General features: G+C 66.0%; 55 protein-coding genes. 41 read left to right on the top strand and 14 right to left on the bottom strand.

The window, feature by feature from the left end; all coding sequences use genetic code 11:
* Positions 1–101: 101 nt before the first annotated feature.
* The gene (locus tag G6N77_RS00275) at positions 102–641 is read right to left on the bottom strand and encodes a MarR family winged helix-turn-helix transcriptional regulator (protein ID WP_165180003.1); all 540 of its coding nucleotides are present in this window, start codon (positions 639–641) and stop codon (positions 102–104) included.
* A gap of 51 nt (positions 642–692) precedes the next feature.
* Here G6N77_RS00275 and G6N77_RS00270 point away from each other — a divergent pair, with 51 nt between their 5' ends.
* From G6N77_RS00270 to dapF, 7 genes are all read left to right on the top strand, one after another.
* Positions 693–914, top strand: coding sequence for a DUF3046 domain-containing protein (locus tag G6N77_RS00270; protein ID WP_165180002.1), 222 nt, complete (start codon positions 693–695; stop codon positions 912–914).
* Positions 915–1245: 331 nt separating this feature from the next.
* On the top strand, positions 1246–2298 hold the full coding sequence (gene recA, locus G6N77_RS00265) for a recombinase RecA (RefSeq protein ID WP_165180001.1): 1053 nt from the start codon (positions 1246–1248) through the stop codon (positions 2296–2298).
* Positions 2299–2307: 9 nt separating this feature from the next.
* Positions 2308–2877 carry a regulatory protein RecX gene (locus G6N77_RS00260; RefSeq protein ID WP_165180000.1) on the top strand — a complete coding sequence of 190 codons (570 nt, stop codon included), beginning with the start codon at positions 2308–2310 and terminating at the stop codon, positions 2875–2877.
* Entirely contained in the window at positions 2874–4160 is a 1287-nt protein-coding gene (locus tag G6N77_RS00255; RefSeq protein ID WP_165179999.1) for an aggregation-promoting factor C-terminal-like domain-containing protein, read from the top strand. The genes G6N77_RS00260 and G6N77_RS00255 overlap by 4 nt, the downstream gene beginning before the upstream one ends.
* A gap of 44 nt (positions 4161–4204) precedes the next feature.
* Positions 4205–5782 carry a tRNA (N6-isopentenyl adenosine(37)-C2)-methylthiotransferase MiaB gene (gene miaB, locus G6N77_RS00250; protein WP_165179998.1) on the top strand — a complete coding sequence of 526 codons (1578 nt, stop codon included), beginning with the start codon at positions 4205–4207 and terminating at the stop codon, positions 5780–5782.
* Complete coding sequence (gene miaA / locus G6N77_RS00245) at positions 5779–6750, top strand: tRNA (adenosine(37)-N6)-dimethylallyltransferase MiaA (RefSeq protein ID WP_370875246.1); 972 nt, start codon at positions 5779–5781, stop codon at positions 6748–6750. The genes miaB and miaA overlap by 4 nt, the downstream gene beginning before the upstream one ends.
* Positions 6751–6793: 43 nt before the next feature.
* A complete protein-coding gene (gene dapF, locus G6N77_RS00240) occupies positions 6794–7714 on the top strand; it encodes a diaminopimelate epimerase (protein ID WP_165179997.1) in 921 nt (306 codons plus the stop codon).
* 28 nt (positions 7715–7742) lie between these two features.
* Here the strand turns inward: dapF and G6N77_RS00235 are convergent, their stop codons facing one another.
* Positions 7743–8381, bottom strand: coding sequence for a class I SAM-dependent methyltransferase (locus tag G6N77_RS00235; protein WP_165179996.1), 639 nt, complete (start codon positions 8379–8381; stop codon positions 7743–7745).
* A gap of 155 nt (positions 8382–8536) precedes the next feature.
* Between G6N77_RS00235 and hflX the strand changes: the two genes are divergently transcribed.
* Together hflX and G6N77_RS00225 are read left to right on the top strand one after the other, a co-directional pair.
* Positions 8537–10246, top strand: coding sequence for a GTPase HflX (gene hflX, locus G6N77_RS00230; RefSeq protein WP_165179995.1), 1710 nt, complete (start codon positions 8537–8539; stop codon positions 10244–10246).
* A complete protein-coding gene (locus G6N77_RS00225; RefSeq protein ID WP_165179994.1) occupies positions 10239–12314 on the top strand; it encodes an ATP-dependent DNA helicase in 2076 nt (691 codons plus the stop codon). The genes hflX and G6N77_RS00225 overlap by 8 nt, the downstream gene beginning before the upstream one ends.
* Before the next feature lie 94 nt (positions 12315–12408).
* Here G6N77_RS00225 and lexA read toward each other — a convergent pair whose 3' ends face one another.
* The gene (lexA, locus tag G6N77_RS00220; RefSeq protein ID WP_370875247.1) at positions 12409–13152 is read right to left on the bottom strand and encodes a transcriptional repressor LexA; all 744 of its coding nucleotides are present in this window, start codon (positions 13150–13152) and stop codon (positions 12409–12411) included.
* 353 nt (positions 13153–13505) lie between these two features.
* Between lexA and G6N77_RS00215 the strand changes: the two genes are divergently transcribed.
* The 8 genes from G6N77_RS00215 (at position 13506) to G6N77_RS00180 (ending at position 19845) form a co-directional block, all read left to right on the top strand.
* Entirely contained in the window at positions 13506–13883 is a 378-nt protein-coding gene (locus G6N77_RS00215; RefSeq protein ID WP_165179993.1) for a LysM peptidoglycan-binding domain-containing protein, read from the top strand.
* Positions 13884–13949: 66 nt separating this feature from the next.
* Positions 13950–15047 (top strand): histidinol-phosphate transaminase, encoded by a 1098-nt coding sequence (locus G6N77_RS00210; RefSeq protein ID WP_165179992.1) that lies wholly within the window; start codon positions 13950–13952, stop codon positions 15045–15047.
* Between the two features lie 202 nt (positions 15048–15249).
* A complete protein-coding gene (gene hisB / locus G6N77_RS00205) occupies positions 15250–15876 on the top strand; it encodes an imidazoleglycerol-phosphate dehydratase HisB (RefSeq protein WP_165179991.1) in 627 nt (208 codons plus the stop codon).
* Positions 15873–16553 (top strand): imidazole glycerol phosphate synthase subunit HisH, encoded by a 681-nt coding sequence (gene hisH, locus G6N77_RS00200; protein WP_262453176.1) that lies wholly within the window; start codon positions 15873–15875, stop codon positions 16551–16553. Before hisB ends, hisH begins: the two co-directional genes overlap by 4 nt.
* The gene (locus G6N77_RS00195) at positions 16553–16708 is read left to right on the top strand and encodes a hypothetical protein (RefSeq protein WP_165179990.1); all 156 of its coding nucleotides are present in this window, start codon (positions 16553–16555) and stop codon (positions 16706–16708) included. Before hisH ends, G6N77_RS00195 begins: the two co-directional genes overlap by 1 nt.
* Before the next feature lie 46 nt (positions 16709–16754).
* A complete protein-coding gene (gene priA / locus G6N77_RS00190) occupies positions 16755–17495 on the top strand; it encodes a bifunctional 1-(5-phosphoribosyl)-5-((5-phosphoribosylamino)methylideneamino)imidazole-4-carboxamide isomerase/phosphoribosylanthranilate isomerase PriA (RefSeq protein ID WP_165180201.1) in 741 nt (246 codons plus the stop codon).
* Positions 17496–17499: 4 nt separating this feature from the next.
* A complete protein-coding gene (locus tag G6N77_RS00185) occupies positions 17500–18399 on the top strand; it encodes an SseB family protein (protein WP_165179989.1) in 900 nt (299 codons plus the stop codon).
* A 60-nt stretch (positions 18400–18459) separates the two neighbouring features.
* The gene (locus G6N77_RS00180) at positions 18460–19845 is read left to right on the top strand and encodes an MFS transporter (protein ID WP_165179988.1); all 1386 of its coding nucleotides are present in this window, start codon (positions 18460–18462) and stop codon (positions 19843–19845) included.
* 32 nt (positions 19846–19877) lie between these two features.
* On the opposite strand, the gene G6N77_RS00175 is transcribed toward G6N77_RS00180, so the two are convergent.
* Positions 19878–20285 (bottom strand): DUF1844 domain-containing protein, encoded by a 408-nt coding sequence (locus tag G6N77_RS00175; RefSeq protein WP_165179987.1) that lies wholly within the window; start codon positions 20283–20285, stop codon positions 19878–19880.
* Between the two features lie 326 nt (positions 20286–20611).
* Between G6N77_RS00175 and infC the strand changes: the two genes are divergently transcribed.
* The 5 genes from infC to G6N77_RS00150 all read left to right on the top strand — a co-directional run bounded on the left by infC (position 20612) and on the right by G6N77_RS00150 (position 24445).
* A complete protein-coding gene (infC, locus tag G6N77_RS00170; protein WP_370875248.1) occupies positions 20612–21694 on the top strand; it encodes a translation initiation factor IF-3 in 1083 nt (360 codons plus the stop codon).
* A 107-nt stretch (positions 21695–21801) separates the two neighbouring features.
* Positions 21802–21996: a 50S ribosomal protein L35 gene (rpmI, locus tag G6N77_RS00165; protein ID WP_054010474.1), complete on the top strand. Its 195-nt coding sequence runs from the start codon at positions 21802–21804 to the stop codon at positions 21994–21996.
* A 107-nt stretch (positions 21997–22103) separates the two neighbouring features.
* Positions 22104–22487: a 50S ribosomal protein L20 gene (gene rplT, locus G6N77_RS00160; RefSeq protein ID WP_165179986.1), complete on the top strand. Its 384-nt coding sequence runs from the start codon at positions 22104–22106 to the stop codon at positions 22485–22487.
* Positions 22488–22548: 61 nt separating this feature from the next.
* The gene (locus G6N77_RS00155) at positions 22549–23460 is read left to right on the top strand and encodes a TrmH family RNA methyltransferase (protein WP_165179985.1); all 912 of its coding nucleotides are present in this window, start codon (positions 22549–22551) and stop codon (positions 23458–23460) included.
* 52 nt (positions 23461–23512) lie between these two features.
* On the top strand, positions 23513–24445 hold the full coding sequence (locus G6N77_RS00150) for a cation diffusion facilitator family transporter (protein WP_165179984.1): 933 nt from the start codon (positions 23513–23515) through the stop codon (positions 24443–24445).
* 99 nt (positions 24446–24544) lie between these two features.
* Here G6N77_RS00150 and G6N77_RS00145 read toward each other — a convergent pair whose 3' ends face one another.
* Positions 24545–25777: an MFS transporter gene (locus tag G6N77_RS00145; RefSeq protein ID WP_165179983.1), complete on the bottom strand. Its 1233-nt coding sequence runs from the start codon at positions 25775–25777 to the stop codon at positions 24545–24547.
* A 197-nt stretch (positions 25778–25974) separates the two neighbouring features.
* Here G6N77_RS00145 and G6N77_RS00140 point away from each other — a divergent pair, with 197 nt between their 5' ends.
* A complete protein-coding gene (locus G6N77_RS00140) occupies positions 25975–26382 on the top strand; it encodes a (deoxy)nucleoside triphosphate pyrophosphohydrolase (RefSeq protein WP_262453194.1) in 408 nt (135 codons plus the stop codon).
* Positions 26383–26446: 64 nt separating this feature from the next.
* Entirely contained in the window at positions 26447–26647 is a 201-nt protein-coding gene (locus G6N77_RS00135) for a DUF5302 domain-containing protein (protein ID WP_262453181.1), read from the top strand.
* A gap of 27 nt (positions 26648–26674) precedes the next feature.
* Here G6N77_RS00135 and G6N77_RS00130 read toward each other — a convergent pair whose 3' ends face one another.
* Positions 26675–27868: an Rv2578c family radical SAM protein gene (locus G6N77_RS00130; protein WP_165179981.1), complete on the bottom strand. Its 1194-nt coding sequence runs from the start codon at positions 27866–27868 to the stop codon at positions 26675–26677.
* Positions 27869–28062: 194 nt separating this feature from the next.
* Here G6N77_RS00130 and G6N77_RS00125 point away from each other — a divergent pair, with 194 nt between their 5' ends.
* Positions 28063–29559, top strand: coding sequence for a long-chain-fatty-acid--CoA ligase (locus tag G6N77_RS00125; RefSeq protein ID WP_165179979.1), 1497 nt, complete (start codon positions 28063–28065; stop codon positions 29557–29559).
* A gap of 72 nt (positions 29560–29631) precedes the next feature.
* Here the strand turns inward: G6N77_RS00125 and G6N77_RS00120 are convergent, their stop codons facing one another.
* From G6N77_RS00120 to G6N77_RS00105, 4 genes are read right to left on the bottom strand one after another with little or no spacing between them, the layout of a single operon-like run.
* Complete coding sequence (locus tag G6N77_RS00120; RefSeq protein WP_165179977.1) at positions 29632–30282, bottom strand: SIMPL domain-containing protein; 651 nt, start codon at positions 30280–30282, stop codon at positions 29632–29634.
* The gene (locus G6N77_RS00115) at positions 30275–30778 is read right to left on the bottom strand and encodes a hypothetical protein (protein WP_262453184.1); all 504 of its coding nucleotides are present in this window, start codon (positions 30776–30778) and stop codon (positions 30275–30277) included. The genes G6N77_RS00120 and G6N77_RS00115 overlap by 8 nt, the downstream gene beginning before the upstream one ends.
* Positions 30775–31890, bottom strand: coding sequence for a hypothetical protein (locus G6N77_RS00110; RefSeq protein WP_165179975.1), 1116 nt, complete (start codon positions 31888–31890; stop codon positions 30775–30777). Before G6N77_RS00110 ends, G6N77_RS00115 begins: the two co-directional genes overlap by 4 nt.
* Positions 31887–32489: a hypothetical protein gene (locus G6N77_RS00105; RefSeq protein ID WP_165179973.1), complete on the bottom strand. Its 603-nt coding sequence runs from the start codon at positions 32487–32489 to the stop codon at positions 31887–31889. The genes G6N77_RS00110 and G6N77_RS00105 overlap by 4 nt, the downstream gene beginning before the upstream one ends.
* A 181-nt stretch (positions 32490–32670) precedes the next feature.
* Here G6N77_RS00105 and pheS point away from each other — a divergent pair, with 181 nt between their 5' ends.
* The 3 genes from pheS (at position 32671) to G6N77_RS00090 (ending at position 37172) form a co-directional block, all read left to right on the top strand.
* On the top strand, positions 32671–33765 hold the full coding sequence (gene pheS, locus G6N77_RS00100; protein WP_165179971.1) for a phenylalanine--tRNA ligase subunit alpha: 1095 nt from the start codon (positions 32671–32673) through the stop codon (positions 33763–33765).
* Positions 33766–33768: 3 nt separating this feature from the next.
* Complete coding sequence (gene pheT, locus G6N77_RS00095) at positions 33769–36312, top strand: phenylalanine--tRNA ligase subunit beta (RefSeq protein ID WP_165179969.1); 2544 nt, start codon at positions 33769–33771, stop codon at positions 36310–36312.
* A gap of 383 nt (positions 36313–36695) precedes the next feature.
* On the top strand, positions 36696–37172 hold the full coding sequence (locus G6N77_RS00090; protein ID WP_165179967.1) for a DUF1990 family protein: 477 nt from the start codon (positions 36696–36698) through the stop codon (positions 37170–37172).
* A 21-nt stretch (positions 37173–37193) separates the two neighbouring features.
* Here G6N77_RS00090 and G6N77_RS00085 read toward each other — a convergent pair whose 3' ends face one another.
* Together G6N77_RS00085 and G6N77_RS00080 are read right to left on the bottom strand one after the other, a co-directional pair.
* Positions 37194–37811: an MBL fold metallo-hydrolase gene (locus G6N77_RS00085; protein WP_165179965.1), complete on the bottom strand. Its 618-nt coding sequence runs from the start codon at positions 37809–37811 to the stop codon at positions 37194–37196.
* Positions 37812–38086: 275 nt separating this feature from the next.
* Entirely contained in the window at positions 38087–39061 is a 975-nt protein-coding gene (locus G6N77_RS00080) for a quinone oxidoreductase family protein (protein ID WP_165179963.1), read from the bottom strand.
* Positions 39062–39236: 175 nt separating this feature from the next.
* On the opposite strand from G6N77_RS00080, the gene argC reads away from it, so the two are divergent.
* The 9 genes from argC to G6N77_RS00035 all read left to right on the top strand — a co-directional run bounded on the left by argC (position 39237) and on the right by G6N77_RS00035 (position 49190).
* Positions 39237–40295 carry an N-acetyl-gamma-glutamyl-phosphate reductase gene (argC, locus tag G6N77_RS00075; RefSeq protein WP_165179961.1) on the top strand — a complete coding sequence of 353 codons (1059 nt, stop codon included), beginning with the start codon at positions 39237–39239 and terminating at the stop codon, positions 40293–40295.
* On the top strand, positions 40292–41461 hold the full coding sequence (gene argJ, locus G6N77_RS00070) for a bifunctional glutamate N-acetyltransferase/amino-acid acetyltransferase ArgJ (RefSeq protein WP_165179959.1): 1170 nt from the start codon (positions 40292–40294) through the stop codon (positions 41459–41461). Before argC ends, argJ begins: the two co-directional genes overlap by 4 nt.
* A 351-nt stretch (positions 41462–41812) precedes the next feature.
* Positions 41813–42712 (top strand): acetylglutamate kinase, encoded by a 900-nt coding sequence (gene argB / locus G6N77_RS00065; protein WP_165179957.1) that lies wholly within the window; start codon positions 41813–41815, stop codon positions 42710–42712.
* Entirely contained in the window at positions 42709–44028 is a 1320-nt protein-coding gene (locus G6N77_RS00060; protein ID WP_165179955.1) for an acetylornithine transaminase, read from the top strand. Before argB ends, G6N77_RS00060 begins: the two co-directional genes overlap by 4 nt.
* On the top strand, positions 44028–45014 hold the full coding sequence (argF, locus tag G6N77_RS00055) for an ornithine carbamoyltransferase (protein ID WP_165179953.1): 987 nt from the start codon (positions 44028–44030) through the stop codon (positions 45012–45014). Before G6N77_RS00060 ends, argF begins: the two co-directional genes overlap by 1 nt.
* Positions 45015–45016: 2 nt before the next feature.
* Positions 45017–45547 carry an arginine repressor gene (locus G6N77_RS00050; RefSeq protein WP_165179951.1) on the top strand — a complete coding sequence of 177 codons (531 nt, stop codon included), beginning with the start codon at positions 45017–45019 and terminating at the stop codon, positions 45545–45547.
* A gap of 92 nt (positions 45548–45639) precedes the next feature.
* A complete protein-coding gene (locus tag G6N77_RS00045) occupies positions 45640–46845 on the top strand; it encodes an argininosuccinate synthase (protein ID WP_165179949.1) in 1206 nt (401 codons plus the stop codon).
* A gap of 2 nt (positions 46846–46847) precedes the next feature.
* On the top strand, positions 46848–48263 hold the full coding sequence (gene argH / locus G6N77_RS00040; protein WP_165179947.1) for an argininosuccinate lyase: 1416 nt from the start codon (positions 46848–46850) through the stop codon (positions 48261–48263).
* A 195-nt stretch (positions 48264–48458) separates the two neighbouring features.
* Positions 48459–49190: a maleylpyruvate isomerase family mycothiol-dependent enzyme gene (locus tag G6N77_RS00035; RefSeq protein ID WP_165179945.1), complete on the top strand. Its 732-nt coding sequence runs from the start codon at positions 48459–48461 to the stop codon at positions 49188–49190.
* Between the two features lie 38 nt (positions 49191–49228).
* On the opposite strand, the gene G6N77_RS00030 is transcribed toward G6N77_RS00035, so the two are convergent.
* Positions 49229–50104 (bottom strand): DNA-3-methyladenine glycosylase family protein, encoded by an 876-nt coding sequence (locus G6N77_RS00030; RefSeq protein ID WP_165179943.1) that lies wholly within the window; start codon positions 50102–50104, stop codon positions 49229–49231.
* Between the two features lie 71 nt (positions 50105–50175).
* Between G6N77_RS00030 and G6N77_RS00025 the strand changes: the two genes are divergently transcribed.
* Together G6N77_RS00025 and G6N77_RS00020 are read left to right on the top strand one after the other, a co-directional pair.
* Complete coding sequence (locus G6N77_RS00025) at positions 50176–50814, top strand: SRPBCC domain-containing protein (RefSeq protein WP_165179941.1); 639 nt, start codon at positions 50176–50178, stop codon at positions 50812–50814.
* A 76-nt stretch (positions 50815–50890) separates the two neighbouring features.
* Positions 50891–51556: a DNA-3-methyladenine glycosylase gene (locus tag G6N77_RS00020; protein WP_165179939.1), complete on the top strand. Its 666-nt coding sequence runs from the start codon at positions 50891–50893 to the stop codon at positions 51554–51556.
* On the opposite strand, the gene G6N77_RS00015 is transcribed toward G6N77_RS00020, so the two are convergent.
* Positions 51495–52112 (bottom strand): GNAT family N-acetyltransferase, encoded by a 618-nt coding sequence (locus tag G6N77_RS00015; RefSeq protein ID WP_165179937.1) that lies wholly within the window; start codon positions 52110–52112, stop codon positions 51495–51497. The two genes, G6N77_RS00020 and G6N77_RS00015, sit on opposite strands and share 62 nt — an antisense overlap.
* A 481-nt stretch (positions 52113–52593) precedes the next feature.
* Between G6N77_RS00015 and G6N77_RS00010 the strand changes: the two genes are divergently transcribed.
* Both G6N77_RS00010 and tyrS read left to right on the top strand, forming a co-directional pair.
* Positions 52594–54834 (top strand): HelD family protein, encoded by a 2241-nt coding sequence (locus G6N77_RS00010; RefSeq protein ID WP_165179935.1) that lies wholly within the window; start codon positions 52594–52596, stop codon positions 54832–54834.
* Positions 54835–54924: 90 nt separating this feature from the next.
* Positions 54925–56235, top strand: a complete 1311-nt coding sequence (tyrS, locus tag G6N77_RS00005; RefSeq protein ID WP_165179933.1) for a tyrosine--tRNA ligase — start codon at positions 54925–54927, stop codon at positions 56233–56235.
* The last annotated feature ends 351 nt before the right edge of the window (positions 56236–56586 follow it).

Here is a 56586-nt window from a genome sequence, read left to right as displayed (position 1 = left end):
TGTTGGCACGGTACCGGCCCAATTTCATCCATGGCTGGCCCTGCATCCAATGCGGGGCCAGCTTTTTGTTGTGCCTGCCGTGCCCGATCCAGCGGATGTGGCTAGCTGCGGGATCCGGGGCTGTTCGGTGAGTCGCCGTCCGTGGCCGCGTCGTCAAGGGTGCCGCCGTCGAGCCCGGCCGCGTTTAGCTTGCCGATCAATGCGGCCAGCGTAGCCAGGTCCCCGGTGTCCCAGTGGGACAGCATCCGGTGGAAGGCCGCCTGCCGGCCCGCGTTGACGGCCTGCATCCTGGCCAGGCCCTCCGGCGTCAGATTGATCAGCTGCGCCCGTCCGTCCAGGGGGTCGTGGACCTTTTGCACCAGCCCCAGCCCTTCCAGGAAGCTGATCTGGCGGCTCACCGACGGCTTGCCAACCCCAATGCTGCGGGCCAGTTCAGTGAGGCGCATTCCGCCCTGGTGCACCAGCACGGAGAGCAGTCCGTAGGCGGACGGCTCCAGGTCCGGGTGCACGCTGCGCGCCAAGGTGAGGCCCATGGCCCGCCCGCGGCGCCATAGCAGGCTCAATTCAATCTCCAGTGATTCAATGGCAGCTGTGGCCAGGGCGGAGTCCGCAGTGGTCGGGGGCGTTCCGGTGTGGCTCATGGCTCCAGTCTATGGCTGATGGGGCAGGCCGCGGCGTGCGACAATGAGGGGGTGCGAGTAAGCGAATTTTGGCGATTGATGGACGACGAATTCACCCCCGGCTATTCCCGTGTTCTGGCCAGGGAGCTGGTCCTGGCCGGCGTGGGCGGCAACACCGCCGAAGAAGCCCTGCGCGCCGGCTTTGACCCGCGCGAGGTGTGGCTTGAAGTGTGTGAGGTCCAGGACGTCCCCGCCTCCCGCCGCCTGGGCCGCGACATCCCCGTAAAGAAGTAACCGCGTCCGCGACACGCCAGCAATGGTATCGAATACCTGTTCTAACAGGGCTAGGATTAAGCATGCGCGGCTTGGGGCTGGATGCCCGCGTGAACGGACACTCTGGAAGGACGTCGAAAGTTTTCCACAATTTTCGGGCTTTGGCGCCACTGGCACAGACAATGTCGGAGCCTTGAACTAGCGTCTTAAGCATGGAGGAAGATCCTTCGGGCGCTTCATCCTGAATCCACAGCACAAACCACAGACCGCAACAGACCACATCAATTCGCAGCACTCGCCGTGCTGTTGGACTGGCCGGCAATACGGCACATAGGAAAGACCGAGGTGAATCATGGCCGCTCCCGCAGACCGTGAAAAGGCGCTGGCCGCAGCATTGGCCCAGATTGACAAACAATTTGGCAAGGGCTCGGTGATGCGCCTGGGTGACGATGTCCGTGCACCCATTGAAGTAATCCCCACCGGCTCCATCGCCCTGGACGTGGCCCTGGGCATTGGCGGCCTGCCACGCGGGCGCGTGGTGGAGATCTATGGACCGGAGTCTTCCGGTAAGACCACACTTGCCCTCCACGCCGTTGCGAGTGCGCAGAAGCTCGGCGGCATAGCCGCATTCATTGATGCCGAACACGCGCTGGACCCTGACTATGCAGGGAAGCTTGGTGTCGACGTCGACGCCCTCCTGGTCTCCCAGCCCGACACGGGCGAGCAGGCGCTGGAGATCATGGACATGTTGATCGGATCGGGCTCCCTGGATGTCATTGTCATTGACTCCGTGGCCGCCTTGGTGCCGCGTGCGGAAATTGAAGGCGACATGGGTGACAGCCATGTCGGTTTGCAGGCCCGCTTGATGAGCCAGGCGCTGCGCAAGATCACAGGGCGGCTGAGCCAGACTAAGACCACCGCCATCTTCATCAACCAGCTGCGTGAAAAGATCGGTGTGTTCTTCGGCAGCCCGGAAACCACCACGGGTGGCAAGGCGCTGAAGTTCTATGCGTCCGTCCGCATCGACGTGCGCCGCATCCAGACCCTGAAGGAAGGCGCCGACGCGGTCGGAAACCGCACCAAGGCCAAAGTCGTGAAAAACAAGATGGCCCCGCCGTTCAAGATTGCCGAGTTCGACATCATCTATGGCGTCGGAATTTCGCGCGAAGGCGGCATCATTGACATGGGTGTGGAACACGGCATCATCAAGAAGTCCGGATCCTGGTACACCTACGACGGCGACCAGCTGGGCCAGGGCATGGAAAACTCCCGCCGCTTCCTCAAGGACAACCCCGAACTCGCCGACGAGCTGGAGCGCCTGATCAAGGCCAAGCTCGGCGTGGGCGTCCTGCCCGAAGGCGAACAGGAGCAGGCGCCCAAGCTCAAGGCCGTCGACGGGTTCTAAGCCGCCGCCATGACTGCGAAGAGACCTGCTCCGGAACTGGACCCCGACGCCAATCCGGCGTCGGTGGCCCGGGCCATCATTCTCCGGCAACTGACCAATTCGCCCAAGAGCCGGCACCAGCTGGCCCAAAAGCTGGCCGAACGCAACGTCCCCGATGATGTGGCGGAGGCCGTTCTGGATCGCTTCGAGGACGTCAAGCTCATTGACGACGCCGAGTTTGCCCAGCTCTGGGTGCGCAGCCGGGCACAGAATCGATCCCTGGCCCGGGGGGCGCTCAAGCGTGAACTTGCAGAGAAGGGCATAGCCCCTGATTTGGCCGAAGCGGCGCTGGCCCAGGTCACCGATGAGGACGAGGCAGCAGGCGCCGAATCCCTGGTGCGGCGGAAGCTGCGGGGGTCAATCAACTTCAGCGACCGTGCCGAACGCGACAAATACACGAGGCGGTGGGTGGCGATGCTGGCCCGCAAGGGGTACAACCCGTCGGCGGCATTTGCCGTCGTGGCGCGGGTCATTGAGGAAACTCTTGAGGGCGAAACCCCGCACTATGGGCCTCCGGGCGATTATGCTAACGACATATGAGTAGCTTTTCCCGCCGATTCCTGCGCACCCTGGCCGCCACAACCGTCGCCGGGGTGCTCGCTCTGTCCGGCGTTGCAGCAAACCCCGTGGTGGCTGACGACGGCCCGCCCACCGGCTTTCCCACATGGGCCGATGTGCAGGCGGCCAAGGGCAACGTTGCTGCAACGCAGGCCGAGGCCACCAAGATTTCGGGACTGCTGGACAACTTGCAAACCCAGGCCGGCGTCCTGGGCCTGGCAGCGGTCAAGGCCGGGGCCGACGCCGCCGTGGCCAGGCAAAACCTGGACAGGGTGACCCAGCAGGTCCAGGTGCTCGACGCGGAATCGCAGAAAGCGGCCGCAACGGGTGCCAAGTACCGCCAGGAGGCGGTTGCCGTGGCCGTCCAGAGCTACAAGACCGGCGGCACCTCGCTCGGCCTGATTGCCACCCTTTCGTCATTAAGCTCGCAAGGCTCCTTGGAAGGGCTAGACACGCTGCACCGGGTCGGCGAAGAGGCTGCCGCCAAACAGACGCTTGCCCAGAATTCCGCCCAAGTGGCCACCTCTCTCTCCGACAGCAAGAAGGCCGCGGAGGCTGAACGTGCCAGGCTGGCAGGGCTGGCCAAGACCGCCCTGGATGCGGCCGTTGCCGCCCAGGCAGCGGTGGAAGCGCAGGTGGCGTCCACAAAGACGCAAAGCCAAACACTTGTGGCACAGCTGGCGTCCCTGAAAAACACCACGGCCGCAGTTGAACAAAAGTACCGGGCGGGCCAGGAGGCCCTAGCGGCCTACAACGCGGCCCAGGAGGCCAAGCGCAAGGCCGCAGCCGAACAGGCTGCCAGGGAACAGGCCGCCCGGGACCAGGCCGCAGCCAACCAGGCTGCGGCGAACCAAGCTGCAGCGAACCAGGCCGCGGCCAACCAGCCGGCCCCCGATCCAGGCAACGGCTGGATTCCCCCGGAAGTCCTGCTGCCCAACATTCCCGGCGGCGCTGTCAATGATCCCGGCGGGGCGCAGGCTTACGCCTCCTCGCAATTGGCATCCTTTGGCTGGGGCCAGGGACAGTTCCAGTACCTGCTGCTGCTCTGGAACCAGGAATCAAGCTGGTTGACCAACGCCACGAATCCCTCCAGCGGCGCCTACGGCATTGCCCAGTCGCTGCCGCCGGACAAGTACTCCTCCGCCGGAAGCGACTGGCTGACCAACTACCGGACCCAGATCAACTGGGGCCTGGGCTACATACGCGCCACCTACGGTTCTCCGCAGGGGGCCTGGGCCCACGAAGTCGCGTTCAACTGGTACTGAGCCGCGGTTTAGCGTCAATCCGCCGCAGGTCTTAAGCTTGGTGGGTGAGCCTGACCCTAAACGGCGTTGACCCTTCCGCCATTGCAACCCCCGCGCGCCCCCGCACCTACCAGGTGCGCACGTACGGCTGCCAAATGAACGTCCACGATTCCGAGCGCATGGCCGGCCTGCTCGAAGCTGCCGGGATGGTTGCCTTCGACGACGGCGGCGCCACGGCAGAGCTGGACACGCACGGCCAGCCTGTCGGCCCCTGCGCCGACGTGGTCGTCTTCAACACCTGCGCCGTGCGTGAAAACGCCGACAACAAGCTCTACGGCAACCTCGGCATGCTTGCGCACGTCAAGGAGTCCAACCCCGGCATGCAGATCGCCGTGGGCGGCTGCCTGGCCCAGAAGGACCGCGACACGATCCAAAAGCGCGCCCCGTGGGTCGACGTCGTCTTTGGCACGCACAACGTCGGTGCCCTGCCCGTCCTGCTGGAACGCGCCCGCCACAACGCCGACGCCCAAATGGAAATCCTCGAATCCCTCGACGTCTTCCCCTCCACGCTGCCCACCAAGCGCGATTCGGTCTACTCGGGGTGGGTCTCCATCTCCGTGGGCTGCAACAACACCTGCACGTTCTGCATCGTGCCCTCCCTGCGCGGCAAGGAACGCGACCGCCGCCCCGGCGAGATCCTCGCCGAAATACAGGCACTGGTCGACGACGGCGCCATCGAGGTCACGCTGCTGGGCCAGAACGTCAATTCCTACGGCGTGGAGTTCGGCGACCGGCTGGCCTTTGGCAAATTGCTGCGTGCCTGCGGCGAGATCCAGGGCCTGGAACGCGTGCGCTTCACCAGCCCGCACCCTGCCGCCTTCACCGATGACGTCATCGCCGCCATGGCCGAAACCCCCAACGTCATGCCGCAACTGCACATGCCGCTGCAGTCCGGCTCCGACAAGGTCCTCAAGGACATGCGCCGCTCCTACCGCTCCGCCAAGTTCCTCGGCATCCTGGACAAGGTCCGCGAGCAGATGCCGCACGCCGCCATCTCCACCGACATCATCGTCGGCTTCCCCGGGGAAACCGAGGAGGACTTCCAGGCCACGCTCGACGTCGTCGAAAAGTCCCGCTTTGCCACCGCCTTCACCTTCCAGTACTCAAAGCGGCCCGGAACGCCCGCGGCGGACCTGCCGGACCAGCTGCCCAAGGATGTGGTCCAGGAACGCTTCCTGCGCCTGACCGCATTGCAGGACCGCATCGCTGCGGAAGAAAATGCCAAGCAGGTGGGACGCCGCTTGGAGGTCATGGTCACGGCCCAGTCCGGCCGCAAGGCAGCGCAGACCCACCGCCTCTCCGGCCGGTCCCAGGACCAGCGGCTGGTGCATTTCAGCGTCCCCGATGGCGCTGAAACCCCGCGACCCGGCGACCTGGTCACCGTGACGATTACCGAAGCTGCCGCATTCCACCTGGTGGCCGACCCGTCAGTGGCCGACTACGCCCTGCGCCGTTCCCGTGCGGGCGACGCCTGGGACCGGGCCCAGGCCGAATCCTGCGGGGTGCCGGCAGCCGGCGCAGCAGCCGGCGGGAAAAAGGCCGTGTCCCTGGGCATGCCCACGCTGCCCGTCCGCACCGCGTGAGCACAGCCGGCCACGCCGCCGTCCGCCGGTTCCCGGGCGGCACGGAGCGGGCAGCGCTGCCGGTTGTCGCCGTCGTCGGGCCCACGGGGTCCGGCAAGTCCGAGCTGGCGCTGGAACTGGCCGAACGTTTCAACGGCGAGGCCGTCAACGCCGACTCCATGCAGTTTTACCGGGGGATGGACATCGGCACCGCCAAGCTGCCACTGGAACAGCGGCGCGGCATTCCACACCATCTCATGGACTTCTTGACCGTCCGTGAGGACACCACGGTGGCCGCCTTCCAGTCGATGGCGCGCGCCGCCATTGCCGGCATCCAGTCCCGCGGCAGGCTCCCCATCCTGGTGGGCGGCTCCGGGCTTTATGTCCGGGCGGCACTAGACGTCCTCGAGTTTCCCGGCACCGACGCCGCCATCCGCGCCCGCCTCGAAGCCGAGCTCGACGCCGGCGGGCTGGCCCCGCTGGCTGCCCGGCTGGCACTGGTGGACCCCGTGTCCGCGGCCCGCGTCGGCGACGGCAAACGTGTGGTCAGGGCCTTGGAGGTCCACGAGCTGACAGGGCGCCCCTTTAGTTCCTTCATGCCCGAGCGCAGCTACGTCCAGCCGACGGTCCAGATCGGCCTCAACGGCGACCGCGCCCAGCTTCACGCCCGTCTGGAGGCCCGCGTCCACGGCATGGTGGAGGCAGGGCTGCAGGCTGAAGTGGCAGCGCTACTCCCGCAGGGCCTGCGCGAGGGGCGCACGGCACGAAAGGCGCTGGGCTACCAGCAGTTTCTGCGTGTCATTGACGGGGAATCCACAGTGCCGGCCGCTGCGGCGGAAACCATCACGGCCACCCGGCAGTTCGCCCGCCGCCAAATCACGTGGTTCCGGGCCGACCCCAGGGTCCACTGGCTGGACTGGGCGCAGCCCGACCTTGGGAGTGCCGCTGCGGCCTTGGTCCGCCGTGCCCAAGGCGGGGCTCAAGCGTAAGCCGCAGTCCGGCGTCGGCCGTGGCGTGCCTTAGTCTTAATTCATGACTTTTGACCTCGCACCCCTGTCCGGCCTGCGATTTTCCAAGGGACACGGCACGGGCAATGATTTTGTGCTGGTGGCCGATCCGGACGGGGACCACGACATCGCCCCCGCAGCCGTGGCGCTGCTGTGCGACCGGCACCGCGGCATTGGCGGCGACGGGCTGATCCGCGCCGTCCGCTCCCGCCAATTGCCCGAGGGCGCGGCGCTGCTGGAGACCAACTCCGAAGCTGAGTGGTTCATGGACTACCGCAACGGCGACGGTTCACTGTCTGAGATGTGCGGCAACGGCGTGCGTGTTTTCGTGCATTTCCTCATCGAGCAGGGCCTGGTGGTGCTGGAACCCGGTGGGGAACTGACCATTGGCACCCGTGGCGGCGTCAAGGTGGTGGCCCGAACCGCTGACGGCTATCGCGTTGACATGGGCCCGTGGGAGTTCATCTTCCCGTCCCAGGCGAAGGACCGGGGCATGGACTCGCTGGTGAAGGCCGCCGGACTGGACGTGGACCGGCCCGCCCTGTCCGTGAGCATGGGCAACCCGCACTCCGTGGTGGCACTGGCGGATGAAGCAGAGCTGGCAGGCACCAACCTTACGGCGGCCCCTGTCGTGTCCCCCCAGCCGCCGCATGGGACGAATGTGGAATTTGCCGTTCCGGCGGAGCCCCTCGTGACGGACGGCGTCGGGCATATCAGCATGCGGGTGCACGAACGCGGCGTGGGGGAGACGCTTTCCTGCGGAACCGGCGCCTGCGCGGCGGCCGTGGCCACCCGCTTTTGGGCCGGGGACGACGCCCCGGACACCTGGCAGGTCAAGGTGCCCGGCGGCGTCGTCGGCGTGCGCTTCTTTCCCGGCACGGACGGGCTGGAACACGTGGAACTAAGCGGCCCCGCCGTGATTGTGGCCACGGGGGTCCTGGACTGATGCCGGCCTGATGCCTGTCAGGTGCCTGTTAGTCGGCGGTGCGGGTCACCCGCAGCACGCGGAAGGTCTTGGCCGTGGTCTCCCGGGACACTGTGAAGCCCGCCGCGGGGAAGCGCTGCAGCAGTTCGGCGGCAAGCCAACGTTGCAGCGAGTCGGCACCCAGGTTTTTTTGCACCACCAGGTAGGCGTTTCCGTCCTTGGCCAGGCGCGGGAGCCAGGTCAGCAAAATGTTGTGCAGTTCCTCCTTGCCCACCCGGATTGGCGGATTGGACCAGATGGTGGCGAAGCGCAGGGCGGGGTCGACGGCGTCGGGCGTGGAAGCATGCACATTGGCCAGGCCCAGGGCCTTCGCATTGTCATTCGTCAAGTCAATGGACCGGACGTTCACGTCTACGGCATAGACGGCGGCCCCTGGCGAGCGCAGGGCCAGCGTGAGGGCCACCGGGCCCCAGCCGCAGCCAATGTCGAGCAGGTTTCCCGCTGCGGCGGGCGGGGGAGCCTCCGAAAGCAGCACGGCCGTGCCCTTGTCCACCCCGTCCGGATTGAAAATGCCGCCAGCCGTTTGAAGCTGCCGCTCGGCCCCGGCCAGGACCACCGTGAGCGGCCGGCGCTTCAGCGGAGTTGACGGCTGTGAACTGAAGTAGTGATCTGCGCCCTGAGTACCCATAGTTCTGCCAGATTAGTGCGAAAACGGGGCCACCGGTATCTAGGCACGCCTAATGAGGTTGACCGGGCCTGTGTGTTTATCCACAGACATGGGCGGCCAAAGGTGTGTGCGTCGGTGCCCGGGACTACGATTGAAGACAACCCCATAAGGAGAACATGACCAACGCATCTGCACCCCTCGGTTCCGCCGACCGGAACGTGCCCCCGAGCGAATCGGGTGCCCACGGTTCCGGTTCAGCGGCGGACGGTTCGGGCACCGCCACCTCCAGCACGGCGGACAAGGCAGCCGGAACCGGCTCCGGACAGGACCTTTCCGTGGCCGAGATCGAGGCCGTCATCGACCGCATCCTGGCCAAGGACGCAGCTGTCGGCCGTGCCGTCCGCGAGGAGGCACGGTTGGACGCCGAGGACCCCCAATCCGCGGCCAGCAGCCACCCCGCACTGGGGCGGGCCCAGGCGGTCTCGGACTTGGCCTTTGAACACAGCAGGTTCGACGGCGACCAGTCCGAACTTGAGGAACGCAACGCCCTGCGCCGCAAGGCCGGGCTGTCCACCGAGCTGGAGGACGTCACCGAGGTTGAATACCGCCAGCTGCGCCTGGAACGCGTGGTCCTGGCAGGGCTGTGGTCCAACGGCACCATGGCTGATGCGGAAAATTCGCTGCGTGAATTGGCGGCGCTGGCGGAGACCGCCGGCTCGGAGGTGCTGGACGGGCTGGTGCAGCGCCGTGCCAAGCCGGACCCTGCCACCTACCTGGGCCAGGGCAAGGCCCAGGAACTGAAGGACATCGTGCACGCCACGGGTGCTGACACCGTGATCATTGACGGTGACCTGGCCCCCTCCCAGCGCCGCACCCTTGAGGAGGTGGTCAAGGTCAAGGTCATCGACCGGACCGCCCTGATCCTGGATATTTTTGCCCAGCATGCGCAGTCACGCGAAGGCCGCGCCCAGGTGGAATTGGCGCAGATGGAGTACCTGCTGCCGCGCCTGCGTGGCTGGGGCGAATCCATGTCCCGCCAGGCCGGCGGGCGGGTCGGCACAGCCGGTGGCGGCATCGGCTCCCGCGGCCCCGGTGAAACCAAGATGGAACTTGACCGCCGGAAGATTCGCACCCGCATGGCCAAGCTGCGCCGTGAGATTGCGGCCATGAAGCCTGCCCGCGAAACGAAGCGGGCCAACCGCAAGCGCAATGCGGTTCCCTCCGTGGCCATCGCCGGCTACACCAACGCCGGAAAGTCCTCACTGCTCAACCGGCTCACCGACGCCGGCGTCCTGGTGGAAAACGCCTTGTTTGCCACGCTGGACCCCACCGTCAGGAAGACCGAGACCTCGGACGGGCTGGGCTACACCCTGGTTGACACTGTCGGATTCGTCCGCTCCCTGCCCACCCAGCTGGTGGAGGCCTTCCGTTCAACCCTGGAGGAAGTGGCGGACGCTGACCTCATCCTGCACATTGTCGATGCTTCCCACCCGGACCCTGAGGGGCAGATCGCGGCCGTGCGCAGCGTATTCGCGGAAGTCGGTGCCCTGAAAATTCCGGAAATCATCATTCTGAACAAAGCCGACATTGCCGACCCCTTTGTGGTGGAAAGGCTCCGCCAGCACGAACCCCGCACCGTGGTGGTCTCCGCCCGGACCGGGCAGGGCATTGATGAACTGTTGGAAGCCATCAGTGAATCCATCCCGCGGCCCAGCGTTGACCTGACCCTGTTGATCCCGTATGACAGGGGGGATGTTTTGAACAGGCTGCACCGCAGTGATGCCGAAATCATCAGCCTGGAGCACGGTGAACACGGCACCATGGCACATGTGCACGTTCGTGAAGACTTGGCCTCCGAGGTTGAGCCCTTTGTCCAGCATGGGTGATACGGCAACCGCCACCGGCGCAACCGGCCCGAACAGTTCCGCCGGCGAGAAGGCACGGGCTGCACAGGCGCTGGAGCTGCTGGACTGCGCCGTGACCGCCATGGGCGGGCAGCTCCGCGAAGGCCAGCATGAGATGGTCCGCCGCGTGGTTGACTCCATCGAAACAGGCAACCACCTGCTGGTCCAGGCCGGCACGGGCACAGGAAAGTCACTGGCGTACCTCATTCCCTTGATCGTGCACGCCCTCGACAGCGGAAAGCCGTCCGTCGTGGCCACCGCCACCCTGGCGCTGCAGGCCCAGATTGTGGGACGGGACGTGCCCAGGCTGCTGGCCGCCCTCGAACCGCTGCTGCCCCGGCCCATCGACGTGGCGCTCGTGAAGGGCCGCAGCAACTATGTTTGCCGGCACAAACTCGGGGGAGGCTTCCCCTCAGAGGATTCCTCCGAGGGCGCTTTGTTCAGCCTGGGGGAGGACTCGAGCGTGGCGCACTTGCCCGGCGCCACCACGGGACCCACCTCGCCGCTGGGGCGTGAGGTGGTGCGCCTGCGCGAGTGGGCAGAGGAAACCGAAACAGGCGACCGCGACGAACTGCTCCCCGGTGTCACGGACAAGGCCTGGCGCCAGGTGTCAGTGACGTCCATGGAATGTCTGGGCGCCCAAAAGTGCCCGCTGGCCGAGACCTGCTTCTCCGAATTGGCCCGGGCCAAGGGTGCCGAGGCCGACATCGTGGTGACCAACCACGCCATGCTTGCCATCAGCGCCTTTGAAGGCATTGCTGTGCTGCCGGACTACGACGTGGTGGTGGTGGACGAGGCCCATGAGCTGCAGGACCGGGTCACCGGCGCCGTCACCGGCCAGCTCTCCGTGCAGATGGTCCAGGCGGCGGCGTCCAGCACTCGCAAGCACACCGGAATCTCGGTGGATGCCCTGCATGCCGCCGCCGCCGCACTGGACCTGGCGTTCGCGGGAACGCCGACAGGACTGCTGCCCAATGGACTCAGTGAGTCCCACACGTCCGCCGTCGAACAGTTGCGGGACGCAGCCCGGGCGGCACTGTCCGATTCGAAGCCGGAAGGCAGTGCCGCAGCTGATGGCGGCCGCTCCATTGCCCGGGCCCGGCTGAACCTCATCTTTGACCTGTGCGAAAGGCTGCTGGCCGCCGGCGATTCCCGGGAGGTGGTGTGGGCCTCGCGCCCAGGCACGTTCAAGCCGGGGCAGGGCTATCAAAAGGCCGACGACGGCGAACCGCCTGTCGTCAACATCGCGCCCCTCAGCGTGGCCGGCAAGCTGCGCGAGGGACTCTTCGCGGACCACACCGTCATCCTGACGTCCGCCACGCTGGCCATTGGCGAGTCCTTCCAGGCAACGGCCGGGGGACTGGGGCTGCTGGGCGCCGGTGCACCCGACTGGACCGGGGCGGACGTCGGGTCACCTTTCGACTATCCCAAGCAGGGGATGCTGTACGTGGCGGCGCACCTGGCCAAGCCAGGCTTTGGCAACTCGCCCGAGCAGCTCGCCGAACTGGAGGCACTCATCACGGCCGCGGGCGGCGGCACCCTTGCCTTGTTCTCCTCGCGGCGGGCCGCGGAAGACGCCGCGGAGAAGCTCCGGAAGAAGCTCAAGGTGAAAATCCTCTGCCAGGGGGACTCCTCCATGGCGGGGCTCATCAAGCAGTTTGCCGACGAACCGGACACATGCCTGTTTGGCACCATGTCCCTCTGGCAGGGTGTGGACGTCCAGGGCGCCTCCTGCCGGCTCGTGGTCATTGACAGGATTCCGTTCCCGCGCCCGGACGATCCCCTCGTCACGGCCAGGGCCCGCGCCGTGGCCCAAAGCGGCGGCGATGGGTTCATTGCCATCTCCGCGACCCATGCGGCCATCAGGCTCGCGCAAGGGGTGGGGCGGCTGATCCGCTCCAGCAGCGACCGCGGTGTTGTCGCAGTCCTTGACTCCCGCCTCGCAAATGCCAGCTACGGCGGGTTCCTGCGCGCCGCGCTCCCGCCGTTCTGGTCCACCAAGGACCGTACGGTGGCCCTCTCAGCACTCCAGAGACTGTCCGGCAAGTAGGGCCGGCCCGGTGGGCGGGCCGGCTGCCCAGCCGGCTGCATCGCCAGCTGGGCAGCCTGCCCGCAGACCCCTCCCCGTCCTGCTGCGGGCCTGCCTACAGGCTGCGCAGGACTGAAACCACTTTGCCCATGATCGTGGCAGTGTCGCCGAGGATTGGCTCGTAGCGGGTGTTCTGCGGCAGCAGCCACGTGTGGCCGTCGCGCTGGCGGAAAGTCTTGACTGTGGCCTCGTCCTCAAGGAGGGCGGCCACGATTTCTCCATTGTTGGCCGTGTTTTGGCGCCGCACAACAACCCAATCGCCGTCGCAGATGGCCGCGTCGACCATGGAGTCGCCGGCAACCTTGAGCATGAAGAGTTCCCCGCTGCCCACAATCTGGCGCGGCAGCGGCATGATGTCATCCACGACCTGGTCGGCGAGGATGGGCCCGCCGGCTGCAATGCGGCCGACAAGCGGCACAAATGCCGTGTCGGAGGAGCTGCTGAGCTCGGCGAAGTTCAGGCCGTTGGAGCTGCGGATGCGGTTGGGGGCCTCAACTCCCTCGATTTCCACCATGCCGTCGTCCAGGACCAGGGGGATCAGCACTTCCATGGCGCGAGGGCGCTTGGGGTCCCGGCGGAGGTAGCCGTGCCGTTCCAGCTGGGTCAACTGGTGCGTGACGCTGGACAGGCTGGCCAGGCCGACGTCGTCGCCAATCTCGCGCATGGACGGCGGGTAGCCCTTGTCGGCAATGGAGCGCTGGATGCATTCCAGGATCTTTTTCTGCCGCACGGTCAGGCCCTTCATGCCCGCCCTGCTGGGGGCCTGCGGGATGCGGTGCGGAGGTTCCGGTAGCGCCATGGTCCTTCGGTCCTTTCGTGGCCTGCAGCCATCTGCCTGCATCCACTCTGTCTGCCTGTAGGGGCCCGCCTGTGCGGGTGGCCCATAAATGTCAGTGCCTGCTGGTGGACTGCCATTAGCAGCTAGTCCTTGACTTCAAGATTAAGCCAGAATCGGGCGAATTTCAAACATTTGTTCTATCGAGTCTTGGCAACAGTCGTCAATAGATGCTAAAACTGTAGTACATCGGTTAGAACATACGTTCTAGCAATGAAAATGTGTATGGAAGTTGGCTCCTGCGGAACCGCTGCGGCACCTGCCCTGGGCAGGAAACGCACAGGATGAACCTCCATGGTGTGAAAGGAACTTCGATCATGAGTGCTTTGGTGTTTTCCCAGGCGGGACCCCATATTCCAGCCCGGCCACTGACGCTGACCCGGCGTGGGCGCGTGCTGTTGCTGGGCATCCCCTCCATCCTTGTCGCGTCGGCCCTGGTTTTCACCCTGTTGGCGGTGCTGCTCGGGGCCATTGCAAGCCCGGCAAATGCCGCCACCACCCACAGCTCGGTGGACATGGCTGACTACGCGGGCACCGTGACTGTCCTGCAGGGCCAGAGCCTCTGGTCGATAGCAGCCGCCAGCGACCCCACCCGCGACATCCGGGACGTTGTCTCCGATATCGTGGCGCTCAACGGCCTGACCACTGGCGTCCTGCAGGCCGGGCAGCAGCTTTACGTACCCCGCGCCAAGTGACCACATGGTGGGACGCCCGCCGTCACGAGTTCGTAAAGCTGCTCCGGTTCACCTTAAACTGGTCCCATGGACCAGTTTGAACGCCTCAGCCAGCTTCCGCTACGCGACGATCTGCGCGGGCGCCATCCCTATGGGGCACCGCAGCTGGACGTTCCCATCCTGCTCAACGTCAATGAAAACACCTTCGGGGTTCCGCTGGATGCCAAGGAAGCAATCCTGAAAGCTGTGGCGGACGAGCTCGACGGCCTCAACAGGTACCCTGACCGGGAATTTACCGAATTGCGCCGTGCGTTGGCCGCCTATTTGGGACACGGCCTGACCGAGGAAAACATCTGGGCCGCCAACGGATCCAACGAGGTGCTGCAGCAACTGCTCCAGGCCTTCGGGGGCCCGGGCCGCAGTGTCATGGGGTTTCCCCCCACATATTCGATGTACCCGCTGCTGGCCAGCGGCACCGGCACGGACTATGTGGCCGGGACCCGGGATGGCGACTTCGGCCTGTCCGCCGGGTCGGCCGCAGCCCAGGTGCGCCGGCAGGCCCCCAATGTTGTCCTCCTGTGCTCGCCAAACAATCCCACGGGCACCGCGCTGGGGCTGGATGTCGTGGAAGCGGTGTACGAAGCAGGCGAGGCGTCGAAGGCCATTGTCATAGTCGATGAGGCCTATGCGGAGTTCTCCCACACCGGCACCCCCAGTGCATTGACGCTGCTGGAGGGCCGGCCGCGGCTGGTGGTCTCGCGGACCATGAGCAAGGCGTTTGCCCTCGCCGGCGCCCGGGTCGGGTATCTGGCGTCTGCACCCGAAGTCGCCGACGCCATCCGCCTGGTCCGCCTGCCGTACCACCTGTCTGCCATCACCCAGGCCACGGCCGTGGCTGCCCTGCGCAATTCGGATTCCCTGTTGGCGAATGTCGAAGCCATCAAGGTCCAGCGGGACCGCATTGTCACTGAACTTGAAGCGCTTGGGCTGACCCCGGCGCCGTCTGACTCCAACTTCGTGTTCTTTGGCGGACTCCAAAGTCCACAGGCCGTGTGGGAGGGGCTGCTGGCCGCTGGCGTGCTCGTCCGGGACGTGGGAATCCCCGGGCACCTTCGGGTGACAGCAGGCACTGAAGCCGAAACCACCGCCTTCCTTGACGGGCTGCGCACCATCCTGGCCCGTTAGCCGCCCCACCCGAGAGCGGGGGCGGCCCCGTCGCCGCTCCCATGCCGCCCAACGGGGTCCCACGCCGCCAACAGGGGCCCGGCCCGGTTGGGCGGATGGGCATCCGCCCTCCTAAACTGTTAGTACACCAAGCGCGCGGCCGCCGCCCATTGTGCCCATCGGAAGGCGGGCGGCAGCCAACAATCCAAAGGACCTCCTGACAATGACTGAGAACAGCCCGCAGCCCGCCCAGGGACGAACGGCACGGCTGGAACGTGCCACGAGCGAATCCAGCGTGCTGGTCGAGATCAACTTGGACGGCACGGGCAAGTCGACCATTGACACGTCGGTGCCGTTTTACGACCACATGCTGACTGCGCTCTCCAAGCACTCACTCATTGACATGACCGTCAAAGCCACCGGCGACACCCACATCGATGTCCACCACACCGTGGAGGACGTGGCCATCTCCCTGGGTGAGGTGCTGCGGGTGGCCCTCGGCAACAAGGCGGGCATCCGGCGCTTTGGCGAGGCCACCGTCCCCCTCGACGAGGCCCTCGCCAACGCGGTGGTGGATGTCTCGGGCCGCCCCTACCTGGTGCACGGCGGAGAGCCTGCGGGCCAGGAGTACCATCTGATCGGCGGGCACTTCACCGGCTCCCTCACGCGCCACGTGTTCGAGGCCATTACCTTGCATGCGCAAATCTGCCTGCACATGACGGTCATTGCCGGCCGCGATCCCCACCACATCGTGGAGGCCCAATTCAAGGCGTTTGCCCGCGCACTGCGTGCCGCCGTCGAGCCGGACCCCCGGGTCACCGGCATTCCGTCCACGAAGGGACTGCTGTGAGTACCGACTCCGTCGAAACTGGCACTACGGCCAGGCCGACAGTCACCGTCCTCGACTACGGTTCGGGGAATGTCCGCTCAGCCGTCCGGGCCCTTGAACGCGCCGGCGCGATTGTCACGCTGAGCGCCAAGCCCGACGACGTCATGTCCGCGGACGGACTGGTGGTGCCCGGCGTGGGCGCCTTTGGCTCCGTCATGGCGGAGCTGAAGGCCGTGGACGGCTTGCGCATGATCGGGCGGCGGGTGGCCGGAGGCAGGCCGGTCCTGGGCATTTGCGTGGGCCTGCAGGTGCTTTTTGACGCCGGGGTGGAGCACGGTGAGCGCGTGGACGGCATGGGCGAATGGCCAGGCACCGTCGAATTGCTGCCCGCCGACGTGGTCCCGCACATGGGGTGGAACACGGTCAAGGTTGCCGAGGGCTCCCGCCTGTTTTCCGGTGTTGAGTCGGAACGCTTTTACTTTGTCCACTCCTACGGGGTCCAGACCTGGAACTTTGACGTGGTCCAGCCCAAGATGAAGGCGCCCATGGTCACGTGGTCCGAACACGGTGCTCCGTTTATTGCGGCCGTGGAGAACGGTCCCTTGTGCGCCACGCAATTCCACCCCGAAAAGTCCGGCGACGCCGGGGCCCGGCTGCTGAGGAACTGGGTGCAGTCCCTGCGAAAGGGCGCCGCCTAGTGTGGTCCCTGCTCTTGATGGCGCTTGCCGGGCTGCTTATTGGCGGCGCCTACACGTTTTACCAGCAAAAGACACCGCGCTGGATACCCATCTGTTTTGCCATTTTGGCCATGATGTCACTGCTGGCGGCCTACCTGTTTACCCTGGGCGGCTGAGTCCATGCCCGCCCCAACCCCGAAGAATGAAAACGCCGAGGACCCCATGACCACCAATGCCCCCATCCTGGAACTGCTGCCCGCCGTTGACGTTGCCGACGGCCAGGCCGTGCGCCTTGTCCAAGGCGAGGCCGGCTCGGAAACCAGCTACGGCTCCCCGCTGGAAGCTGCCCTGACATGGCAGAATGACGGCGCCGAATGGGTGCATCTGGTGGACCTGGACGCCGCCTTTGGGCGCGGCAGCAACCAGTCCCTGTTGCGCGAGGTGGTGGCAGCACTGGACGTCAAGGTTGAGCTGTCGGGCGGCATCCGAGACGATGCCTCCCTGGAGGGCGCCCTGGAGCTCGGTGCGGCCCGCGTCAACCTTGGCACCGCGGCGCTGGAAAATCCGGCGTGGACGGCGAAAGTCATTGAGCGATTTGGTGACCGGATCGCCGTCGGGCTTGATGTACGCGGCACCACATTGGCAGGCCGCGGCTGGACCCGGGAGGGTGGCGACCTCTGGGAGGTCCTGGCCCGCCTGGAGGACGCCGGCTGCGCCCGTTACGTGGTAACCGATGTCACCAAGGACGGCACCCTGCAGGGGCCGAACGTGGAATTGCTGCGCGAAATGTGTGCCCGCACCGCCAAGCCCGTGGTCGCCTCGGGCGGCATTTCCAGCCTGGAGGACCTGCGCGTGCTGCGCACCCTGGTGGGCGACGGCGTCGAGGGGGCCATCGTGGGCAAGGCGCTGTACGCCGGCCAGTTCACGCTCCCGCAGGCCCTGGACGTGGCCGGACGCCGATAGTCCCATGCCAGAGATGCCTCCCACGCACAAAAGACACTTGCCCGGCCATATCGCCGCTGCCCTGGCCGGCGCCGGCGGGGCCACTGACTCCGCCGGGCAGCCGTGGGCCGGGCGTGCCCTTCCGGAGGGGGAAAGCTACCACAACTTTGATGCGGACGACGGCGCTGCGGACGTGCGCTACGAGGCTGCGGTGGGTCAGTTGCTGGGGGGAACAGGCTCCGAGGCGGCGGTGGTGGCGTCCCTCGCGCAGGCGCGCGTGTTCATCCCCATAGTGGCCCAGCTGGCCGCGCAGGCTGTGGGGGAGCAGGGGCTGGCCGCGGACAAGGAATCGGACATGGCACTCGTGACGGTCCAGGCCCCCGACGGGCGGCGTGCGCTTCCAGCCTTTACCCACGCGGCGGCACTGTCCGCCTGGCATCCGGAGGCGCGGCCGGTGGCTGTCTACACCGCCCGGGCCGCACTGTCCGCCGTCGCCGAGGACGCGCAGCTGCTGGTGCTGGACCCTGGCTCGGACCGGCCCTTTGTGGTGCGCCGCCCGGCCATGTGGGCCCTTGCGCAGCAGCGGGAGTGGCTGCCGGCATACAGCGACCCGGCCGTGCTTGCGGTGCTTCGGGAGTCCGTTGACGCAGCCGCCAATCCGGCCGTGGTGGGCATTTCCGCCAGCCCCGGGAAGGGCATAGAATCCCTGTGGGACAAAAATACTGAACCGTCTGGACGGTTAGTCCCCGGCGGGGGCTCCGGACCGGAACTACTTGTCACCATCACCCTCCAGCCCGGGCTCGACCAGCCTGCGGTGGAGGCCCTGCTTCGTTCCTTGCAGGAATTCTGGGCCGGCAGCGATCATTTCGCCGAGTCCGTTGATTCTGTTCAAATACGATTGCGCCATTCCGGCACCACACCATAACCCCATTGCAATGAGCAACTGACGCTCTCTTGCGATGCATCGCGAGAGAGAAGACTTTACGTGAATTTTGCCGGCTACCGGGCCCTGCTTCGGATAGCGCCCGTGCGGCGGCTGCTGCTGATAGCCATGGTCGCGCGAATTCCGCATGCCGCAGCCGGGGTGCTCCTGACGCTGCATGTGGTGGAAACGCTGCACATGAGCTACGCGGCCGCCGGGGGAGTGGCAGCGGCCATCACGGTCGGCATGGCTGTCGGCGCCCCCTGGCGCGGCCGCCAGGTGGACATCCGCGGGCTGCGCCGGGCACTGGTGCCCTCTGTCATCGCCGAAGTGGCCGTCTGGTCCACGGCACCTTTCCTGAACTATGAACTACTGCTGGTGGCGGCCGTCGTCGGCGGATTGTTTGCCGTGCCCATCTTCTCGGTGGTGCGGCAGTCCTTGGGGGTCATGGTGCCGCAGCACCAACGGCGCACCGCCTACGCACTGGACTCGATGGGGGCCGAAATCACGTTCATGGTCGGCCCGGCTGCCGGCGTCATGCTGGCCACCACCACCCACACCGTGGTGGGACTTGTCATCATCGGGGTTTCCTCGGCCCTGGCTGGATTGTTGCTCATGCTGGCCAATCCGCCTACCCGCACAGGACAAAAGGGCGCCTGCCTGGAACCCGCCGCGACGGGTGTCGACATTGCAGTCGATGCCCCGACGGCGCTGATTGCCGGCGACGCCAGCCGACCGGTGACGGGGCAGCCGCGGACAAGGTTCCGCCGGTTCTGGGGTGCGGCCCGCGGCAACCTGTCCTGGGTCAATCTGGCCGTGCTCGCGGTCCTTGGAGCATCGCTCGGGGCCGGGCTGGTGCTGTCCGGCACCGACGTCGGCATGGTGGCGGTGCTGCGCCACAACGGTCAGGTGGGCGAGCTCGGCATCGTGTTCTTTTTCTGGTGCGGTGCGTCGCTGCTGGGCGGCCTGATCTACGGTTCGCTGCGGCGCTCCATCAACCCGCTCTGGCTGCTCGGGGCCATGGCCCTGCTGACGATTCCCATGGGCTTTGCCACCGACGCGTGGACGCTGGGGTTACTTTCCATCCTGCCGGGCCTGCTGTGCGCACCCGTGCTGACCTCAAGTGCCGAGCACATTGCCGACCTGGTGGAGGAGCGCCGGCGCGGCGAGGCCATGGGGTGGTATGGCTCGTCCATGACGATCGGCAGCGCCTTGGGTGCGCCTTTTGCGGGCGTCATGATCGACGCCGTCGGGCCGTGGTCCGGGTTTGTGGTCATCGGCGCGTTGGCAGGCATCCTCGCGGCAGCAGGCCTGATCGCACAAGGGGCCCGGCGCGGCCGCCGCGGTGTGAGCGCCGACGGCGGCAACGCCCGGCCGGGGGCACTTGACCGGGGCGAGCCGGCCAAGGCGCAAATTGACGAGCTGGTGGACGAGCCCGACGCCGTCTAGGACCCGGAGCTGACGCACCGGGGGCAGGTCAATTAATTGACGGCGCCGGTGAACTTCTCGCCCGGACCCTTGCCCGGGGCGTCCGGGAACGGCGACGCTTCGCGGAAGGCCAGCTGGAGGGAACGCAGCCCGTCGCGCAAGGGGCCGGCATGCTGGCTGCCAATCTCCGGGGCCGCGGCCGTGATGAATCCGGCCAGCGCGGTGATGAGCTTGCGGGCCTCGTCGAGGTCCTTCAGCGCCTCGGCGTCGGGGCCGGCGGCGAGCCCGCACTTGACGGCTGCCGCGCTCATGAGGTGAACGGCTGCGGTTGTGATGACCTCAACGGCGGGAACTTCGGCAATGTCACGCACTGCGCTGGCTGCGTCGACACTGCCGGCAGCCTCCTCGGAAGTGGAGTCAAAGCTGTGCCGGGTGTGTGAATTATTATCTGGGGTGTTCATACTGCTAAGCTTGTCACAGACCGGTTGGGTGTCATGACCGACGCGGGGATCAAACCCGTGATCTGGCACGCACTCAGCTTGCAAGTGGAGTCCTCTCCCACCTTTCGACCCAGCAATGGCGTTGTCTGGTTCAGGTTGGAGCCTTTCATGTGAAGGCAGTCCGCACCCCAGGAAACGACGGTGGCGTGCACCCATCCTTATCGAGGCCTCCGATTGCATCAGCAGCGGGGGCCTTCTTCGTTGCTGATGGCAAACACATTTCTTTATGTCATCAGGAGTTACACATTAGCGAGCCACGCATCAATGATCGTATCCGCGTCCCTGAGGTGCGGTTGGTTGGACCGGCAGGTGAACAAGTAGGGATCGTCCGCATTGAGGACGCCCTCCGTTTGGCTGCCGAGTCGGACTTGGATCTGGTTGAGGTAGCACCGACGGCCAAGCCGCCGGTTTGCAAACTGATGGACTTCGGTAAGTACAAGTACGAGGCCGCCGTCAAGGCGCGTGAAGCCCGGAAGAACCAGACGAACACTGTTCTGAAGGAAATCCGCTTCCGCCTCAAGATTGACAAGCACGACTACGAGACCAAGCGCGGCCATGCACTGCGCTTCCTCGGAGCCGGCGACAAGGTCAAGGCCATGATCCAGTTCCGCGGCCGCGAACAGCAGCGACCCGAGATGGGCATCCGCCTGCTCCAAAAGTTCGCCACCGACGTTGCGGAGGTGGGCGCCATCGAGTCCAGCCCCCGCATTGACGGGCGCAACATGGTCATGGTGATCGGCCCGCTGAAGAACAAGGCTGAAGCCAAGGCGGAAGCACGGCGCAACCAGCAGCGTGCCGATGCCAAGGCCCACAACGAGGCCGTGGCCAATGGCACGGCCCGCGTGGACGTGGACCGTGACAACAAGGCTCCCATGACCCAGTCCCTGGCAGACCTGCTGCCATCGGGCCTGCACCTGGGCGAGGACGCAGCACCCGCTGCGGCAACCCCGGTTGCTGAAGCACCGGCCGCTGCGGCAGCACCCTCTGCGGCAGCACCCTCTGTCAAGGAGGAATCGGCAAAGGTGGACGCATCCGCCGCGCCGGGTGCCGCCGCCGAGCCTGTCCCGGCAGCTGCGGCGCCCGCAGCTGCAAAGGCGCCTGCCAAGGCACCGGCTGCAAAGGTCGCTGCAGCACCGGCCGCGAAGGCCCCGGCCCCCGCGGCCAAGGCTGCAGTCAAGCCGGCGGCAGCACCGGTGGCAGCCAAGCCGGCCGCCATGCCCAGGCCCATCCCGATGCCCAAGCCCATGGCAAAGCCCGTAGCGGCAAAGCCCGCGGCCAAGGCGTCACCCAAGTCCGCAACAAAGCCCGCTGCCAAGGCCGCGCCTGCAAAGAGCCCGGCGGCAGCGGAATCCAAGAACTCAGCTGAGTAAGGCTTTCAGCCTTTCCAGCGGTGAATATACACCCCGACAGTGACCCAACCAGTCGCTGCAAGAGAACCACAGGCAGCGCCGGTGGAAACGTAAGGAGACAGGTCCTCATGCCTAAAATGAAGACACACAGTGGTGCAAAGAAGCGATTCAAGCTGACCGGTTCCGGCAAGCTTCGTCGCCAGCAGGCCAACCGCCGCCACTACCTGGAGCACAAGCCCTCCAGCCTGAAGCGCCGCCTCAAGGGCGACCTCACCGTCGCCAAGGCAGATGTCCGCAACATCAAGAAGATGCTCGGCATCTAGTTTCGCAAGTCAATCGGTGCTGGCCCCTCGAAGGGGACGCGCCATTTCATCAGAGCCTTCCCTGGCTTGATTGGCTTGGGATAACAAAAATTTGAAGGAGTACGCACGTGGCACGTGTGAAGCGGGCGGTAAACGCCCACAAAAAGCGTCGGGTTGTTCTTGAGCGGGCAAAGGGTTACCGCGGACAGCGTTCGCGCCTGTACCGCAAGGCCAAGGAGCAGCTGCTGCACTCGTTCGTGTACAGCTACGGCGACCGCCGCAAGCGCAAGGGCGACTTCCGCCGCCTGTGGATCCAGCGCATCAACGCTGCATCCCGCGCCAACGGCCTGACCTACAACCGCCTGATCCAGGGCCTGAAGGCTGCCGAGGTTGAAGTTGACCGGCGCATGCTTGCAGACCTGGCCGTGAACGACGCCGGTGCCTTCGCCGCACTGGTCAAGATCGCCAAGGCCGCATTGCCTGCAGACACCTCCGCACCGGCGGCAAAGTAGCGTAAAACGGACGGAACCCCCAGTTCCATTTTCATCGCGGCCGACTGCTAAAGTCCTAAGCATGAATGAACCCGGGCGCCCGCCAGCAGATGCAATGACCAATCCTCGAGCAGATCGAGTGAGGGACGTTGCAAAGCTGGCCGGGCGCTCGGGCCGTTTAAAGCGCCGCCAATTCTTCGTGGAGGGCCCCCAGGCAGTACGGGAGGCACTGCAGGCCCACCGGGACTGCTTGGACGCCGGCGGCACGGCCGTCGTCGAGGCCGTGTACGCCACCGTGGAGTGCCTCAAGCGCCATCCGGAGCTTTTCGAACTGGCCTCACCGAAGGGCTCGCAGCTGCAGGTCCGCATTGCCAGCGACTTGGTCCTGTCCGCGATGACGGACACCGTGACGCCCCAGGGCGTGGTTGCCGTCTGCAATTTTGTCGATGTGCCGCTGGAGGAGGTACTGGCCGCCAAGCCCAAGCTGATCGCCATGCTGTGCCGCGTTCAGGATCCCGGCAACGCAGGAACGGTGCTGCGGGCGGCGGATGCGGCCGGGGCGGACGCCGTCATCTTCTCCAACTCCAGCGTGGACATCTACAACCCGAAGGCCGTCCGTTCCACGGCCGGCTCCCTGTTCCACCTTCCCGTGGTCCGCGGAGTCGAGCTGGCCGAGGTGGTCAGTGCGGCCAAGGCGGCGGGCGTGGGCGTGCTGGCGGCAGACGGTTACGGCCAGCTGAACCTGGACCTGCTCCAGGATGAAAGTGCCGCCCGGGCTTTTGAACAGCAGATCCCTGATTCACAGTATGCCCTCGAGGAACCAACCCTGTGGCTCTTCGGCAACGAGGCCCAGGGCCTCGCAGGCGAGGAAAAGGCGCTGGCGGACCACCGCGTGGCCGTCCCCGTCTACGGCGAGGCGGAATCGCTGAACCTTGGCACGGCAGCCACCGTCTGCCTGTACGCCAGTGCCAGGGCACAGCGGCGCGCCGACTGAAAGCAATCCGCACCGCATGATGCGGGGCGCCACTCCTTGAAGGGGAACAATCATGGCCCATGGTGGCGGCAACAAAGCCATTGTCGCGGCACTGGCAGCAAATCTGGCCATTGCGGTGCTGAAATTTCTTGCCTACCTGCTCACGCTTTCCTCGTCCATGCTGGCCGAGTCCATCCACTCGCTGGCGGACTCCGGCAACCAGCTCTTGCTGCTGCTGGGCGGCAAGCGGGCCAAGCGGCAGGCCAGTGCGGAGCACCCCTTCGGGTATGGCCGCGAACGCTACGTGTACGCCTTTCTGGTGTCCATCATCTTGTTCAGCGTGGGCGGCGTCTTTGCCCTGTATGAGGCATATTCAAAGTGGCAGCATCCGCACGCCATGGATGCGCAGTGGGCGTGGGTCCCGCTGGCCGTGTTGGTGGGCTCGATCCTCCTGGAAGGCAACTCCTTCCGCACGGCCATCAAGGAATCCAACCACACCCGCGGTTCCAAGAGTTGGGCCCAGTTCATTAGGACGGCCAAGGCGCCCGAGCTTCCTGCCGTGCTGCTTGAGGACTCGGCCGCCCTGCTGGGCCTGATCTTTGCACTATTCGGCGTCAGCATGACCATTGCCACGGGCAACGGGCACTGGGACGCGGTCGGCACGGCGCTCATCGGCGTGCTGCTGGTGTGCGTGGCCGTCATCCTGGCCGTGGAGACCAAGTCCCTGCTGCTCGGTGAATCCGCCACGGAAGAGGACGTCCGCGCCATTGAACAAGCCCTGCTCGGGCCCGGCGTGAGCCGCATCATCCACCTGAAGACCCTGCACCTGGGACCCGAGGAACTGCTCGTGGCGGCGAAGATCGCCGTGGACAAGTCAGAGACCGGCGCCCAGATTGCTGCCGCCATTGACGACGCCGAGAAGCGCGTCCGCGCGGCCGTCCCCATTGCCCGGGTCATCTACCTGGAACCGGACATCTACTCCGCCGCCGCGGACATCCAGCCGTAATTTTTGGCGGCGCCGGGCGTGCGGTAGCACCTCGGACGACGGCGGCGCCGGGCCTAAGCGGCGCCGGGCCTACGGCAACGTGGCCTAGAGCAACGTGGCCTAGAGCAACGTGGCCGCCGCAGCAGTCGCGCGGGTGCGGTTGGTGCGCTCCAACATTCCGCTGGCCCCGGCAATGGCCAGTCCCAACACCGCAAGCACCGCGCCGACCAGTGCCGGGGCGGTGAAGCCCCAGCCCCAGGTGATGACCAGCCCGCCAACAAAGGCGCCCAGGGCGTTGGCCATGTTCAGCGCCGAGTGGTTCAGGGACGATGCGAGGGTAGGTGCACCGGGGGAGACATCCAGCAGACGCGTCTGCAGTGATGGGATCAACATGGACCCCGACGCGCCAATGACGAAGGTCATGAGCAGCGCCGCCCACTGGATGTGGACTGTCAGGGCATAAACCACCAGCACCGCGGCGATGCAGGCCATCATGAGGTAGATGCTCCCCATGACTGACCAGTCAGCCAGCTTGCCACCCACAAAACTACCGGCCACCATGCCCAGCCCGTACAGGCCCACGATGACCGGCAGGAACCCTGCACTGAATCCGGCGACGTCGGTCATGGTGTTGGCTATATAGGTGTACACAGCGAAGAAGCCGCCAAAGCCCACCACGCCGATGAACAGGGTCAGCCAGACTTGGCTCCGCTTGAGGGCGCTGAGTTCACGGCGCAGGCTGGCATCCGGATGTGCCTTCCGGGCCGGGATGGCCTTCGCAATGGCTGCGAGCGTCACCAGCCCCACGAAGGCCACCAGCACAAACATCAGGCGCCAGCCGAACTGTTGGCCCACCAGCGTGGCCAGCGGCACACCGACCACATTGGCAACGGACAGGCCCATCATGACCATGGCAATGGCCCGCCCCCGCTTGGTGGGCGCCACCAGGGATGCGGCCAGGACCGCCGCCACGCCAAAATAGGCGCCGTGGGGCAGGCCCGCCACGAAGCGGGTCACCATCAAGGTGACGTAGTCCTGCGCAAAAACGGAGGACAGGTTGCCCAGCGTGAACAGGGCCATGAGCGCCAGCGCCAAGGTCTTGCGCGGCCACTTGGCACTCAAGGCCACCAAAAGTGGCGCGCCCACCACCACGCCGAGGGCATAGGCGGAGATGACATGGCCTGCTTCGGGCACCGTGACGTGGACGCCTTCCGCCACATTGGGCAGCAGTCCCATCATGGCAAATTCGGTGGTGCCAATGCCGAAACCGCCGATGGCGAGGGCAAAAATGGCCCAGGCGGCAGAGTTCGCCGAACCGCGCCGCGTGCCGGACAAGGTGGTCGAGGTGCTCATGAAGTGTGCTCTCACTGATGGAAGTTGTCGTCACCGCACTGTTGCAATGCGCGCGCCGGCTGCCGGAATGCTGGATCGATGCCGGGAATCAAGGCCCTGCCAAGATGAAGGTGCCCCGGTCCATTCTAGTTTCCCTTAGGCTGGGCCATGTGACCCTTTCCCATGACACCAAGCCCGCGCCGATCCCCCGGCAGATAGTGGGAGGTGCGCTGGTGGACTCCCTGCTCCGCCCGACACGCCTCTTGGCAGCACGGCGCACGGCGCCCCCCGAGTTTGCCGGCATGTGGGAGTTCCCCGGCGGCAAGGTTGAAGCCGGGGAGACTGCGCCGCAGGCCCTCCACCGGGAACTGGCCGAGGAATTGGGTGTGACGGTCCGGCTGGGCGCGGAACTGGCGGGCCCGACGCCGGACGGCTGGCCCCTCAGCATCAAGGCCTCCATGCGGGTGTGGCTGGCGGAGCTGACTGGGGGCTCGCCCGAACCGCTGGAGGACCATGACGTGTTGCGCTGGGTGGACCTGGCAGGAGACGAAGTGCTGGCGCTGCCATGGATACCGGCGGACATGCCCATCGTCCACGCCCTGCTCGCCCTGAACACGGCAAACTGAAGGTGTTGAATTCTGGCCGCCCTGTGCCAGACTGGGGGTTACCCAAGCGCAAGGAGGTTGTGCAGTGACATCGTCCGAGAACCACAACGACGCAGCGCCGGCCAGCGCCGGTGCCAGTGACGAAATGAAGGAAAAGTTCCGCCAGGCACTGGAAAACAAGAAGAACCAGCGCCATGGAAGTGTGGAAGCAGCCAACGGCGCCAAGATCAATTCACAGCACGGAGCTGCCTCGCACAAGCGTGAATTCCGGCGCAAGAGCGGATAGGGAGGCGCACATCCGCCGGCATGGTTGCTAAAACAGGGCCAGTTGCCCGTCGGATGCGCCGTCGTGGCCGGAAAGGCCAGGACCGGCAGGGACAAGGGCGGGGGCATGCACGGCAGCCCCCGCCTTTCTGTGTCCGTCACCCCTGTGTCCGTCACCCCTGTGTCCGTCACCCCTGTGTCCGTCACCCCTGTGCCCGCCACCGTGGCCCGGCAAGTCCATGGGCAGGCTGCCGCTCGGGTAGCTGGCCTCCTCCCGGCGTGGATCGTGGATAAAGCCGGCCTGCCCGGCAAAGCCGTGGCGGAGTTTGGCCTCGTTGACCCGTGCTGCCAGCCACTGGCGGTAGTCCTTGGGCGCGTAGGCCCCCTGACCGTAGAGTCGCTGGTAGCGCCCAACCAGGGCAGGGTGTTCGCGTGCCAGCCACTTCATGAACCATTCCCGGGTGCCGGGGCGCAAGTACAAGGCACCGGCGGTCACACCGGTGGCCCCCGCAGCAGACAACGCAGCGAACAAAGCATCCAGGGACTCCTCGGAATCCGTCAACCAGGGCAGGATCGGCATGGCCATGACCCCGCACGGCAGGCCGGCGTCCCGCAATTTTTCGATCAGCGCCAGCCTCGCCTTGGGCGAAGGGGTGCCAGGTTCGACGGCGGCGGCCAGCGTGGCATCCAGGAGGGCCAGTGAAATGCCCATGCCCACACTGACTTGTCGGCCTGCCGCCTGCAGAAGCGGAATGTCCCGGGCCAGCAGCGTCCCCTTCGTCAGGATGGAAAACGGCGTGCCGGAATCGGCCAGGGCGGAAATGATTCCGGGCATGAGCCGGTAGCGGCCCTCGGCCCGCTGGTAGGGATCCGTGTTGGTGCCCAGGGCCACGTGGGGATGCTGCCACGAGGGCTTGAAAAGCTCCTTCCGCAGCACCTGCGCCACGTTGACCTTCACCACCACTTGGGAGTCGAAATCGGCGCCCGAGTCAAAGTCGAGGTAAGTGTGGCTTTTGCGCGCGAAGCAGTAGACGCAGGCATGCGAGCAGCCGCGGTAGGGGTTCACTGTCCATTCAAAAGGCATGGTGGAGGTGGCCGGGACTTTGTTGAGGGCGCTTTTGGCAAGCACCTCATGGAAAGTCACCCCCGCGAACTCCGGAGTATGCACGGTTTTGACCAGTCCGGCCAGCGGGAGCAGCGGCGTGTCCCGCGGCTGTTTGAGTTCCTGTGCGTTCCACCTCATAAAACTAATTCGAACATATATTCTAAGATTAGTCAATGGACTTTTCCTGCATGCTTGTCCGGACTGGGCGGCGGGTGCAGTTACCGACTGGTACCAATATGGCCCAGATCACACCGGCGGGCGCTAGGCTGAAGGCATGGGGCCGGCGTTCATCCCCATTTCTTAGTAGATTCCGTCCGCAAAGAGGAGCTGTCATGACAAACCTGGCCACCATCGTGGGCACGTCCGCACACAACAATCCGGCGGGCGTGGCCATCAAGATGGACGACATTGAAATAACCTTCGGAGCACTGGAGGTGCTCAGTGCCAAGGTTGCCGCCCTGCTGGCTTCCCGAGGCATCAGGCCGGGGGACAGGGTGGCGCTGATCTCACCCAACCTGCCGCAAATGCCGCCCATCTACTACGGAATCCTGCGCTACGGGGCCATTGTGGTGCCCTTGAACCCGCTGCTGAAATCGCGGGAGGTGGCCTACCACCTGTTGGACTCCGGCGCCGTGCTTGCCTTTGCCTGGGAGGGCGTCATGGGGGAGGTGGCGGCGGGCGCCGCCGACACGGGTACGGCGATCATCCCCATCGACGCTGCGTTCATGGGCCTGCTGGCCCCATTGGAGCCCCTTTCCGAGGTGGCCGCAGCCGGAAAGGACGACACCGCCGTCATCCTTTACACCTCAGGCACTACGGGGAAGCCGAAGGGCGCCGAGCTCACCCACGAAAACCTGCGCAGCAATGCCGAGGTCTCGGTCAGCCTGTTCAGCAGCAGGAACGGGGACGTCATCTTCGGCGGCCTGCCGTTCTTCCACATCTTCGGGCAGACCTGCGCACTCAACTCTGCCGTCCTGGCCGGCGCCACCGTCACCATCCTGCCCAAATTCGACCCGGTCAAGGCGCTGGAAATCATCCAGCGGGACAAGGTCACCATTTTCGAGGGTGTGCCCACCATGTACATTGCGCTGCTGCGCACGCCCGGGCGGGAAAACTATGATCTCTCCAGCCTGCGCCTGGCCGCATCCGGTGGCTCCCCGCTGCCACTGGAAGTCCTGCATGAATTTGAAAACACCTTTGGCGCCACCATGCTCGAAGGCTACGGCCTGTCCGAAACCTCTCCTGTGGTCTCCTTCAACCAGATGGACGGCATCCGCAAGCCCGGCTCCGTGGGCACCGCGGTGGCCGGCGCGCAGCTGAGGGTGGTCGACGACGCCGGGAACGACGTCGAACCCGGTGCCGTGGGGGAAATTGCCGTGGCGGGGCCGTACGTCATGAAGGGGTACTGGAACAACCCGGAAGCCACGGCGGCTGCCATACCCGACGGGTGGTTCCGCACGGGGGACCTGGGCCGCAAAGACGCCGACGGGGTCTTCTTCATCGTGGACCGCAAAAAGGACATGATCCTGCGGGGCGGCTACAACGTCTACCCCCGCGAGGTTGAGGAAGTCCTCTATGAACACCCTGCGGTGGCCGAGGCTGCGGTGGTGGGCCGTCCCGATGACATCCACGGCGAGGAAGTTTATGCGGCCGTGGCGCTCAAGGCAGGCGCCGAGGGAGCCGACGATCCCGAGGCCCTCGCCGCCGACATCCGCGACTTCGTCAAGGAGAGGGTGGCCGCCTACAAGTTCCCCCGCCGGGTCATCATCATGGACACCCTACCCAAGGGGCCGACGGGCAAGATCCTGAAGCGGGAAATCACCATCTAGCCGACGTTATCGAAGGGCGCACGATGGCGGCCGGGCACCTGTGGTGTACGGCCGCCCGTGCAGCGCGGATTCCTAGATCAAATTCCAGGTCACCTCGACGGTGGCGGTGATGCTGCTTTGGCCTGGCTCCATCGGCAGCGCCATGATTCCTGCATCGGCGCCCGTTGACATTGCCCGGGCCATCGGAATCATTCCCTGGTCGACCATCTCGGTGATGGCCGTTGCGGTGCCCAAGGTCCGTCCGGCCAGGGCCGCGTACATGTCGGCGGCATGAACGGCGTCGGCCCAAGCCACGGCGCGGGCAGCGTCCTTCGCGGCAGAGAGATCGGACACAGCCGGGCGGAGTCCGTGGATCCGCACGGCGTCACCGCCGACGTCGACCACTGCGGCGATGACATCCGCCGCAGCCTCGTCATAGCTAAGTATGACGTTCAGGCTGGAGGTGACGATGTAGCCAACGATGGCACGGGTCTTCCCCTCCAGCCATTGCTCGTCAGCATGCACATTCAGCGCCTCAGTTCCCACCACATCGCGGGCGAGGGATAGCTCGAGCAGGCGTTGCTGGATGGCCGTTATGGCGTTGGCTGCCGCGGCGTAGGCTTCCTTGACGGTGTTTCGACGAGCCTCGATGCCAACGCTGATATGAAAGTAGTCGGGCTGGGCGCTGACAGAACCCTTCCCGGTGACCGTGATCGCATTGGCGGTGCAGGTGATTTCACTCATGGGTGGGACCTTTCCTTCGGGGAGTGGTGCCTGTTACCTGGGATAACGTGAAGCTTCGTAAAGAGTTGCGCAAGGCCGGCAGGCGGGTGAGGGTGGGCAGTTCCCGGTAGCCGCCCAGGGCAAGGCCGGCGCTGCGTTCAAAGAAATTCCTGCTGCCCGGGTCCCCTGTCCGCCACCACGAATAGGCGGCGCAGGCTGCGTAGAGGGGAAGGAATGGCAGGCCCAGACACCAGGCGTATTGGGTGGAATGGGCTGCCTCGTGTTTAAGCAGGTCTGGGCGGGAGTCGATGAAGGCGCGGTCTGCCCGGTAGAAGATCACGTTGCCAACCGTGAACGCGCCGGCCAAGGGCAGTTTGGGTCGGTATTCGGTGCCGAAAAGCAGACCGTCCGGGCCAGGTTCCACGGGAGTCCGGCTCAGGGCCGCAAGCAGCAGGCCGGCGGCCGTGGACAGGTTCAGCGCGTTCGCCAGCTGGCGGCACCGCAGGGCAGCCCTCACGGGGCGCTGACGGTGGGGGCCGGCGTGGCCGCCGGGGCTACCTTGGCCCCCGGAACCGGTTGCAGCACGGCCTTCAAGACCGTGGTTTCCACAACGTGCAGTTGCGCCAGCGCTTCCTTGATTCCGGGCTGGGACTTGTGGCAGGCGGTCAACGGCCACTTCACATGGATGGCCCGGCCCGTTGCGTCCAGCAGCCAGAGGTCCGGGGTGATTTCGAGGGAAGCCTCGCACACCAGCTTTCCCACCGCCTTGTCGCTGGGCGTGTGAAGGAACTTGACCAGGGGCACCAAGTCTCCCGAGAGCCGCTTCTGGGTGATGGTCCGCCAGGTGCCCCGAGCGTCGGTGACGTTGTCGCCGAAGGCGGTGCATTCCACCACCGAGACGGGCTGGAACCCTTCGGGAATGCCGCCCATGTCCTTTGCAGAGGGATCGGCCAGGCCGTTGTCCTCATACCAGTGGGCGGTGGTCAGGCAGTTGGCGCCGGCCAGGATCCGCGCCGGCGGCGGCGTGACGGGCACCACGGCGTCGGCCGGCCTGAAGTCGATGGACTTTGACGACGTAGGCTTCAGGGCCGCCAAGGCCTGCCGGACGCCCGGCTTGGTGAGGCCGCAGGAGTCACGCGGCCATTGGATGTGGACCGCCCTGCCAGCCACATCCACCAGCCAAAGGTCCGGGATTGTCTCTCCCACGGATAAACAACTTCCGCCGCCCTGCCGGTCGCTTTGTTGTGCCAGCGCCGCCAGCAGGGGCGAATAGTTCCCGGAGTAGTGCTGTTCCAGGATTGAGGCCCAGGCCGGCTCCGTGCTTACCTGCCGGAAGATGCGTGGCCCCGGGGAGCAGGTGACCACGTCCTCCGGCACAAAGTCCTGCGGCACGCTCCCCATCTTGTCCGCTACGGCAGCGGGAGCAGTCATGAGGGGTTCATTCCAATACGTGGTGGCAAGGCAGTCGGCCTTGGCCTGCAGGGCGGCGGGGGCCGGCGTGGAGTGTGTGATGCCAGGTGCAGAAGCGTTGCACCCGGACAGGCACAGGGCCAGGGCGGCCATCAGGGAAACGGTCCACGCAGCCAGGCGCCAGTGCGCCCGGCCGAAAGCAGGCTCTGGTCCGTTCATGGAGCCACCTGCACTTCAAGCGGTTTCGCGGACACAGTCTTCAGCCCCGCCAGCGCCTTTGCCGTGTCCGGTTTGCCGCGGGTCTTGCCGCACGCGTCCACCGGCCACGTCACGTGCACGGCCTTTCCCGCGGCGTTGACCAGCCACAGGGACGGAACTATTTCACCATCAGCCGTGCAGGCAATGCCGTCCTGCCTGTCGCTGGGCTGCGCCAGTGCCGCCAGCAGCGGAGCAAAGTCTCCGGACAGGTGGCGCTCCACCATCCTGGGCGGGCCCGGGGTGGCGGTACGGGCCGGCACGGAAAAGTCGAAGGTGCACTCCACTGCATCCACCGGAACGAAGCCTGGAGGAACGCTTCCCATCAGCTGCGCCGCGGAGGCCGTGGGGCCGTAGCCGGGCCGCCACTCGGACGGAACCGTGCAGTCGACCTTGTCCTGAAGTGCCGCCGGATCAGGCGTGTAGTGGGTTACCCGGCCCGGGAGCAGGACATTGCAACCCGCCAGTCCCCCTGCCAGCAGCCCCAGCGCAAGGCAGCCCGGCAGCGCGCGGCCGGCAGCCGCCGTCGTACGCCTCAAAGCCAGCGGTGCAAGGTAGCCCATGCCTTGAGCGTAGCAACGTCTGCACGGGAAGGGGATGGCAAAAGGGTAAAGACTGTGTACCGTTTGGCCGGCGGGAGGACCCGTGGCAATTCAAGAACCATGGGGCGGTCCCCTAGACTGGGTGAGGCGGCCCGAGCTACGCCGCCGCTTACTCGCACACGAGCTTAGGTAAAAACTGTAGATGTCTGACATTCCCCAGAAGACGGCCCCAGCGCCGCAATCTTCCACCGAACCCGCCGCAGCGCCGGACCCCCGGGATGAAGCCGCCATCGGCGCCGCCGTCGAGGCTGCGCTCGCAGCCATCGCCGCTGCGTCCACCCTGGACGAGCTCAAGACCGCCCGCTTGGCGCACACCGGCGAAAAGTCGCCCCTGAGCCTGGCCAACCGCGAGATTGGCGCCCTCTCCAAGGAATTCAAGGCTGCCGCCGGCAAGCTCATGGGTGCTTCGCGCGGCCGTGTCGCCAAGGCGCTCGCAGCCCGCACCGAGGTGCTCGAGGCCGAGGATGCCGCCCGCATCCTGGTGGAGGAAACCGTCGACGTCACGGCCGCCCCGCGCCGCCGCCGGGCAGGTGCCCGCCACCCGCTCTCGACGCTGCAGGACCGCGTCAGCGACATCTTTGTGGGCATGGGCTGGGAAATTGCCGAAGGCCCGGAGCTGGAGTCCGAGTGGTTCAACTTTGATGCCCTCAACTTCAAGCCGGACCACCCCGCCCGGGAAATGCAGGACACCTTCTTCGTGGAGCCGCCCGAGGCCCACCTGCTGCTGCGCACCCACACCTCGCCCGTGCAGGTCCGCTCCCTCCTGGAACGCGAACTGCCCGTGTACGTGCTGTGCCCCGGCAAGGTGTTCCGCACCGACGAACTCGACGCCACGCACACGCCCGTGTTCCACCAGTTTGAGGGCTTGGCCATTGACAAAGGCTTGTCCATGGCGGATTTGCGCGGCACGCTGGAGCACTTTGCCCGGCAAATGTTTGGCGGCGAAGCCAGCATCCGCCTGCGTCCCAATTACTTCCCGTTCACCGAGCCGTCCGCCGAGCTGGACATCTGGCACCCGGGCGCCAAGGGCGGCCCCCGCTGGATTGAGTGGGGCGGCTGCGGCATGGTGAATCCAAACGTGCTCCGCGCGGCCGGCATTGACCCGGACCAGTATTCAGGATTTGCCTTCGGCATGGGAATTGAGCGGACCTTGATGTTCCGCAACGAGGTGTCCGACATGCACGACATGATCGAGGGCGACGTACGATTCAGCGAACACTTTGGGATGGAGATCTAAGCGGTGCGTATTCCACTGACTTGGCTGCGCGAGTATGCGCAGGTGCCGGCAGGAGCAACTGCCGAAGACGTCATGACCGAGCTGGTCAAGGTTGGCTTTGAGGAAGAAGCCGTCCACCGCCCGCTGGATTCAATCAGCGGACCCATTGTGGTGGGCCAGGTGCTTTCCATGAGCCCCGAACCGCAGACCAACGGTAAGACCATCAACTGGTGCTCGGTCCGCGTGGTTCCCGAAGGTGCCGTGCAGCCCCATGTGGGGGAGGGCATTGAGCCTTCGGGCATCCAGGAGGTTGTCTGCGGGGCGCACAATTTCACCGTGGGCGACAAGGTGGTTGTCACCCTGCCCGGGGCAGTGCTGCCCGGGGACTTCCGCATTTCCCCGCGCAAGACCTATGGCCATGTCTCCGCCGGCATGATCGCCTCCGTCCGCGAGCTGGGGATAGGCGAGGACCACGACGGCATCCTGGTGCTCTCCACCCTGGGCCTGGACCCGGAACTGGGCAGCGATGCGCTGGACCTGTTGGGCCTGACTGACGAAGCCGCCGAGATCAACGTGACCCCGGACCGCGGCTACGTGTTCAGCATCCGCGGCGCCGCCCGCGAGTACGCCCACGCCACCGGCACCCCGTTTACCGACCCGGCGGCCCTGGTCTCCGTCACCGCTGCCACGGGGCCGGGCTACCCTGTCCGCCTCGAGGACCAGGCGCCCATCTATGGGCTCTCCGGCTGCGACCGCTTCGTGGCCCGCACCGTGCGTGGAATTAACCCGGCTGCGCCAACTCCCACCTGGATGTCCTCCCGCCTGCGCCTGGCCGGAATCCGCTCCATCTCGCTGCCTGTGGATATCTCCAACTATGTGATGCTGGAGCTGGGCCAGCCCCTGCACTTCTACGACGCCGACAAGCTCGACGGCGACATTGTGGTGCGCCGTGCCGCCGCGGGGGAGACCTTGCGGACCCTCGACGGCAAGGTCCGCAAGCTGGACGTGGAGGACCTGCTGATCACCGATTCATCCGGTCCCATCGGCGTGGCGGGTGTCATGGGCGGCGCGTCCACCGAGGTCACCTCCTCGACCACACGGGTGCTGGTTGAGGCGGCCCACTTTGAGGAAGTGTCCATTGCCCGTTCGCGGCGCCGCCACAAGCTGCCGTCCGAGGCATCCAAGCGCTTTGAGCGCGGCGTGGATTGGGAAGTTGCTGACGAGGCCGCCCAGCGTGCCGTGAACCTGCTGGTTGAGCTGGCCGGCGGCACCGAGGACACCACCGTCACCGACGTCGGCACCCCGCCGGCCGCCGTCACCGTTTTCCTGCCGGCAGGATTCGCCTCGGCCCGCATCGGCATCGACTTCACACCGGAGCAGATCCAGGGCACGCTGACAGACCTGGGTGCCCTGGTTGAGGCGGCCGACGGCGGCTGGTCCGTCACAGCCCCGAGCTGGCGCCATGACCTGGCCACCCCCGAGGACCTGACCGAGGAAGTGGCCAGGCTGGTGGGCTACGACCTGATACCCGCCACCCTGCCCACCGCCCCTCCCGGCCGCGGGTACTCGCGGACGCAGCAGCAGCGCCGCCGCGCAGTCCAGGCACTGGCCGATTCCGGCCTGACGGAGATCCTGGCGTATCCTTTTGTGTCCAAGGTGGCCAACGATTCCTTCGGCGTGGCCGAAGCCGGCGCCCCGCGGGAAGCCGTGAAGCTGGCCAACCCGCTCAGCGAGGAATTCGGGTACCTGCGCACCTCCGTGCTGCCGGGCCTGATCGAAACGGCGAAGCGGAACCACTCGCGAGGCTTCCACGACCTCGCCCTGTTCGAGTCCGGACTGGTGTTCCTGCCATCGGGCACCATGGGCACTGCCTCCATCCCGCCGCTGGGAGCCAAGCCGTCTGATGCCGTCCTGGACGCGCTTGACGACGGCATCCCCTACCAGCCGCTCACCATTGGCGCACTGTTCACAGGCAAGGACACCCCGGCCGCACCGGGCCACACGCCGCGTGCCTGGGACTGGGCCGACGCCGTCGACGCCGCGCGCCTCGTGGCTGACGTGACCGGCGTGGACCTCGTGGTGGAGCAGGGCTCGCACCAGGCGTTTCACCCCGGCCGGGCGGCAGTGTTGAAGCTGCGCTCCGGCGAGGTGGTGGGCTACGCCGGTGAACTGCACCCGAAGCTGCTGGCCGAGGAGCACCTGCCGGCGCGCACCGTGGCGATGGAACTCAACGCCAGCAAGGTCTTTGACGCCGCGGCCGACGTCATTGTTGCCAAGCCGATCTCCACCTTCCCGGTGGCCACACAGGACGTTGCCCTGGTGGTTCCGGCAGAGATTCCCGCGGCAGCAGTGCTGGAAACCTTGCGTGAAGGTGCCGGGGAGTTGCTGGAGGATGTTGCCTTGTTCGACGAGTATGAGGGAGCCGGAATTCCGGCCGGGAGCAAGTCGCTGGCATTCGGGCTGAGGTTCCGCGCGGCCGACCGCACACTCACTGCCGACGAAGCATCAGCGGCCCGTGCGGCCGCCGTCGAACTGGCCGCGGAACGGTATGGCGCCACCCAACGCTGACCACCTGCCGGGCCGCAGCCCTGACCATTTCCCCGCAAGCCGGGCACGGAATGGTTGGGGCTGTGGCCCGGTTAACTCGCGACTTCCGACAGATGCGCCATGAGCTGACGGAGACTGCTAAGGGACGCTGGCCGGCAGGCCGGGGCTTTTGAGCGGCACCGGGAACGCTGTCCAAGCTGCCTCGTACTGGCGCAAATACGTGGCAAATATCGTCTCGAGTTCAACGGCTGTACCGGGGCAGGGGAGCCCTGCGCCGTTCCTTAAATGAAAACCTGCCGTTGAGAAAACGGTCGTAATAGGCCTGTTCGATCTCGAACCGTTGCTGGGCGAGAATGGGATCCCCACCATCGTCCAATTGGTGGCGAGGAGGAGGCGAGCAGTCCATGACGAGCCCGGCACTGCAGGAATGGCCGCCAAGCCACAGCGGGTACCGCCGTTCCGAAGTGTCCGCCGTGGTGGGTTGGGGCGATGCGGCCTGGGAACGCGTAGCCAGGGACGTGCTGCGCTGGAAGGTGAAAACGGCCAGCGGGTTTACCGTGGACCAGCCCGGCAGGGTGTCACCGGGTGACCGTGTGGCTGTCACGGCGCACTTCCTCGGCATGCATGTTGTGGAACCAGTGGAGGTTGCGGAGGTCGTAGACGAACCGCACTGTGCCGGCTTCTCCTACGGGACCCTTCCGGGCCACCCCGTCAGCGGGGAGGAAGCCTTTATAGTGCACCGCCATGGCGGCGAGGTGCGCCTGACCATTCGATCCCTCACCAGGGCCGCGCCGCAACAACCCTGGCGGGCGCTGTTCCCGGTGCTGCTAATAGTGCAAAGGATAGTGCGAAGGCATTATGTGAGGGCCCTTTGCGACTGAGGGCTCTGCTCGACTGAGGGCTCAGCGCTGCACGGGCTTGCCGTGGCCGGGACAAAACCACGTGGCGTTCAGGTTTTGAAGGACCGCCGTCGAAGCCAGTGCTTGGGCCTTGTCCGTGATCAGCAGCCGGGGAAATTGCTTCAAGGTGCCGTCGGCGCGGACCATGGCGGCGTCGCCTGAGAACACCGTCTGGTTCCAGACCAGGGAAAAGTGCCCGGGTGTGTGCCCCGGGGTCGGCAATGCAGTGATTTCCGGTGGGAAATCCGCGGACTCGCCCAGAAAGTTCACCGTTTCCGGCAACTTCGGCCGCCCTACCGATGACATGACCCGGCGCGCGAGAGTTCCCGAGGACCGGGTCCCGGCCAGGATTTCCGAGTCCGCCTTTCCTATCCACACGCGCGCCCCGGCAGCTGCAGCGACTGCCCGGGCCGCGCCGGCATGGTCGACGTCGTAGTGCGTCAGCAGTATGTGCCTGACTGCGCCGGCAAAGCCGGCCTCCGCCAATTCTGAAATGACGGCCCGCGCGCCCGACTTCATGCCGGGATCGACCACGGCGAACCCGTCTCCCAGCGGGATCACATAGCCGTTGGCGCCGCGGGACCTGTTCAATTTGAATGCTCCGTTGGGAAGTTCGTGCATGGCCGGTGTCCTCAGTTCTCGGGTGGCAGGAAGCGGATCCGCCGGGTTGCAAGGTCCGCGCCCGTTCTAGGGAAAGGTTACCCGCCATGACAGGCGCAGGCTGGGCAGATGGGCGGCCGGACAGCTCAGGACCAGTGGCAGCGTCGAAGTGGTCGGCGTCGTCGGGCTGGCAGTCGCCGTGGGCTGGTTCCTTTTCCTCCGAGCCTGACGAAGCCCCCGGCCAATCCGTGGCCGGGGGCTTCGTGCTGCCGGGTTGGCTGCTGCGGAAGGAGCAACTACGGCACCAGGATGACCTTGCCGGTGGTCTTGCGTCCCTGCAGCGCGGAGTGCGCCGCGCCGGCTTCCGCCAGCGGGAACCGTGCGCCGATGCGGGCCGTGAGCCTGCCCTCGGCGACGGCGTTGAACACCTCCGTGGCCCGCCAGCGGCGCTCCTGGGGGTTGAGCAGGTAGCTGCCCAGCGTGGGCCGGGTGACAAACAGTGAGCCCCCCGTGTTGAGCCGCTGGAGGTCCAACGGGGGCACCTGGCCGGAGGCCCCGCCAAACAGCACCAGCATTCCCCTGGTGCGCAGCGACGCAAGGGAACCGTCGAACGTGTCTTTCCCAACGCCGTCGTACGCCACATCGACACCCACGCCATCGGTGAGCTCGCGCACCGCCGCGGCAAACCCTGAATACCGCAGCACCTCGTCGGCGCCGGCCACGCGCGAAAGCTCTTCCTTTTCATCCGTGGACACGGTGGTGATGACGCGGGCCCCGCGCTCCTTGAGCATCTGGGTCAGCAGCAGGCCCACACCGCCGGCGCCGGCATGCAGCAGCACGGTCTGGCCCGGCTCCACATGGTAGGTCGAGTTCATCAGGTAGTGCGCGGTCATCGCCTGCAGGGGCAGGGCGGCTGCAATGTCCAGCGGTACCGCGGAAGGCACGGGCAGCGCCTTGTCCTGGTCAACAATGGCGTACTCGGCGTAGCAGCCCCGGCCTTCTGCCGTGGCAATGTGGTCGCCCACGGCAAAATCCTCCACACCTTCACCGACGGCAACCACGGTCCCGGCCGCCTCGGAGCCAGGGGTAAAGGGGAACAGCACGGTGTAGGTGCCGTCGCGCTGATAGGTCTCAATGAAGTTCACCCCGACGGCGGCAACCTGGAACAGCAGCTGGCCCGGGCCGGGAGTGGGAACGGGAACCTCGCGCAGGCCCAGGACTTCGGGTCCGCCGGAGGCGTCTGCGACGATGGCACGGCACTGTTGGGTCATGGTGTTCTCCACTTCATCTTGGCTGCGTCTTGAGCTCTGCGAGCTGCGTACTTTCCCCGGGAGGCCAGGCACGCGCCCGCCGGTGACTCCATCATAGGTCCGCGCCGGAGACCGCTGGAGACAAAACATGGATAAATATCGACATGAATGCATAACTCTGCTGTATAGTCGACGTATGACGATTTCAGTTGCCGTTTCCGGCGCCAGCGGATATGCCGGGGGAGAAGTGCTCCGCCTGCTGGCCAGCCACCCGGATGTAACCATCGGGGCCATCACGGCCCACAGCAATGCCGGGACGCGCCTGGGCGAGCTCCAGCCGCACCTGCACTCACTGGCGGACCGCATCCTGGTGGACACCACCGTGGAGAACCTGGCCGGCCATGACGTGGTGTTCCTGGCGCTTCCGCACGGCAAGTCCGCCGCAGTGGCTGCACAGCTGCCCGCCGACACGCTGGTGATCGACGCCGGTGCGGACCACCGCCTGCAGGATGCTGCCGCCTGGGAGAAGTTTTACGGTTCCCCCCACGCCGGCACCTGGCCCTACGGTCTGCCCGAACTGCCCGGCACACGGGAAAAGCTGCGGGGTGCCAGGCGCATCGCCGTCCCCGGCTGCTACCCCACCAGCTCCCTGTTGGCCCTCCTGCCGGGATTCAGTTCCGGGGCGCTGCTGCCGGACGACGTGGTCATCGTTGCCGCCTCCGGCACATCCGGGGCGGGGAAGGCAGCCAAGATCAACCTGATCGGCGCCGAGGTCATGGGTTCCATGAACCCCTACGGCGTGGGCGGCGGACACCGCCACACGCCCGAAATCCAGCAGGGCCTCTCGAATGCCTCCGGCCTGGACGTCAAGGTGTCCTTCACACCCACGCTGGCGCCAATGAGCCGCGGAATCCTCACCACCGCCACCGCCAAGGTGGCCCCGGAATTTGCCGCGAGGCACGGCAGCGGCGCGGAGCTGGCATCGGCACTGCGCCAAGTCTGGGTTGACGCGTACGCGGACGAACACTTTGTCAATGTCCTCCCCGAGGGCCAGTGGCCGACCACCAAGTCAGTCCAGGGATCCAACTACGCTTCCCTGCAAGTCACCTACGATCCCAACGTCAACCGAGTGATTGCCTGCGCTGCCATCGACAACCTCACCAAGGGCACGGCAGGCGGCGCGGTACAGTCAATGAACATTGCCCTCGGCCTGGCGGAATCCACCGGCCTGTCCTTCCAAGGAGTAGCACCATGAGCGTGACATCTGCACAGGGATTCCGGGCCGCCGGCGTGACGGCCGGCCTGAAAAAGTCCGGCAACCCAGACCTGGCACTGGTGGTCAACGACGGCCCGCAGCGCAGCGCGGCCGCCGTCTTCACCACCAACCGGGTCGCTGCGGCGCCGGTCCACTGGTCGCGGCAAGTGGTGGGCGACGGCCGGGTTGACGCCGTGGTGCTCAACTCCGGCGGCGCCAACGCCTGCACCGGCCCCGAGGGCTTCCAAAACACCCACACCACCGCCGAAAAGGTGGCCGACGTGCTGGGCATTTCCGCCAGCGACGTGGCCGTCTGTTCCACCGGCCTCATCGGCGAGCAGCTCCCCATGGAGAAGATCCTGCCGGGCATTGAGGCTGTGGCTGCGGCCCTGGCGGCCGACGGCGGGGCTGCCGCCGCCTCAGCGATCATGACCACCGACACTGTCCCCAAGCAGGCGGCCTGGACATCCGCCCCCAATGCCGACGGGGCCACGTACACCATTGGCGGCATGGCCAAAGGGGCCGGCATGCTGGCCCCGGGCCTGGCAACCATGCTGGTGGTCATCACCACAGACGCCGAGGTGGAAGCCGAAGGGCTCGACGCCGCGCTCCGCGACGCCGTCCGCGTCACCTTTAACCGTGCCGACTCCGACGGTTGCATGTCCACCAACGACACAGTGATCCTCATGGGGTCCGGCGCGTCCACGGTGTTCCCCGACATGGACCAGTTCACAACCGGCCTGACCGAGGTGTGCGCCACCCTTGCGCGGGCACTGATTGCCGACGCCGAAGGCGCCAACCACGACATCGCCATCACCACCGTCAACGCGGACAGCGAACGCGACGCCGAGATTGTCTCCCGCGCCGTGGCCCGCTCCAACCTGTTCAAGTGCGCCATCTTCGGCAACGACCCCAACTGGGGCCGTGTGCTCTCCTCCGTGGGCACCACCGACGCCGTCTTTGACCCCAACGAGATCAACGTCAGCATCAACGGCGTCCAGATCTGCCGCAAGGGCGGGATCGGCGACTCCCGCGACCTCGTGGACCTGACAGCCCGCGAAGTCACCGTCGAGATCGACCTCCGGGCCGGTGACGCCTCCGCCACCATCTGGACCAACGACCTCACGCATGCGTATGTCGAAGAAAACAGCGCCTACTCCTCGTAGCACCACCCCGCTGTGGTTGGCTCCGGCGGCTGTCCGACATTTTCCGCCCGGCTATCCGACCGACGGCCGCGGGCGGCCTTACGGTCTCCTTTACGCCGGGCTACAAAAATGCCGGCCCAGCCGCCTGGCATTCACGGTCACCTTGGTTGCCGCAGGAGCCGGATGCGCTTCGACCATGGGGGCTCGGCCGCCAGTGAGCCTCCCGGCGGAGGAGCCGGGGTTTCCGTAGGCCGCGTAAAGGAGACCCCGCAGGCCGCCCGCGGCCGAGGAGTCGGATAGCGGCCGAGGGAATCCCGGTCCGCAGCCGGGAGGCGACCCCACGAACGCATTTGCACAAGTTAGGAACAGAAGATGAATTCGGTGGAAACCGCGCAGGTCAAGGCAGCGTCGCTGATTGAGGCGCTGCCGTGGATCCAGCAATTTGCCAACACCGTGGTGGTGGTGAAGTACGGCGGCAACGCCATGATCAATGACGAGCTGCGGCGGGCCTTTGCCGAAGACATCGTGTTCATGCACCATGTCGGCATCAAGCCGGTGGTGGTGCACGGCGGCGGGCCGCAGATCAACGCCATGCTCCAGCGCCTGGACATCAAGAGTGAATTCAAGGGCGGGCTGCGGGTGACCACCCCGGAAGCCATGGATGTGGTCCGCATGGTGCTTACAGGCCAGGTGGGCCGTGAGCTGGTGGGCCTGATCAACTCCCACGGAGCATACGCCGTTGGCCTGTCGGGCGAGGACGGGGCACTCCTGCAGGCGGAGCGAACGGGAACCGTGGTGGACGGGCTGCCCGTGGACCTGGGCCTGGTCGGCGAGGTGGTCGGCGTGAATCCAGGGGCCATCCTGGACCTGCTCGAAGCCGGCCGGATCCCCGTCATCTCCACGGTGGCACCCGAGGTGGGGGACGCATCCACCGTTCTGAACGTCAACGCGGACACGGCCGCCGCAGCCCTGGCCGTGGCACTGGAGGCGTCGCGCCTGGTCATCCTGACCGACGTCGAGGGCCTCTACGCGAACTGGCCGGACAAGTCATCCCTGCTTTCTTCCCTGAGCGCCAACGAACTGCGCGAGATGCTGCCGCAGCTTGAGTCCGGCATGATCCCCAAGATGGGTGCGTGCCTGGCCGCGGTCGACGGCGGCGTCTCGCGTGCCGCCGTCGTGGACGGGCGAAGTGCACACTCCATGCTCCTGGAGCTGATGACCGTGGACGGCAACGGCACCCAAATTTATCCTGACGAAGAGGACCACTCATGAACACCACATCCCCGGAAGCCATGCCTGCCAAGGCGGGCTCCGCCGAGCTGAGCGGGGCGAACGCCGCCGCGGTCACGGGAACAGGCACCAGCGCCCAGTGGCTGGCCCGCTACAGCGAATCACTCATGGGCGTGTTCGGCAGCCCGCAACGGGTGTTGGTGCGCGGCGCGGGATCCCTGGTGTGGGACGCCGACGGCAAGGAGTACCTTGACCTCCTCGGCGGGATCGCCGTCAACGCGCTGGGGCATGCGCACCCCTTCGTCACCTCCGTCATTTCCAGCCAGCTCGCCACTTTGGGCCACGTTTCCAATTTCTTCACCAGCCCCACCCAGATCGCGCTGGCGGAAAAGCTGCTGGAACTAAGCCATGCACCCTTGGGCTCCCGGGTGTTCTTTGCCAATTCCGGCACCGAGGCAAACGAGGCAGCCTTCAAGTTGGCCCGGCGCCACGGCAAGGCCAACAGCCCCGCGGGAGGGCCGGTCCGCGGCACCATCCTGGCCCTTGAAGGCGCCTTCCACGGTCGCAGCATGGGGGCCCTGGCGCTCACTGCCAAGCAGGCCTACCGTGAACCCTTTGAACCGATGCCCGCCGGAGTGCGCCACATCGCGTTCAATGACATCGATGCGCTGCGGGACGCCATGGATGAGACAGTTGCGGCACTGGTCCTTGAGCCCATTCAAGGCGAGGCCGGTGTACGTCCGCTGTCTGCCGAGTACCTCCAGGCTGCCCGCGAGCTCACCACCCGAGCTGGTGCCCTGCTGATCGTCGACGAGGTCCAGACGGGCATTGGCCGCACCGGCGCCTGGTTTGCGGGCATTGCCGCCGGCATCACCCCTGACGCGATGACCCTGGCGAAGGGCCTTGGCGGCGGCTTCCCCATCGGGGCCATGGTCACCTTCGGCGAGGCGCCGTCCCAACTGCTCCACGCCGGCCAGCACGGCACCACCTTTGGCGGGAACCCCGTGGCCACTGCCGCGGCCCTCGCCACCTTGCACGTGCTGGAGTCCCAGGGCGTGCTGGCCAACGTCCGCGCCATCAGCCAGCTGCTGGCCGAAGGCCTTGCCAAGACCGGCGGCGTCACGGAGGTCCGCGCCCACGGCCTGCTGGTGGGCTTCGACCTGGCCGAGCCGGTGGCCCACGGCGTGGTGGCTGCAGGACTGGAGGCGGGGTTCATTGTCAACGCCCCCGGCCCCAGCACCATCCGCCTCGCACCACCGCTGAACCTGAGTGCCGACCACGCCAACTCATTTCTGGCGGCACTGCCGGCCCTGATCACAACCGCCATCGCGGCCCACGTTGCTGAAGGAGCATCCTGATGACCCGCCACTTCCTCGTTGACACGGACCTGAGCCCCGCCGAACAAGCCGAAGTCCTGGCCCTGGCGGCGGAGCTGAAGAAGTCCCCCTACTCGAAAAGCACCTTTGCAGGCGAGGGGGCCGGGCGGAAAACCGTGGCCGTCATTTTTGACAAGACCTCCACCCGCACGCGCGTATCGTTTGCCACCGGCATCGCGGACCTGGGCGGAAACGCACTGGTCATCAATCCGGGCGAGGCACAGATCGGCCACAAGGAATCAGTCTCAGACACCGCCAAGGTGCTCGAGCGCATGGTTTCCACCATCGTGTGGCGCACCTACGGGCAGGCAGGGCTCGAGGAGATGGCCGCCAACTCCAGCGTGCCCGTCATCAACGCGCTTTCCGACGACTACCACCCCTGCCAGCTGCTGGCCGACCTGCTGACCATTCAGGAGCACAAGGGGGAACTGGCCGGGCTGACCATGACCTACATGGGGGACAGCGCCAACAACATGGCCAACTCCTACCTGCTGGCCGGCGTCACCGCGGGAATGCATGTTCGCATCACCGGTCCGGACGGCTATCTGCCCGCAGCCGCCGTGGTCGCCGCAGCCGAGGACCGGGCCGCCCTCACAGGGGGTTCCGTGCTCGTCACCACCGACGCCGACGCCGCCGTGCTGGGGGCCGACGTCCTGGTCACCGACACTTGGGTTTCCATGGGCCAGGAGGAGGAAAAGGAGCAGCGCCTGGAGCTTTTCAGGAATTACGCGCTCGACGACGAGGCCCTCGCCAAGGCGGACAAGGACGCCGTGGTGCTCCACTGCCTGCCTGCCTACCGGGGCTACGAAATTTCCGCCTCCGTCATCGACGGGCCGCAGTCCGTGGTCTGGGATGAAGCCGAGAACCGGCTGCACGCCCAAAAGGCGCTGATGGTGTGGCTCGTGGAAAAGTCTGCTGCCGGGAATGCCGGGAATGCCGGGAATTCGGCGACGGCGGCCGGCGCCTGACCATGTCCAAGAATCCAGGGGCATCAATCCCCACCACCAAGACGGCACGGCAGGCACGCGTGACGGCACTGTTGACCAGCCGTGCCGTGCGCTCCCAGGCGGAGCTGGCCACGCTGCTGGCCGACGACGGCCTGGTGGTGGGGCAGGCCACACTGTCCCGGGACCTGGTGGAATTGCGGGCCGTGCGCGTCCGCGGTGAAGACGGCGGGCTCATCTACGCCGTGCCCCGGGAAGGCGGGGATCGCAGCGTGCACTCCGTGTCGTCCCAGGAACTGCTGGATACCCGCCTGGTGCGCCTGTGCGGGGAACTGCTGGTCACCGCGGAGGCGTCCGGAAACATCGTGGTGTTGCGCACCCCGCCCGGCGCTGCGAACTTCCTGGCCTTGGCCATCGACCATTCGGTCATGCCCAGCATCCTGGGCACCTTAGCCGGCGACGACACGGTCATGATCATTACCCGTGATTCCCTGGGCGGGGCGGCGGTGGCCGAGCGTTTCCTGCAGTTTGCCGCCGAATCCGGCGCCGGCGGATAATCACCTTTCAAACCACATAACCTAGAGCTAACAAACCCCTTTCCACCCGTGCTGCATTGGCCGGGGGAAACAGCACATGAGGAGAAAAGAACGTGACTGACCGCATTGTATTGGCCTACTCCGGTGGCCTTGACACTTCCGTAGCCATCGGCTGGATCGGTGAAGCTACCGGCGCCGAGGTCATTGCCGTGGCGGTTGACGTTGGACAAGGCGGGGAATCGCTGGAGGATGTCCGCCAGCGCGCGCTGGCCTGCGGCGCCGTCGAAGCCTACGTGGCCGATGCCCGGGACGAGTTTGCCAACGACTACGCCATGCCAACCTTGAAGGCGAACGCCCTCTACCAGGGCCATTACCCGCTGGTTTCGGCCATCTCCCGCCCCGTGATCGTCAAGCACCTGGTGAAGGCCGCCCGCGAATTTGGCGCCACCACCGTGGCCCACGGCTGCACGGGCAAGGGCAACGACCAGGTCCGCTTTGAGGTCGGCATCCAGACCCTCGGCCCGGACCTGAAGTGCATCGCCCCCGTTCGCGACCTGGCCCTGACCCGGGACAAGGCCATCGCCTTCGCCGAGGACAAGGGCCTGCCGATCGAGACCACCAAAAAGAACCCGTACTCCATTGACCAGAACGTCTGGGGCCGTGCCGTCGAAACCGGCTACCTTGAAGACATCTGGAACGCCCCCACCAAGGACATCTACGACTACACGGCCACCCCGGAGTTCCCGCCGGCTCCGGACGAGGTCATCATCTCCTTCAAGCAGGGGGTCCCCGTCGCCATCGACGGCCACGCCGTGACCCCCCTGCAGGCCATCCAGGAGCTGAACCGCCGCGCGGGCGCCCAGGGTGTCGGCCGCATCGACGTCGTCGAGGACCGCCTGGTTGGCATCAAGAGCCGCGAGATCTACGAGGCCCCCGGGGCCATGGCGCTGATTACCGCCCACAAGCACCTCGAGGACATCACCATCGAGCGCGAGCAGGCCCGCTTCAAGGCAACCGTGGGACAGCGCTGGTCTGAACTGGTCTATGACGGCCAGTGGTTCTCCCCGCTCAAGCGCTCCCTGGACGCCTTCATCGAAGACACCCAGAAGTACGTTTCCGGCGACATCCGGATGACTCTCCACGGCGGTGCGGCCATCGTGAACGGCCGCCGCTCCGAGACCTCGCTGTACGACTTTGACCTGGCCACCTATGACACCGGCGACACGTTCGACCAGTCCCAGGCCAAGGGCTTCATTGAGCTGTGGGGCATGTCCTCCAAGGTGGCCTCCACCCGCGACCAGCGCCTCGCAGGCAGCTAACCATGACCCACGGTACCAACGAGGGCGCGCTCTGGGGCGGGCGCTTCCAGGGCGCGCCTGCAGACGCCCTCGCCGCGCTGAGCAAGTCCACTCACTTTGACTGGCGCCTGGCGCTGTACGACATTGCCGGGTCAAAGGCGCACGCCCGCGTGCTCCACTCGGCCGGACTGCTCGACGACGGCGAACTGAAGGGCATGCTGGCCGCGCTGACGACACTGGAAGCGGACGTCAAGTCGGGTGCTTATGGCCCGGCCGAGACCGACGAGGATGTGCACGGCTCACTGGAACGCGGCCTGATTGAGCGCGCCGGCACGGCCTTGGGCGGCAAGCTGCGCGCAGGCCGCTCGCGCAACGACCAGATCGCCACACTGGGACGCATGTACCTCCGTGACCATGCCCGAATCGTTGCCCGCGGGGTGCTCTCCGTGGTTGACGCGCTGGTGGAGCAGGCCAAGGCGAACCATGGCGTGGCCATGCCGGGACGGACGCACCTGCAACATGCCCAGCCGGTCCTGCTCAGCCACCACCTGCTGGCCCACGCGTGGGCACTGCTGCGCGATGTGCAGCGCCTGGTGGACTGGGACAAGCGCGCAGCGGTTTCGCCCTACGGCTCCGGGGCCCTGGCAGGCTCCTCGCTGGGGCTGGACCCCAACGCCGTGGCCGCAGACCTGGGCTTTGACTCGGCCGTGTGGAACTCGATTGACGGCACGGCCTCCCGTGACGTCTTCGCTGAGTTCGCCTGGGTGTCCGCCATGATCGGAGTGGACTTGTCCCGCGTGTCCGAAGAAGTCATCCTGTGGGCCACGAAGGAGTTTTCCTTCGTCAAGCTCCATGATTCCTACTCCACAGGCTCATCGATCATGCCGCAGAAGAAGAACCCCGACGTGGCTGAACTGGCCCGTGGCAAGGCCGGGCGCCTCATTGGCGACCTGACTGGGTTGCTGGCTACGCTGAAGGGCCTGCCGCTGGCGTACAACAGGGATCTCCAGGAGGACAAGGAGCCCGTCTTTGACGCCGCCGACACCCTGGAACTGCTTCTCCCTGCTGTTTCCGGCATGATCGCGACGCTGGTGTTCAACACTGACCGCATGGAGTCACTGGCACCTCAGGGCTTTGCCCTGGCCACGGACATTGCCGAATGGCTGGTCCGCCAGGGCGTGCCGTTCCGCGACGCCCACGAGCTCTCCGGCGCGGCCGTCAAGGTTGCCGAGGGCCGCGGCGTGGAGCTGTGGGACCTCAGCGATGAGGAATATGCAGGCATATCAGAGCACCTGACGCCGGAGGTGCGCAGCGTCCTGACCACCAACGGATCGTTGAACAGCCGCAACGCCCAAGGCGGTACGGCTCCCTCTGCCGTGCTGGAGCAACTTGCCGCCCTTGAGGGGCAGCTGGGCGAGGTGCGAGCCTTCGCCGGCTGACCGGCGTCGTGCCTGAATGGTGAAAATGCCCCCGCCCGCCCAGGGTGGGGGCATTTTTGTCCCCTCGGCCGCTATCGCACAGCGCCCTCCCGCCGCTCGCACGTCCCCAGCCGCTCCCACGCCTCGCAAGCTCGGCGCGGGTCCCTCGCGGCTGTGGGCCCCCGCAGCGGGCCCCTCGGCCGCTATGCTTGGGCCATGACTGAGATTTCAACTGAACAGCTGATGGACCGCCTCGGTGCTGCGGCGGACGCGCTGAGCCGGAAAGTGGCCACCATGGGCGACGACGACATCCGCACCGCCACCGAACTGCCCGGCTGGACCCGCGGGCACGTCCTGGCACATGTGAGCAATGTGGCCGGTGCCGTGGGCCGCCAAGCCGAATACGCCCTGCGCGGGGAAACCATTGAGTTTTACGACGGCGGCCAGGGCGGGCGGACGCAGGCCATTGAAATGGCGGCCGGCCACTCTGCGGCCGAACACAAGGCCAACCTCGAAGCCGGGCTGCAGCGTGTGCTTCCCGTGCTGGCCGGGCTGTCCGACGAGCAGTGGAAGCTGCCGATCAGCTACCGTGACGGTGACATTTATGGTGGCGGCCTGGCGCTGTGGCGCGAACTCGTGATCCACCTGGCCGACCTCAACGTGGGCCGCGGCCCGGAAACCTGGTCCAAGGAATTTTGCCTGTACCTGATCAGCTTTCTCGCGGACCGGGTACCCGCTGACACCCGCCTGAAGCTGCTGCCGCTGGGACTTGAGCCCATGACGCTGGGCGTCGGCGAAAACACCGTTTCCGTCCAGGGCATGTTGACCGACATGGCCGCCTGGCTTGCGGGGCGCACACCCACCATGGGCAGCCTGCGCGCTGAGGCGGCGGCGGACTCCGTGGAACTGCCCACACTGCTGCCCTGGCCGTCGGCGCTACCAAAGTAGCCGCCCTTGGGGGCCTGTGACTGTTATTGCCCGTGCCCCTATTTCTCCCCGGAAACCCGCCAGAAATGCAAGGTGGCGTAGGAGCGCCAAGGCCGCAGTGGTTCTGCCATCCTGGCCAACACAGGTGACTTGATGGTGCGGGCCTGGGCCAAGGTGTCTCCCCGAAGAACCCCATAGCCATTGCGCACGGCGGCATCCGTGGGCAGGAACACATCACTGTTGGCCAGCACCCGCATGCTGACGTAGCCCACCGTCCACGGGCCAATCCCCGGAAGCGGCAACAGTTTTTCGGCCAGCGTTTCTGGTGTGTCAGAGGCATCGATGCGCAAGCCGCCGCCGGCCAGCATGCCTGCAACGGCAAGGATGCTGTCGATCCGCCGCTGGGGCCCCCGCAGTATGAGGCGCCCGCCCATGGCGAGCTGTGCCGGCGTCGGAAAGAAACGGGTCAGGGTCCCCTGGGGGAGCCGGCTGGATGTGCCGAGAACTGCCAGCTGCCGCAGTGCCGTGGTCGCAGCAGCCACTGTGATTTGCTGGCCCACCATGGCCCGGAGCAGGATTTCCGCGGGGTCAACACAACCGGGCAGCCGGATGCCCGGCAGCTTGGCAATCCGCTCCGCAAGCAGGGGATCTTTCGCCAGGGCAGCGTCAGCGGCGGCCGGATCATGGTCCAGGTTGAACAAATGGCGCACGCGCGACACCAGGGCCGGCACGTCCGCAACATCCTCCACCTCGTGCTCGAGCAGCAACCGCGAACCGTCCCACACCAGCTTGAACCACCCATGGCCGCCAGGGAGGGACAATGTCCGGGCATAGCTGGTGGACGTTGCTTCCTCGACACCAGCCACGGCGCGGGCTGACAAAAAATCAAAGATGCCGGGCTCAAAGGGGGGACGGAATTCCAAAGCAACTGCCATGTCATCATCCTGCCATGCGTGCGCGCGGCCGGATGGTTGCCCGAACGCCACCCCTCACCTAGTCTGGCTGCATGGCTGACATCATGGACATTCTTCTCAGCACCACCCGACTGGTCACGACAACCCAACTCAACCATCAGGAGGCCACCACAGTGGTTCTCCACCAGGAACTCTCCTCACCTGCGCACGACGTCTGGGCTGCATGCACCGAGCCCGGGCGCATTCAAGAGTGGTTCCTGCCCATTTCGGGGGACCTCGCCATTGGCGGGCACTACTCACTGGAGGGCAACGCCTCGGGCGAAGTGCTGGAATGCAATCCCGGTCGGAGCTTCCGCGTTTCGTGGGTTATGGGTGCCGGCCCCGACTCCGAGCTTGTCTTCACGGTGACGCCCACCAATACCGACCATGCCCTGGTGGAGTTGCGGCACACGGCCACGGTTGATCCCGACTTGATGGGCACCTACGGGCCGGGAGCCGTTGGCGTGGGGTGGGATGCCACCTTGCTGGGCCTTTACCAGTACTTGCGGGGCATCCCCACCGGCCCGTCGAACCCGCTGCCAACCCATGCCATGCAATCTTTCTTTGAGGCCAGCAGCGACGCCTGGGCCACTGCGGCAATTGCCCATGGTGCCGAGGCGGACGGTGCCCGTGCCGCGGCTGTCCGCACCACTGCCTTCTACACCGGAACGGACAGCTCCGGCGCGTCCTGAGGTCCGTGGTCCCGGCCCATCGGCACAAAAAACGCCGGCTCGAAGTTGCAGCTGACAGTCCTGCTAACGTGGAAATATGGCCTCGTCAATTGACATATTGGAACTTTTGCAGCGTCCTGCCACGGAAGTGGCCCCATTCCTGCTGGGCGCACTGGTGAGGCATGAAAGTCCGGAAGGTCCCGTCGTCGTACGCCTGACGGAGGTGGAGGCCTACCTGGGACCCAAAGATTCACAGGATCCGGATCCCGGCGCCCACACCTACAGGGGGAAGACCGAGCGCAATTCCGTCATGTTCGGTCCGCCCGGCCACCTGTACGTCTATTTCAGCTACGGCATGCACTTCAGTGCCAACCTGGTGTGCCGGCCGGAAGGGACGTCGTCCGGATGCCTCATGAGGGCGGGGGAGATCGTGGAGGGGCTTGATTTGGCACGCCTGCGCCGCCCCACCGCCAAACGCGACAGCGAACTGGCGCAAGGACCGGCCAGGCTGGCCAAGGCGATGGGCTTCGGCCGCGAGCACAACGGCATCGCCGCGCTGGGCGGGGAAGTGACGGTGACCCTGCCTGAAAGGCCGGCGACGGCGGTCATGGCCGGCCCGCGGGTTGGCATCAGCGGGGCGGGTGGCACCGAAGAGTACCCCTGGCGGTTCTGGATTGGCGGGGACCCCACGGTGTCAAAGTTCAAGCCGGGAGTGGTGCGCCCCCCGCGTCGGCGCGCACCAGCTGTTCAGAAAACTCAATAATCTCCGTCACCTCCGGCAGCAGGTCTGCCGGGGTGAGGCGCTGGACCAGGGAGGACCGGGACTGGGGCCATTCGTGCTCCAGGATGGAGTACAGTCCGGTGTCCACGCGGGTCCCGTCATGCCCGCGGCGGTAGCCGCGCAGCACGCCCTCAAACGTGGCGCCGAGCTTGACGATGGCGGCTGCGCTGCGTGAATTGCGCATGTCGCAGCGCAGGGTCACCCGGTGCACCAGGAGTTCCTCGAAGGCAAATCCCAAAAGCGCTAATTTCGAGGCGGCATTGACGTTGCGGCCCCAATAGTTTCGGCCAAAAAATGTCATGCCAAGTTCCACCCGAGACTGCTCCGGCACGTAGTCGTACAGGCTGGTGGTGCCGGCAACTGTGCCGGTTTCCTCATCGATCACGGCAAAGGCAATGATCGCCGGATCGGCGATGCGTGAGGCGAACAAGCGGTCCAGGGCACGTTTGGAGGACGGCTGTTCCGAGGCCATGCCGGCCCACATGTCAGCATCGATGTAGGGGAACAGATCTGCCGCGTGGCGACGCCTCAGCGGCACAAGCCGGACACCATGCCCGGGGAGTGAAATGTTGTGTTGCACGGAGAATATATAAGCACCTTTTTGGGCCAAGGAAAACCCCACTTTTGGCAGTGGGTGGCGTGGAGGGCTGGAAGACACTTTGGGCACCCCGCCAGGGCGTGTCCAGGGGCGTTCCGCGACCCTCGAAATTCCGCCAGTTTCCGCGGTTTATGGCCGGTATGGGGCTGCCCTCCCCGGCCACCCGTCCGGACGAACTGTTTTCAAAGAATTCACCTCCGTTCTTGCCGGCTGAACGGCACTGCGCGGGGAAGGCAATTCACGCGTGCCGCCCGGCGCCGGGATGCGGGATGGCGAAGCCGCCACCGGTGGCACACTGGAAGCCGGGACGGGCACTTTTGGTTGGTCCCTTGTGGCGTGCCCGGACCCCTTGCCCGACTGGCGGGTATAGAATAGACGGTCCGCCTTTTGGTGGTTCGCCTTATGTAACAGGAGCCTTTGCATGTATGACGCCGAGCTGGCCAATGAACGTTCCTACGTTGAGGGCCTGTACGCCCGCCTGGATGAACTTCGCGCTGAGAAAATCGAGCAACTCGGGGAGGTTCGCCGGACCAAGTCCATGGGCACGCACCAGAACCGTTCCGAGCGGGACGCCTTTGCCTCGCTGTACGAGAACCGCCTGGCGCAACTGAACGCCGTGGACGACAAACTGGCGTTTGGCCGCCTGGACCTGGACTCCGGGGAGCTTCGCTACATTGGCCGGATCGGCTTGTCCACGGATGACCTCCGCCAGCTGATGGTGGACTGGCGGGCCCCGGAGGCCGGCACCTTTTACCAGGCCACGGCCTTTGAACGGTTGGGCGTCCGGCGCCGGCGCCACCTGATCCTGCAAGGGCGCACCGTGAAGTCCATCGAGGATGACGTCCTGGACCACACCATGCTGGTGGACGGCGAACACCTCCAAGGGGAGGGGGCGCTCCTTGCCGCGCTCAATTCCAAGCGCACCGGGCGCATGAGCGACATCGTCGGCACAATTCAGGCCGAACAGGACCGCATCATCCGCTCGCCATTGAGCGGCGCGCTGGTGGTCCAGGGCGGCCCCGGCACCGGCAAGACCGCCGTGGCGCTGCACCGGGCCGCCTACCTGCTGTACACCCACCGCGAACGCCTCCAATCGGCCGGCGTGCTCCTGGTGGGGCCGTCCAGCGCTTTCATGAAGTACATCGAGCGCGTGCTGCCGTCCCTCGGCGAGACCGGCGTCGTGATGGCCAGTGTGGGGCACCTCCTGCCCGGCATCAGCGCCACGGCCGTCGAATCACCGGAGGCGGCCCGCCTCAAGGGCAGGATCGACATGGCCCAGGTGATGGCCAACGCCGTCGCCAACCGCCAGCGCCTGCCGCGCGGGGATGTCAGGCTCGACGTCGAAGGCACCCGGCTGGTGCTCACGGTCCGGCAGGTGCGCCGTGCCCGGGAGAAGGCCCGGGCCACGGGCAAGCCCCACAACGAGGCCCGGGTGACGTTCGTGAAGATCCTGCTGCGGGAGCTGACTGAACAGCTTCGCGAGCACATCGAGGCCAACGGCGCGGGCAACACTGCCGACAGGTCCTACCTGGCCGACGACGTGCGCGGCTCGCGTGATGTCCGCGTCATGCTAAATCTGTGCTGGATGCCCCTGAGCGCCCAGAAGCTGGTCAGCGACATGTTCAGCAAGCCGGAAATCCTGGCGGCGGTGGCACCGCAGTTCACCGATGCGGAGCGCGCCATGCTGCTGCGCCCCGCCGATGCTCCGTGGACCGAATCCGACGTCCCTCTCCTGGATGAAGCGGCGGAGCTGCTGGGCGAAATGGACGTCACGGGAGGCCGGGCCGAGGCTGCCCGGGAAGCCCAGCGCAACCGTGACCTTGCGAATGCGGAGAAGGCGATCTCCAACATGAACCAGCAGTTGGAGGACTCCGGCGTCGACGGGATTTTGACGGCGGAACAGCTCGCCGATTTCAACATTGTGGAGGGGGAGTCCCTGAGCAATGCGGAAAGGGCCCTCACCGACCGTACCTGGGCGTACGGGCACGTGGTGGTTGACGAGGCCCAGGAACTCTCGCCGATGCAGTGGCGCCTGCTGGTCCGCCGCTGCCCCGTCAAGTCGTTCACCATTGTGGGCGACATCGCCCAGACAAGCTCCGCCGCGGGCGCCTCTTCATGGCGCCAGGCGCTGGCCCCGTTCATGGGGGAGCGCTGGTCGCTTGAGGAACTGACCGTCAACTACCGCACCCCCACCCAGATAGCGGAGGCGGCGGTACGCATGGCCAATGCGGCCGGCCAGGTGGTCTCGGCACCCAAGGCAGTGCGCGACGGCGAATGGGAGCCTTTGGTGGACAAGGTCGCACCGGGCGCCCTGGTGCGCCGGGTGGTGGAGGTCATGGAGGAGGAAACAACCGCTGTTGCCGGCGGACTGGTTGCCGTGATTGCTCCTCCCGCCATGGTCCCGGAAACGGCCGCTGCACTGCGTGCCGTGTACGGCCACCGGGTGGGCCACGGCGCCGGTTCCGTGGAACAGGACATCGTGGTGCTGGACCCGCACGAGGCCAAGGGGCTCGAATTTGACGGAGTGGTGATTGTGGAACCGGCCGCGTTGCTGGCGGGGGCCGGCGGCCGGGTGGGGGACCTTTACGTTGCCATGACCCGCCCCACCCAGCGGCTGCGCCTCATCGCCTCCCAGCCACTCCCCGAAGGAATCGAGGCCTGAGGGCTGCCCTTGGCCCGCTGTCCGGGCCACAGCGGACCGCAACGGGCACGCAAAGCGGGGGAAACGGCGTCGTGCTGGTAATTTTGTGGTGTGTCTTTGCAAACTGAACTCCACGCCCCCGAGAACGATCCAAGCTTCGCCAATGTCTGGCAGGAGCTCAAGTGGCGGGGCCTGGTGCAGGTCTCCACCGACGAGGCAGCCCTGGAAGAGCTGCTGGCCGGCGAGCCAATCACTTATTACTGCGGCTTCGACCCCACCGCCCCCAGCCTGCACCTGGGCAACCTGGTCCAGCTGCTGACCATGCGCCGCATGCAGTTGGCCGGCCACAAGCCGCTGGGCCTGGTGGGGGGCTCCACCGGGCTGGTGGGGGACCCGCGCCCCACGGCGGAGCGCACCATGAACTCCAAGGAGACGGTTTCGGAGTGGGTTGGCTACCTTCAGGGCCAGGTGCAGCGCTTCCTGTCGTTCGAAGGCGACAACGCCGCCCGCATGGTCAACAACCTGGACTGGACGGCGCCCATGAGCGCCATCGACTTCCTGCGCGACATTGGAAAGTACTTTCGGGTCGGGACCATGATCAAGAAGGACATTGTGGCCTCGCGCCTGAACTCGGACGAGGGCATCAGCTACGCCGAGTTCAGCTACCAGATCCTGCAGGGCATGGATTTCCTGGAGCTCTTCCGCCAGTACGGCTGTGTGCTGCAGCAGGGCGGCTCCGACCAATGGGGCAACCTGACCAGCGGCACCGACCTGATCCGCAAGGTCGAGGGTGCCTCCGTCCATGCCCTGGGGACGCCGCTGATCACCAACTCCGACGGCACCAAGTTCGGCAAGAGCGAAGGCAATGCCATCTGGCTCGACGCCGCCATGTGCAGCCCCTTCGACATGTACCAGTTCTGGCTGAACACGGCCGACGACGACGTGGTGGACCGCCTGAAGGTGTTCACCTTCCTGTCCCGTGAGCAAATTGAGGCCATTGCTGTTTCCGTGGCCGAGAAGCCGCAGGCCCGTGAAGGCCAGCGGACTCTGGCGTTCCAGGTGACGTCGCTGGTGCATGGCGTGGATGCCACATTGAAGGTCATCGCGGCCTCCGGAGCCTTGTTTGGCCAGGGTGATCTCGCTGAATTGGATGAGGCCACGCTGGAGTCGGCAACAAGGGAACTGCCCCGCACCTCGGCACCGGCCTCCGGCGTTGGCATTGTTGAACTGCTGGTCGCTGCAGGACTCTCCAAGAGCAACTCCGACGCACGGCGCACGGTGGGGGAAGGCGGCGCCTACGTGAACAACACCAAGGTGGCCGATCTTGATGCCGTTCTTGGTGCCGGCGACGCCCTTCACGGCAAATACCTGTTGGTCCGCCGCGGCAAGCGCACCCTGGCGATGGTGGAGTTGACTGCCTGACACCGCCCAATGCCGGCCGTTCCCGGTGAACGCGCGTGTTCTGCCCGCCCCCGATTTGCATTGGGGGCGGGCAGCTGTGTATTGTCTTATCTGTTGCTTGCACAAGGTTGAGCCGCTTCGAAACGAAGCATTCGCTCCCAATTTGCAGGAAGCCAAACCAACAATTCCAAGTCCATATAGCCGTCCATTGATTCGGCCGTAAATACTTGAATAATTGGTTTGAGGAATTCGCCGAGTGACCAGCCACACACAATGTGGATTGGACAAAGTGAATTCCGATGAAATAAAGTATGAACATCGCAACGACGAAAACTAAATGAAATAAACATTTAGCAATTACTCGAATGCAGT

Source organism: Arthrobacter silviterrae (genome assembly GCF_011045165.1).
Lineage (GTDB): Bacteria > Actinomycetota > Actinomycetes > Actinomycetales > Micrococcaceae > Specibacter > Specibacter silviterrae.
This window is presented reverse-complemented; position numbering and strand designations above follow the sequence as displayed.

Coding starts and splice junctions, on each gene's coding strand:
- G6N77_RS00050 (WP_165179951.1), top strand. CDS start 45,017: ATGTCCAAGAATCCAGGGGCATCAATCCCCACCACCAAGACGGCACGG.
- G6N77_RS00120 (WP_165179977.1), bottom strand. CDS start 30,282: ATGAGTGAAATCACCTGCACCGCCAATGCGATCACGGTCACCGGGAAG.
- G6N77_RS00130 (WP_165179981.1), bottom strand. CDS start 27,868: ATGAGGTGGAACGCACAGGAACTCAAACAGCCGCGGGACACGCCGCTG.
- G6N77_RS00150 (WP_165179984.1), top strand. CDS start 23,513: ATGGCCCATGGTGGCGGCAACAAAGCCATTGTCGCGGCACTGGCAGCA.
- G6N77_RS00215 (WP_165179993.1), top strand. CDS start 13,506: ATGAGTGCTTTGGTGTTTTCCCAGGCGGGACCCCATATTCCAGCCCGG.
- rpmI (WP_054010474.1), top strand. CDS start 21,802: ATGCCTAAAATGAAGACACACAGTGGTGCAAAGAAGCGATTCAAGCTG.
- G6N77_RS00090 (WP_165179967.1), top strand. CDS start 36,696: ATGACGAGCCCGGCACTGCAGGAATGGCCGCCAAGCCACAGCGGGTAC.
- G6N77_RS00035 (WP_165179945.1), top strand. CDS start 48,459: ATGACTGAGATTTCAACTGAACAGCTGATGGACCGCCTCGGTGCTGCG.
- G6N77_RS00080 (WP_165179963.1), bottom strand. CDS start 39,061: ATGACCCAACAGTGCCGTGCCATCGTCGCAGACGCCTCCGGCGGACCC.
- G6N77_RS00225 (WP_165179994.1), top strand. CDS start 10,239: ATGGGTGATACGGCAACCGCCACCGGCGCAACCGGCCCGAACAGTTCC.
- G6N77_RS00105 (WP_165179973.1), bottom strand. CDS start 32,489: ATGGGCTACCTTGCACCGCTGGCTTTGAGGCGTACGACGGCGGCTGCC.
- G6N77_RS00085 (WP_165179965.1), bottom strand. CDS start 37,811: ATGCACGAACTTCCCAACGGAGCATTCAAATTGAACAGGTCCCGCGGC.
- priA (WP_165180201.1), top strand. CDS start 16,755: ATGACCACCAATGCCCCCATCCTGGAACTGCTGCCCGCCGTTGACGTT.
- hflX (WP_165179995.1), top strand. CDS start 8,537: ATGACCAACGCATCTGCACCCCTCGGTTCCGCCGACCGGAACGTGCCC.
- argF (WP_165179953.1), top strand. CDS start 44,028: ATGACCCGCCACTTCCTCGTTGACACGGACCTGAGCCCCGCCGAACAA.
- pheS (WP_165179971.1), top strand. CDS start 32,671: ATGTCTGACATTCCCCAGAAGACGGCCCCAGCGCCGCAATCTTCCACC.
- G6N77_RS00155 (WP_165179985.1), top strand. CDS start 22,549: ATGAATGAACCCGGGCGCCCGCCAGCAGATGCAATGACCAATCCTCGA.
- G6N77_RS00145 (WP_165179983.1), bottom strand. CDS start 25,777: ATGAGCACCTCGACCACCTTGTCCGGCACGCGGCGCGGTTCGGCGAAC.
- G6N77_RS00255 (WP_165179999.1), top strand. CDS start 2,874: ATGAGTAGCTTTTCCCGCCGATTCCTGCGCACCCTGGCCGCCACAACC.
- lexA (WP_370875247.1), bottom strand. CDS start 13,152: ATGGCGCTACCGGAACCTCCGCACCGCATCCCGCAGGCCCCCAGCAGG.
- argJ (WP_165179959.1), top strand. CDS start 40,292: ATGAGCGTGACATCTGCACAGGGATTCCGGGCCGCCGGCGTGACGGCC.
- G6N77_RS00060 (WP_165179955.1), top strand. CDS start 42,709: ATGAACACCACATCCCCGGAAGCCATGCCTGCCAAGGCGGGCTCCGCC.
- recA (WP_165180001.1), top strand. CDS start 1,246: ATGGCCGCTCCCGCAGACCGTGAAAAGGCGCTGGCCGCAGCATTGGCC.
- argH (WP_165179947.1), top strand. CDS start 46,848: ATGACCCACGGTACCAACGAGGGCGCGCTCTGGGGCGGGCGCTTCCAG.
- G6N77_RS00020 (WP_165179939.1), top strand. CDS start 50,891: ATGGCCTCGTCAATTGACATATTGGAACTTTTGCAGCGTCCTGCCACG.
- G6N77_RS00030 (WP_165179943.1), bottom strand. CDS start 50,104: ATGGCAGTTGCTTTGGAATTCCGTCCCCCCTTTGAGCCCGGCATCTTT.
- G6N77_RS00235 (WP_165179996.1), bottom strand. CDS start 8,381: ATGGGTACTCAGGGCGCAGATCACTACTTCAGTTCACAGCCGTCAACT.
- argB (WP_165179957.1), top strand. CDS start 41,813: ATGAATTCGGTGGAAACCGCGCAGGTCAAGGCAGCGTCGCTGATTGAG.
- G6N77_RS00210 (WP_165179992.1), top strand. CDS start 13,950: ATGGACCAGTTTGAACGCCTCAGCCAGCTTCCGCTACGCGACGATCTG.
- G6N77_RS00110 (WP_165179975.1), bottom strand. CDS start 31,890: ATGAACGGACCAGAGCCTGCTTTCGGCCGGGCGCACTGGCGCCTGGCT.
- G6N77_RS00260 (WP_165180000.1), top strand. CDS start 2,308: ATGACTGCGAAGAGACCTGCTCCGGAACTGGACCCCGACGCCAATCCG.
- G6N77_RS00125 (WP_165179979.1), top strand. CDS start 28,063: ATGACAAACCTGGCCACCATCGTGGGCACGTCCGCACACAACAATCCG.
- dapF (WP_165179997.1), top strand. CDS start 6,794: ATGACTTTTGACCTCGCACCCCTGTCCGGCCTGCGATTTTCCAAGGGA.
- G6N77_RS00185 (WP_165179989.1), top strand. CDS start 17,500: ATGCCAGAGATGCCTCCCACGCACAAAAGACACTTGCCCGGCCATATC.
- hisB (WP_165179991.1), top strand. CDS start 15,250: ATGACTGAGAACAGCCCGCAGCCCGCCCAGGGACGAACGGCACGGCTG.
- argC (WP_165179961.1), top strand. CDS start 39,237: ATGACGATTTCAGTTGCCGTTTCCGGCGCCAGCGGATATGCCGGGGGA.
- G6N77_RS00275 (WP_165180003.1), bottom strand. CDS start 641: ATGAGCCACACCGGAACGCCCCCGACCACTGCGGACTCCGCCCTGGCC.
- G6N77_RS00025 (WP_165179941.1), top strand. CDS start 50,176: ATGGCTGACATCATGGACATTCTTCTCAGCACCACCCGACTGGTCACG.
- G6N77_RS00175 (WP_165179987.1), bottom strand. CDS start 20,285: ATGAACACCCCAGATAATAATTCACACACCCGGCACAGCTTTGACTCC.
- G6N77_RS00010 (WP_165179935.1), top strand. CDS start 52,594: ATGTATGACGCCGAGCTGGCCAATGAACGTTCCTACGTTGAGGGCCTG.